The sequence below is a fragment of the Paenibacillus sp. J22FR21 genome (assembly GCF_056269135.1).
Map to the genome: position 1 here is coordinate 1 of NZ_JBWDNJ010000008.1, position 57671 is coordinate 57671.

56 protein-coding genes, 2 tRNA genes, 1 rRNA gene and 1 pseudogene are annotated in these 57671 nt (G+C 49.8%); 48 read left to right on the forward strand and 12 right to left on the reverse strand.

Annotated elements, in window-relative coordinates; genetic code table 11:
- Positions 1-184 precede the first annotated feature (184 nt).
- The 14 genes from rrf to AC0YNS_RS24955 all read left to right on the forward strand — a co-directional run bounded on the left by rrf (position 185) and on the right by AC0YNS_RS24955 (position 12393).
- Positions 185-301, forward strand: a 5S ribosomal RNA gene (rrf, locus tag AC0YNS_RS24890).
- A 141-nt stretch (positions 302-442) separates the two neighbouring features.
- Positions 443-1717: a putative glycoside hydrolase gene (locus tag AC0YNS_RS24895; protein WP_475783641.1), complete on the forward strand. Its 1275-nt coding sequence runs from the start codon at positions 443-445 to the stop codon at positions 1715-1717.
- A 146-nt stretch (positions 1718-1863) separates the two neighbouring features.
- Positions 1864-3321, forward strand: a complete 1458-nt coding sequence (gene guaB / locus AC0YNS_RS24900; RefSeq protein WP_475783642.1) for an IMP dehydrogenase — start codon at positions 1864-1866, stop codon at positions 3319-3321.
- Between the two features lie 162 nt (positions 3322-3483).
- Positions 3484-4767, forward strand: a complete 1284-nt coding sequence (locus AC0YNS_RS24905) for a D-alanyl-D-alanine carboxypeptidase family protein (protein WP_475783643.1) — start codon at positions 3484-3486, stop codon at positions 4765-4767.
- 146 nt (positions 4768-4913) lie between these two features.
- A complete protein-coding gene (pdxS, locus tag AC0YNS_RS24910) occupies positions 4914-5795 on the forward strand; it encodes a pyridoxal 5'-phosphate synthase lyase subunit PdxS (protein WP_475783644.1) in 882 nt (293 codons plus the stop codon).
- A 23-nt stretch (positions 5796-5818) separates the two neighbouring features.
- Positions 5819-6409 (forward strand): pyridoxal 5'-phosphate synthase glutaminase subunit PdxT, encoded by a 591-nt coding sequence (gene pdxT / locus AC0YNS_RS24915; RefSeq protein ID WP_475783645.1) that lies wholly within the window; start codon positions 5819-5821, stop codon positions 6407-6409.
- Positions 6410-6529: 120 nt separating this feature from the next.
- Positions 6530-7810 (forward strand): serine--tRNA ligase, encoded by a 1281-nt coding sequence (gene serS, locus AC0YNS_RS24920; protein WP_475783646.1) that lies wholly within the window; start codon positions 6530-6532, stop codon positions 7808-7810.
- A gap of 110 nt (positions 7811-7920) precedes the next feature.
- Positions 7921-8009, forward strand: a tRNA-Ser gene (locus tag AC0YNS_RS24925).
- A 125-nt stretch (positions 8010-8134) separates the two neighbouring features.
- A complete protein-coding gene (locus AC0YNS_RS24930; protein WP_475783647.1) occupies positions 8135-8482 on the forward strand; it encodes a hypothetical protein in 348 nt (115 codons plus the stop codon).
- Between the two features lie 63 nt (positions 8483-8545).
- Positions 8546-8722 carry a hypothetical protein gene (locus tag AC0YNS_RS24935; RefSeq protein WP_192043408.1) on the forward strand — a complete coding sequence of 59 codons (177 nt, stop codon included), beginning with the start codon at positions 8546-8548 and terminating at the stop codon, positions 8720-8722.
- Positions 8723-8754: 32 nt separating this feature from the next.
- Positions 8755-8907 (forward strand): small acid-soluble spore protein P, encoded by a 153-nt coding sequence (locus tag AC0YNS_RS24940; RefSeq protein WP_475783648.1) that lies wholly within the window; start codon positions 8755-8757, stop codon positions 8905-8907.
- A 160-nt stretch (positions 8908-9067) separates the two neighbouring features.
- Positions 9068-10141, forward strand: coding sequence for a hypothetical protein (locus tag AC0YNS_RS24945; RefSeq protein WP_475783649.1), 1074 nt, complete (start codon positions 9068-9070; stop codon positions 10139-10141).
- 43 nt (positions 10142-10184) lie between these two features.
- The gene (locus AC0YNS_RS24950) at positions 10185-11660 is read left to right on the forward strand and encodes a methyl-accepting chemotaxis protein (protein WP_475783650.1); all 1476 of its coding nucleotides are present in this window, start codon (positions 10185-10187) and stop codon (positions 11658-11660) included.
- Between the two features lie 136 nt (positions 11661-11796).
- On the forward strand, positions 11797-12393 hold the full coding sequence (locus tag AC0YNS_RS24955; protein ID WP_475783651.1) for a Gmad2 immunoglobulin-like domain-containing protein: 597 nt from the start codon (positions 11797-11799) through the stop codon (positions 12391-12393).
- Positions 12394-12718: 325 nt separating this feature from the next.
- On the opposite strand, the pseudogene AC0YNS_RS24960 reads toward AC0YNS_RS24955, so the two are convergent.
- Positions 12719-12844: pseudogene (locus AC0YNS_RS24960) on the reverse strand (hypothetical protein); the annotation flags it as partial.
- A 368-nt stretch (positions 12845-13212) separates the two neighbouring features.
- Positions 13213-13755 (reverse strand): GNAT family N-acetyltransferase, encoded by a 543-nt coding sequence (locus AC0YNS_RS24965; RefSeq protein ID WP_475783652.1) that lies wholly within the window; start codon positions 13753-13755, stop codon positions 13213-13215.
- 441 nt (positions 13756-14196) lie between these two features.
- On the opposite strand from AC0YNS_RS24965, the gene AC0YNS_RS24970 reads away from it, so the two are divergent.
- Positions 14197-14697 carry an RNA polymerase sigma factor gene (locus tag AC0YNS_RS24970; protein WP_475783653.1) on the forward strand — a complete coding sequence of 167 codons (501 nt, stop codon included), beginning with the start codon at positions 14197-14199 and terminating at the stop codon, positions 14695-14697.
- A gap of 271 nt (positions 14698-14968) precedes the next feature.
- On the opposite strand, the gene AC0YNS_RS24975 is transcribed toward AC0YNS_RS24970, so the two are convergent.
- Positions 14969-15045: transfer RNA gene (locus AC0YNS_RS24975), tRNA-Arg, on the reverse strand.
- 263 nt (positions 15046-15308) lie between these two features.
- Between AC0YNS_RS24975 and AC0YNS_RS24980 the strand changes: the two genes are divergently transcribed.
- On the forward strand, positions 15309-15569 hold the full coding sequence (locus AC0YNS_RS24980; protein WP_475783840.1) for a Spo0E family sporulation regulatory protein-aspartic acid phosphatase: 261 nt from the start codon (positions 15309-15311) through the stop codon (positions 15567-15569).
- Here the strand turns inward: AC0YNS_RS24980 and tadA are convergent.
- Positions 15475-15960, reverse strand: coding sequence for a tRNA adenosine(34) deaminase TadA (gene tadA / locus AC0YNS_RS24985; protein ID WP_090983895.1), 486 nt, complete (start codon positions 15958-15960; stop codon positions 15475-15477). The two genes, AC0YNS_RS24980 and tadA, sit on opposite strands and share 95 nt — an antisense overlap.
- Positions 15961-16309: 349 nt before the next feature.
- Between tadA and AC0YNS_RS24990 the strand changes: the two genes are divergently transcribed.
- The 6 genes from AC0YNS_RS24990 (at position 16310) to cuyB (ending at position 23858) form a co-directional block, all read left to right on the forward strand.
- Entirely contained in the window at positions 16310-18565 is a 2256-nt protein-coding gene (locus AC0YNS_RS24990; RefSeq protein ID WP_475783654.1) for a PAS domain S-box protein, read from the forward strand.
- A gap of 61 nt (positions 18566-18626) precedes the next feature.
- Positions 18627-19343 (forward strand): NAD(P)H-binding protein, encoded by a 717-nt coding sequence (locus AC0YNS_RS24995; protein ID WP_475783655.1) that lies wholly within the window; start codon positions 18627-18629, stop codon positions 19341-19343.
- A 32-nt stretch (positions 19344-19375) separates the two neighbouring features.
- Positions 19376-20071: a 23S rRNA pseudouridine(2604) synthase RluF gene (rluF, locus tag AC0YNS_RS25000; protein ID WP_090983899.1), complete on the forward strand. Its 696-nt coding sequence runs from the start codon at positions 19376-19378 to the stop codon at positions 20069-20071.
- 265 nt (positions 20072-20336) lie between these two features.
- Positions 20337-21518, forward strand: coding sequence for a carboxylate--amine ligase (locus tag AC0YNS_RS25005; protein ID WP_475783656.1), 1182 nt, complete (start codon positions 20337-20339; stop codon positions 21516-21518).
- Positions 21519-21598: 80 nt separating this feature from the next.
- Positions 21599-23113: a Mur ligase family protein gene (locus AC0YNS_RS25010; RefSeq protein WP_475783657.1), complete on the forward strand. Its 1515-nt coding sequence runs from the start codon at positions 21599-21601 to the stop codon at positions 23111-23113.
- 43 nt (positions 23114-23156) lie between these two features.
- Complete coding sequence (gene cuyB / locus AC0YNS_RS25015; RefSeq protein ID WP_475783658.1) at positions 23157-23858, forward strand: cysteate racemase; 702 nt, start codon at positions 23157-23159, stop codon at positions 23856-23858.
- Positions 23859-23895: 37 nt separating this feature from the next.
- Here cuyB and motB read toward each other — a convergent pair whose 3' ends face one another.
- Both motB and motA read right to left on the reverse strand, forming a co-directional pair.
- Positions 23896-24711 carry a flagellar motor protein MotB gene (motB, locus tag AC0YNS_RS25020; protein ID WP_475783659.1) on the reverse strand — a complete coding sequence of 272 codons (816 nt, stop codon included), beginning with the start codon at positions 24709-24711 and terminating at the stop codon, positions 23896-23898.
- Positions 24695-25495 carry a flagellar motor stator protein MotA gene (gene motA / locus AC0YNS_RS25025; protein WP_475783660.1) on the reverse strand — a complete coding sequence of 267 codons (801 nt, stop codon included), beginning with the start codon at positions 25493-25495 and terminating at the stop codon, positions 24695-24697. The genes motB and motA overlap by 17 nt, the downstream gene beginning before the upstream one ends.
- Before the next feature lie 263 nt (positions 25496-25758).
- On the opposite strand from motA, the gene AC0YNS_RS25030 reads away from it, so the two are divergent.
- The 3 genes from AC0YNS_RS25030 (at position 25759) to AC0YNS_RS25040 (ending at position 27816) form a co-directional block, all read left to right on the forward strand.
- Positions 25759-26052: a hypothetical protein gene (locus tag AC0YNS_RS25030; RefSeq protein WP_475783661.1), complete on the forward strand. Its 294-nt coding sequence runs from the start codon at positions 25759-25761 to the stop codon at positions 26050-26052.
- Positions 26053-26096: 44 nt separating this feature from the next.
- The gene (locus tag AC0YNS_RS25035; RefSeq protein ID WP_475783841.1) at positions 26097-26402 is read left to right on the forward strand and encodes a 4a-hydroxytetrahydrobiopterin dehydratase; all 306 of its coding nucleotides are present in this window, start codon (positions 26097-26099) and stop codon (positions 26400-26402) included.
- 109 nt (positions 26403-26511) lie between these two features.
- Entirely contained in the window at positions 26512-27816 is a 1305-nt protein-coding gene (locus AC0YNS_RS25040) for an EAL domain-containing protein (RefSeq protein ID WP_475783662.1), read from the forward strand.
- Between the two features lie 93 nt (positions 27817-27909).
- Here the strand turns inward: AC0YNS_RS25040 and AC0YNS_RS25045 are convergent, their stop codons facing one another.
- Together AC0YNS_RS25045 and AC0YNS_RS25050 are read right to left on the reverse strand one after the other, a co-directional pair.
- On the reverse strand, positions 27910-28113 hold the full coding sequence (locus AC0YNS_RS25045; protein WP_090983907.1) for a DUF378 domain-containing protein: 204 nt from the start codon (positions 28111-28113) through the stop codon (positions 27910-27912).
- Between the two features lie 127 nt (positions 28114-28240).
- Positions 28241-28759 (reverse strand): GNAT family N-acetyltransferase, encoded by a 519-nt coding sequence (locus tag AC0YNS_RS25050; protein WP_475783663.1) that lies wholly within the window; start codon positions 28757-28759, stop codon positions 28241-28243.
- Between the two features lie 157 nt (positions 28760-28916).
- Between AC0YNS_RS25050 and AC0YNS_RS25055 the strand changes: the two genes are divergently transcribed.
- Together AC0YNS_RS25055 and AC0YNS_RS25060 are read left to right on the forward strand one after the other, a co-directional pair.
- Complete coding sequence (locus AC0YNS_RS25055; RefSeq protein WP_475783664.1) at positions 28917-29771, forward strand: sulfurtransferase; 855 nt, start codon at positions 28917-28919, stop codon at positions 29769-29771.
- A gap of 475 nt (positions 29772-30246) precedes the next feature.
- Positions 30247-31350, forward strand: a complete 1104-nt coding sequence (locus AC0YNS_RS25060) for a serine hydrolase domain-containing protein (RefSeq protein WP_475783665.1) — start codon at positions 30247-30249, stop codon at positions 31348-31350.
- 259 nt (positions 31351-31609) lie between these two features.
- Here AC0YNS_RS25060 and AC0YNS_RS25065 read toward each other — a convergent pair whose 3' ends face one another.
- A complete protein-coding gene (locus AC0YNS_RS25065) occupies positions 31610-32122 on the reverse strand; it encodes a cupin domain-containing protein (protein WP_475783666.1) in 513 nt (170 codons plus the stop codon).
- A 211-nt stretch (positions 32123-32333) separates the two neighbouring features.
- Here AC0YNS_RS25065 and AC0YNS_RS25070 point away from each other — a divergent pair, with 211 nt between their 5' ends.
- Positions 32334-33002 (forward strand): DNA alkylation repair protein, encoded by a 669-nt coding sequence (locus tag AC0YNS_RS25070; RefSeq protein WP_475783667.1) that lies wholly within the window; start codon positions 32334-32336, stop codon positions 33000-33002.
- Positions 33003-33101: 99 nt separating this feature from the next.
- Here the strand turns inward: AC0YNS_RS25070 and AC0YNS_RS25075 are convergent, their stop codons facing one another.
- Both AC0YNS_RS25075 and AC0YNS_RS25080 read right to left on the reverse strand, forming a co-directional pair.
- Positions 33102-34175: a phosphotransferase enzyme family protein gene (locus AC0YNS_RS25075; RefSeq protein WP_475783668.1), complete on the reverse strand. Its 1074-nt coding sequence runs from the start codon at positions 34173-34175 to the stop codon at positions 33102-33104.
- A gap of 194 nt (positions 34176-34369) precedes the next feature.
- On the reverse strand, positions 34370-34768 hold the full coding sequence (locus AC0YNS_RS25080; protein ID WP_475783669.1) for a VOC family protein: 399 nt from the start codon (positions 34766-34768) through the stop codon (positions 34370-34372).
- Between the two features lie 139 nt (positions 34769-34907).
- On the opposite strand from AC0YNS_RS25080, the gene AC0YNS_RS25085 reads away from it, so the two are divergent.
- The 10 genes from AC0YNS_RS25085 (at position 34908) to AC0YNS_RS25130 (ending at position 45111) form a co-directional block, all read left to right on the forward strand.
- The gene (locus tag AC0YNS_RS25085) at positions 34908-35381 is read left to right on the forward strand and encodes a MerR family transcriptional regulator (protein WP_475783670.1); all 474 of its coding nucleotides are present in this window, start codon (positions 34908-34910) and stop codon (positions 35379-35381) included.
- Positions 35382-35408: 27 nt separating this feature from the next.
- Entirely contained in the window at positions 35409-36281 is an 873-nt protein-coding gene (locus tag AC0YNS_RS25090; RefSeq protein ID WP_475783671.1) for an SRPBCC family protein, read from the forward strand.
- A 76-nt stretch (positions 36282-36357) separates the two neighbouring features.
- Positions 36358-37350, forward strand: coding sequence for an NAD-dependent epimerase/dehydratase family protein (locus tag AC0YNS_RS25095; protein ID WP_475783672.1), 993 nt, complete (start codon positions 36358-36360; stop codon positions 37348-37350).
- Positions 37347-38120 carry an IclR family transcriptional regulator gene (locus tag AC0YNS_RS25100; protein ID WP_475783673.1) on the forward strand — a complete coding sequence of 258 codons (774 nt, stop codon included), beginning with the start codon at positions 37347-37349 and terminating at the stop codon, positions 38118-38120. The genes AC0YNS_RS25095 and AC0YNS_RS25100 overlap by 4 nt, the downstream gene beginning before the upstream one ends.
- A gap of 40 nt (positions 38121-38160) precedes the next feature.
- The gene (locus AC0YNS_RS25105) at positions 38161-39492 is read left to right on the forward strand and encodes an aspartate aminotransferase family protein (RefSeq protein ID WP_475783674.1); all 1332 of its coding nucleotides are present in this window, start codon (positions 38161-38163) and stop codon (positions 39490-39492) included.
- The gene (locus AC0YNS_RS25110) at positions 39489-40466 is read left to right on the forward strand and encodes a mannonate dehydratase (protein WP_475783675.1); all 978 of its coding nucleotides are present in this window, start codon (positions 39489-39491) and stop codon (positions 40464-40466) included. The genes AC0YNS_RS25105 and AC0YNS_RS25110 overlap by 4 nt, the downstream gene beginning before the upstream one ends.
- A 53-nt stretch (positions 40467-40519) precedes the next feature.
- Positions 40520-41968, forward strand: coding sequence for a M81 family metallopeptidase (locus tag AC0YNS_RS25115; RefSeq protein WP_475783842.1), 1449 nt, complete (start codon positions 40520-40522; stop codon positions 41966-41968).
- Between the two features lie 304 nt (positions 41969-42272).
- Positions 42273-43322: a FecCD family ABC transporter permease gene (locus tag AC0YNS_RS25120; RefSeq protein ID WP_475783843.1), complete on the forward strand. Its 1050-nt coding sequence runs from the start codon at positions 42273-42275 to the stop codon at positions 43320-43322.
- Between the two features lie 3 nt (positions 43323-43325).
- The gene (locus tag AC0YNS_RS25125; RefSeq protein WP_475783676.1) at positions 43326-44087 is read left to right on the forward strand and encodes an ABC transporter ATP-binding protein; all 762 of its coding nucleotides are present in this window, start codon (positions 43326-43328) and stop codon (positions 44085-44087) included.
- Between the two features lie 10 nt (positions 44088-44097).
- Positions 44098-45111 carry an ABC transporter substrate-binding protein gene (locus AC0YNS_RS25130; protein ID WP_475783844.1) on the forward strand — a complete coding sequence of 338 codons (1014 nt, stop codon included), beginning with the start codon at positions 44098-44100 and terminating at the stop codon, positions 45109-45111.
- 88 nt (positions 45112-45199) lie between these two features.
- Here the strand turns inward: AC0YNS_RS25130 and AC0YNS_RS25135 are convergent, their stop codons facing one another.
- A complete protein-coding gene (locus tag AC0YNS_RS25135) occupies positions 45200-46789 on the reverse strand; it encodes a stalk domain-containing protein (RefSeq protein WP_475783677.1) in 1590 nt (529 codons plus the stop codon).
- Positions 46790-46949: 160 nt separating this feature from the next.
- On the opposite strand from AC0YNS_RS25135, the gene AC0YNS_RS25140 reads away from it, so the two are divergent.
- The 10 genes from AC0YNS_RS25140 (at position 46950) to AC0YNS_RS25185 (ending at position 57647) form a co-directional block, all read left to right on the forward strand.
- Positions 46950-47642 carry a response regulator transcription factor gene (locus AC0YNS_RS25140; protein ID WP_475783678.1) on the forward strand — a complete coding sequence of 231 codons (693 nt, stop codon included), beginning with the start codon at positions 46950-46952 and terminating at the stop codon, positions 47640-47642.
- A complete protein-coding gene (locus AC0YNS_RS25145; RefSeq protein ID WP_475783679.1) occupies positions 47632-49089 on the forward strand; it encodes a sensor histidine kinase in 1458 nt (485 codons plus the stop codon). Before AC0YNS_RS25140 ends, AC0YNS_RS25145 begins: the two co-directional genes overlap by 11 nt.
- 80 nt (positions 49090-49169) lie before the next feature.
- On the forward strand, positions 49170-50294 hold the full coding sequence (locus AC0YNS_RS25150) for a TolB family protein (protein ID WP_475783680.1): 1125 nt from the start codon (positions 49170-49172) through the stop codon (positions 50292-50294).
- Between the two features lie 244 nt (positions 50295-50538).
- Positions 50539-51654, forward strand: a complete 1116-nt coding sequence (locus AC0YNS_RS25155; RefSeq protein ID WP_475783681.1) for an iron-siderophore ABC transporter substrate-binding protein — start codon at positions 50539-50541, stop codon at positions 51652-51654.
- Positions 51647-52687: a FecCD family ABC transporter permease gene (locus AC0YNS_RS25160; protein ID WP_475783682.1), complete on the forward strand. Its 1041-nt coding sequence runs from the start codon at positions 51647-51649 to the stop codon at positions 52685-52687. Before AC0YNS_RS25155 ends, AC0YNS_RS25160 begins: the two co-directional genes overlap by 8 nt.
- Positions 52687-53718 carry a FecCD family ABC transporter permease gene (locus tag AC0YNS_RS25165; RefSeq protein ID WP_475783845.1) on the forward strand — a complete coding sequence of 344 codons (1032 nt, stop codon included), beginning with the start codon at positions 52687-52689 and terminating at the stop codon, positions 53716-53718. The genes AC0YNS_RS25160 and AC0YNS_RS25165 overlap by 1 nt, the downstream gene beginning before the upstream one ends.
- Before the next feature lies 1 nt (position 53719).
- A complete protein-coding gene (locus AC0YNS_RS25170) occupies positions 53720-54553 on the forward strand; it encodes an ABC transporter ATP-binding protein (protein WP_475783683.1) in 834 nt (277 codons plus the stop codon).
- Positions 54550-55386 carry an alpha/beta hydrolase gene (locus tag AC0YNS_RS25175; RefSeq protein WP_475783684.1) on the forward strand — a complete coding sequence of 279 codons (837 nt, stop codon included), beginning with the start codon at positions 54550-54552 and terminating at the stop codon, positions 55384-55386. Before AC0YNS_RS25170 ends, AC0YNS_RS25175 begins: the two co-directional genes overlap by 4 nt.
- A gap of 207 nt (positions 55387-55593) precedes the next feature.
- The gene (locus tag AC0YNS_RS25180) at positions 55594-56247 is read left to right on the forward strand and encodes a response regulator transcription factor (RefSeq protein WP_475783685.1); all 654 of its coding nucleotides are present in this window, start codon (positions 55594-55596) and stop codon (positions 56245-56247) included.
- A gap of 2 nt (positions 56248-56249) precedes the next feature.
- Complete coding sequence (locus tag AC0YNS_RS25185) at positions 56250-57647, forward strand: sensor histidine kinase (RefSeq protein WP_475783686.1); 1398 nt, start codon at positions 56250-56252, stop codon at positions 57645-57647.
- Positions 57648-57671: the final 24 nt, after the last annotated feature.

Here is a 57671-nt window from a genome sequence, read left to right on the forward strand (position 1 = left end):
TTCGAGGTGGAAGTGCAGCAATGCATGCAGCTGACGAATACTAATCGGTCGAGGGCTTATCCTACGAACATTCGCTCGGATGTTCAACTTCGGACAACAATCAGCTAATGAAAACCTTCGCAAAGGTTCGTATCCAGTTTTCAAGGCGCAAGCTTTGTACCATGTATCGCTAACGCGATCACCGTTTGGTGGCGATGGCGGAGGGGAACCACGCGTACCCATCCCGAACACGACCGTTAAGCCCTCCAGCGCCGATGGTACTTGGACCGCAGGGTCCTGGGAGAGTAGGACGTCGCCAAGCACGATGAACCGACCGTAATTATACGGTCGGTTTTTTGTTATGTTTTTACCAATGCTGGTTATATCTCCTACACAATTGTATGGAATGGCGGGCACATACTACTGGTAACGTAGTCATTCAACGTACTGGGGGTGCTAGCTGATGATGGCGAAGGACGGTATGAAGAAGATGAGCATGACGATGATTTTGTCGGGAATGATCGTCTGTGCAGGGTGCAATTCGGTTGATCGACAAGATCACATCAGTCTTCCTCCATTAAAGCAACAAAGTCAGACCAACACCGATCTACAACAACTCACTGTAAAACATAACAGCAGATTAGCCCCAAGCATGAAATCAACAACGAAGATCCTAACAAGCACAGCTACTACGAATAGCGAGCAATCCATTGTTGCAGGCTCTCGTAAAATTCACAAGCCGGATCAGCCGGTACGCGGTATTTATGTATCCGGATGGGTGGCAGGCAGTAAGAAACGGATGAACGCCCTTATTGATTTGTTAGATAAGACAGACCTCAACGCCATGGTGATTGATGTGAAGAATGATTACGGTCAATTGACTTACGACTCCGCTCTGCCGGCTGTGCATGCGATCGGGGCTGACCGTCATGTGGCGATATCGGATATCGAAGGGTTAATAGCAAAGCTCAAAGCCAAGCACATCTATGTCATCGGAAGAATCGTCACCTTCAAAGATCCGCTCTATGCAAAGATGCATCCGAGCATGGCGCTGCAGAAGCAAGGCGGAGGCGTATGGAGGGACGTGCAAGGAAAGGCGTGGCTCAACCCTTTTCAGAAACAAGTGCGCCAATATAACGCTGCGATTGCCGGGGAAGCAGCTGCTAAGGGTTTTGATGAGATTCAATTCGATTATGTGCGTTTTCCCGATAACGGGGCAAAGGTGGATCGTGAAGTACGGTATGGAGATCGCGAAGGAAGAACGAAGTCGGATGTGATCGCTTATTTTCTCCGGCAGGGAAGGACGAGCGCGCATAAATCCGGTGCCAGAATTTCTGCAGATGTATTCGGATTAGTGACCTCTTCTACGAATGATATGGGGATCGGACAATCGTGGCGAGCGGTTTCGAGTGCAGTAGATGTCATATCACCGATGACCTACCCATCGCACTATTCGACAGGCATGTACGGAGTAAAGCAGCCAGATCTCAATCCCTACCCGATTATCAGGCAGGCAATGATGGATGCGAAACGGCGAAATGCCATCATTCAGAGCAGCGGCAGTCAGTCGACGGCAACGATTCGACCCTGGCTGCAAAGCTTTACGGCGAGATGGGTTCATCCGCATCAGCAATACGGCGCCGCACAGGTGAATAAGCAAATCCAAGCCGCACGCGAGCAAGGCATCCATGAATTTCTGCTGTGGAGTTCGAATTGCAAGTATGATTATCGTTCGTAATATGGACAAATTCCCCCTGCTCCCTTTGCCTTGACAGCCCCCTACCCCTCTGCTAATATTGCAATAATATACGCGAGCCTATTCAAAAACTGCGGTTTTTGAAGGCTCGTTTTGGGAACGTAAATTGCAAGAGGAGGAACAAGTCTGTGTGGGAAAATAAATTCGCCAAAGAAGGATTAACCTTCGATGACGTACTGTTAGTGCCGCGTAAATCGGAAGTCTTACCGAGGGAAGTAGATGTATCTGTAACACTTGGCCCGAATGTGAAGCTGAACATTCCGCTGATGAGTGCGGGAATGGACACGGTAACAGAGGCTAAGCTTGCGATTTCTATGGCGCGTGAAGGCGGCATCGGTATTATTCATAAAAACATGTCTATTGCGCAACAAGCAGAAGAAGTAGATCGTGTTAAACGTTCGGAGAGCGGCGTTATTACCAATCCTTTCTCGCTGACAGCTGACCACCATGTGTACGATGCTGAAGAACTGATGGGCAAATACCGGATCTCCGGTGTACCTGTTGTAGATCAGAATAAGAAGCTGGTCGGGATCATTACGAACCGCGACCTTCGTTTCATTCATGATTACTCCATCAAGATCAGCGAAGTGATGACCAAAGAAAACCTGGTTACGGCTCCGGTCGGCACGACGCTCCAGCAAGCAGAGGTTCTTCTGCAGAAGCATAAAATCGAGAAGCTTCCTTTGGTGGATGAAACCAACACACTTAAAGGACTTATTACGATTAAAGATATCGAGAAAGCTATTCAATTCCCGCAATCGGCTAAAGACCGTCAAGGACGTTTGCTGTGCGGTGCTGCTGTCGGTATTGCAAAAGATACGCCGGAACGTGCGGAAGCACTTGTTAACGCCGGTGTTGACGTGCTTGTCATTGATACCGCGCACGGTCATCAGAAGAACGTTATTGAGATGGTACGTTTGCTTCGCAGCAAATACGAGGACCTCACTATTGTGGCCGGCAACGTGGCAACAGGGGAAGGTACACGTGAATTGATTCAAGCCGGTGCTTCCGTGATTAAAGTAGGTATGGGACCTGGTTCGATCTGTACGACTCGGATTATCGCAGGTATCGGTGTTCCTCAAATTACGGCGATCTACGATTGTGCTTCGGTTGCACGTGAATATAATGTACCGATCATTGCTGATGGCGGTATCAAGTATTCCGGTGATGTAACGAAAGCTATCGCTTCCGGCGCAAGCGCGATTATGATCGGCAGCTTGTTCGCAGGTACAGAAGAAAGCCCGGGCGAGTCGGAAATCTATCAAGGCCGCCGCTTCAAGGTATACCGCGGTATGGGCTCTATCGGCGCGATGAAAGAAGGCAGTAAGGACCGTTACTTCCAAGAGAACGAGAACAAGCTCGTTCCGGAAGGTATTGAAGGCCGCGTTGCTTACAAAGGACCATTGGCAGATACGGTTCACCAGCTTATCGGCGGACTTCGTTCCGGCATGGGCTACTGCGGCGCTGCGAATATCGAAGCGCTGAAGAACGACACGCAATTTGTGCGGATTACGAACGCAGGCCTGCGTGAAAGCCATCCGCATGATGTTCAAATCACGAAAGAAGCACCAAACTACTCGTTGTAATCAGAGTTACTGCGGCGCTTATATTTTCCTAGCATTAGTAAAGTAGAACTGCCCGGCAGGAAGATGGTGGGATTCACCGTTTTCCTGTCTTTCTTTTTTGGTAACAGCTCTCTTTGTGTTACAATACTAGAGAGAATGAATGATAGAAGAGGAGAGAAGACGTTGAAACCGAAAAAGGGCTGGGTACGCTTTGTACCGACCATTTGCGCGACTGTAATTGCCACGATGCTCACTGTTAATTTAGGTTCCCACACTACTTATGCCGCAGAAGTGACACCGAATCCGCTGGGAATAGAAGTTCGTTCAGCTGTCCTCATAGATGCAGATACCGGACAAGTACTCTATGCTGTAAATGCCGATAAAGCTTACCCGCCGGCAAGTATGACGAAGCTGATGACAGAGTATCTCGTACTGGAAGAGATTACAGCAGGTCGCTTGAAGCTGACAGACATGGTAACGACTTCGAAGGAAGCTTCAGACATTCCTCCTGATGGTTCCGCAATCTACTTGGCTGAAGGGGACGTACATTCGGTCAAAGATTTATATATGGCGATGGCTGTTCAGTCCGCTAATGACGCTACAATTGCTCTTGCCGACCACATTTCGGGAACAGAGCAAGCATTTGTTGCCAAGATGAACGAGACGGCGAAGGCGCTTGGACTGACAACGGCTAATTTTACAAGTGCGACGGGTCTAGCAGAGACGACTGTTATTTCGGCAGGCGATTTGGCTAAATTCGCAAGCATTCTGGTAAAGAAGCATCCTGAATTCCTCGAATTCTCAAGCACGCCAAGCTACAGATTCCGTGAGCGTGACAAGACGGACATGATTAATCTCAACTGGATGCTGGAATCGAACAAAAACGTGCAATCGTTTAAGCAATTTGCCTATCCGGGTGTGGACGGAATGAAAACCGGCTATATCGGTGCGGCAGGTTATTGCTTCACAGGAACGGCGAAACGCGGCGACTTGCGTTTAATTTCGGTTGTCATGGATGCGGCTTCTAAATCCGCGCGATTCGTCCAAACGGCAAAATTGTTCGATTACGGATTTAATAATTTTGAGAAAAAGACGATTGTTGCGCCGAAGACGGTTGTAGAAACGGCAAAGACGGTCAAAATAAAGAAGGGTAAAAAGAAGGAAGTGCCGATCATGACGGCGTCCGACGTGACTTACCTCGTGAAAAAAAATGCAACGCCTAGCATTGAGCTGAAGAACGTAACGCTGAAATCGGAAGATGAGCTTGTAGCTCCGATTGCAAACGGTCAAGAAGTTGGCACAGCTACGTACGCGTATAAAGATCCGGATACGGGCAAGTCCATCGAGAAAACAGTGAAGCTGATTACTTCCGAGGAAGTGAAGAAGGCCAGCTGGTGGCGCCTGATGTTCCGCGCACTTGGTGGCTTTATCTCCGGCTTGTTCAAAGGGATCGTTGATTTGTTCTAGATAAATGAATAGGCAACCCGTGTACTTTGAATTGATGGTTGTCGATTTTTCTACTATGATGTAAAATTATTGGTTAGAGTAGCAAGTCCGGAACGATTCACATTCACGGATGACATTGCAAAAACTTTTTGGGAGGATTCACGAACATGGAAACAGGAACTTCACGCGTAAAACGCGGTATGGCTGAAATGCAAAAAGGCGGCGTCATTATGGACGTTGCGAATGCTGAGCAAGCAAAGATTGCTGAGGCGGCAGGCGCAACGGCTGTTATGGCCCTTGAGCGTGTACCTTCTGATATTCGTGCTGCAGGCGGCGTTGCCCGCATGGGAGACCCGACAATACTTGAAGAAGTAATGAAGGTTGTATCGATCCCGGTTATGGCTAAAGCTCGTATCGGGCATTATGTAGAGGCTCGCGTATTGGAAGCACTGGGTGCAGACTATATCGATGAGAGCGAAGTGCTCACGCCGGCTGACGAAGTATTCCATATCGACAAACGCGAGTTCACTGTACCGTTCGTATGTGGAGCGAAGGATCTTGGGGAAGCCCTTCGTCGTATCCAAGAAGGCGCAGCTATGATGCGTACGAAAGGCGAGCCGGGAACGGGCAACATCGTTGAAGCGGTCCGTCATATCCGTTTGATCACAGGTCAAATCCGTAAGGTACAGAACTTGTCGAAGGACGAGCTGTATGCAGAAGCTAAAAACCTCGGCGTAAACTATGATCTGCTCCTGGATGTTCATCAAACAGGCAAGCTGCCGGTAGTAAACTTTGCAGCAGGCGGCGTGGCAACACCTTCCGATGCTGCATTGATGATGCATCTGGGCGCTGACGGCGTATTCGTGGGATCCGGTATTTTCAAATCCGATAATCCGGAGAAATTTGCCCGTGCTATCGTTGAAGCTACAACGCACTACACGGATTACAAGCTGATCGCAGAAGTGTCCAAAAACTTGGGCACGCCTATGAAAGGCATTGAAATTTCCAAGCTGAATCCTTCCGAGCGTATGCAGGATCGCGGCTGGTAATACCGGAAAGAAGGCATGAACCGATGAAGATTGGTGTACTGGCGCTTCAAGGCGCCGTTGCGGAACATATACGAAGCATAGAAGCCGCGGGTGGTGAAGGCGTCGCTATAAAGCGGACGGAACAGCTGCAAGAGCTGGACGGCCTCATCATTCCCGGCGGAGAGAGCACTACGATCGGTAAGCTGATGCGTCATTACGGCTTTATCGAGGCGATTCGCGATTTCTCCGAGCAAGGCAAGCCGATCTTCGGCACCTGTGCAGGTCTCATCGTACTTGCTAACCGTATTGAAGGCCAAGAGGATGCGCATCTGCAGCTGATGGACATGACTGTCGCTCGCAATGCATTCGGTCGTCAACGCGAAAGCTTCGAGACGGACTTGCCGATTAAAGGAATCGATGAGACGGTGCGCGCGGTATTTATCCGTGCACCGCTTATCAAAGAAGTATCGCCAAACGTGGACGTCCTGTCGACATATAACGGTGAAATTGTAACGGCACGCCAGGGGCATTTGCTGGCCTCGTCTTATCATCCGGAGCTGACAGACGATTATCGTCTGCACGCGTATTTCCTAGATATGGCGAAGGAAGCGGCGGCCGCTGCGGCTAAAGAATAACGGAGAAAGACTGCGTATGCGCAGTCTTTTTGCCGTTTGGGCTCTCATGGTATGTCTGTCCGTATGAAGGACGCTCCAAGAGGCAATAAATGAAAATGATAAAGAGAGGGGTTACCTTTCGTGTTAGATGTTAAATTGATGCGCAATGATTATGCAAAAGTAGAGCAAGCTCTGAAGAATCGCGGCAAGTCGCTTGATTTGATCGCAGGGTTCCCTGCGCTGGATGGCAAATGGCGCGATATGCTGCAGGAGACGGAACAGCTGAAGAACCGTCGTAACACCGTTTCGCAAGAGGTTGCGAAGCTGAAGAAGAGCGGCGGAGATGCAGAAGCGCTTATTCTTGAAATGCGCGAAGTTGGCGACCGCATTAAGGTGCTGGATGAAGAGATTCGTGCAGCAGAAGCGGATATTGCGGATCTTATGCTCGCAATCCCGAACGTACCGAATGAGTCGGTACCTGTTGGTGCATCGGAAGAAGATAACGTGGAAATTCGTCGTCATGGGGAAGTGCCTGCGTTTGATTTTGAACCGAAGGCGCATTTTGAAGTGGCACAGGATCTGGGGATTCTGGACTTCGAGCGCGCAGCGAAAGTAACCGGTTCGCGTTTCGTGTTCTACCGCGGTCTGGGGGCTCGTCTGGAGCGTGCACTGATTAACTTTATGATGGACTTACATAGTGATGAGCACGGCTACGAAGAAGTGCTGCCGCCTTATATCGTGAACCGCGATAGCTTGATCGGTACCGGCCAGCTGCCGAAATTTGAAGAGGATCTCTTCAAGATTGCGGATACCGAGTATTATCTGATTCCAACAGCAGAAGTACCTGTGACGAATATTCACCGCGAAGAAATTCTGTCTGCCGAAGATCTGCCGAAGAATTTCGTAGCTTACAGCGCTTGCTTCCGTTCGGAAGCCGGTTCGGCCGGACGCGATACGCGCGGTCTTATCCGCCAGCATCAGTTCAACAAGATCGAGCTGGTGAAGCTGGTTAAGCCTGAGGACTCCTATGCAGAGCTCGAGAAGCTTACTGCAAACGCTGAGAAAGTGCTGCAGCTGCTTGGCCTGCCTTACCGCGTACTGACGCTCTGCACAGGCGATATGGGCTTCACATCGGCGAAGACGTACGACCTTGAAGTATGGATTCCAAGCGGCGGCACATACCGTGAGATTTCCTCCTGCTCCAACTTCGAGGACTTCCAAGCGCGCCGTGCGAACATTCGTTACCGTCCGGAAGTGAAGAGCAAGCCGGAATTCGTGCACACGCTGAATGGCTCGGGACTTGCGGTGGGACGTACGGTTGCAGCGATTCTGGAGAACTTCCAGCAAGCTGACGGTACAGTCGTTGTACCGGAAGTGCTTCGCCCTTACATGGGCGGACTAGCCGTTATCGGACCACGTTAATACGAGCTTCATTATTATTGGACTGCAGGCGTAATTTGGAGTTGCTTATCCGAATTCGTCTGTGGTACAATATGTCTTGTGACCTTTTGAAATAGGTGACTTTATACATTGGAGAGGTACCGAAGCGGTCATAACGGGGCGGTCTTGAAAACCGTTAGGGGGCAACTCCACGTGGGTTCGAATCCCACCCTCTCCGCCATAACTTTTACAGCACAGCGCTCAAGCGATCATTCGCTTGGGCGCTTTTTTCCTATTTGCTTCACGTTCCAAGCCGCATAAAAAGGCAGCCAAAACCGCATATTATCGGCATGGAGGTGGTAAGCGATGAGCAAACACGACGAGTTGTCGATTGATCAACAGCAGCTGACTGCAGCATGGCAGCGTACGCTGCAGGAAACGATTCAACCTGCAGACCGCGCCGAGGTTCTGCCGGATGAGGCCGATCCAAAAGCTCTACGCGTCACGATTCATATAGCAGGACACCAGATGTACACGTTTGATTTTAAAGTGACCTATGTGGACAGCCGCGAAATTCAAACGACTTTAATTGATGTGGAGAAAGACGGACGTACGGTGGATGAACGCACGGACATTATTCAACAGCTCGTGCAAGATTATACCCGCCATATTCATGAGTGCGCACAGGCGCTGCACGGGCTGACGCATGCTTAACGGAGGTGGAGCCTAACACCCGGCAAGGGCTGTACGCCAAGCGAAAGGCAGGAGATACAAGCGATGACGAAGGCTAAAGGTACCGCAGATAAAAACTTAAGCAATGTCGTAGAAGACTTAGATCAGAACCCTGTTAACAGCCATCATGCGCAGCAGCTGCAGCAGGATACGAATGATCGCAGGCATCAGGATCAATTGAACCATGATGAACCATCGGATCTGTTTCATTCCCGGAGTTAACCCGACTATTTGATTAGAGAGGTGCTTTTGTAATGGGTAAACCCAAGAATGTTCCTGTACCTAATCCCTTTGAGAACAACGACTCCAAGTCGCGTTCAGGCGGTTCAAGTCAACAAGCGCCTCATAGCGGCTCGAAGAAGACGAAGCAGGCTAATCATGTGAGCCACAATAATCCAGAAGGATAAGCTGCAGCTCGTATAACAATCCACGTTCAGCCCTCGGAAGCCGGAGATTCACCGGTAGACGGGGGCTTTTTGCGTGCGGGCATGCCATGATTTTAACCTTTCGGATTGGGACGGGATGGGGTAAAATTGAAGGTGCTCATATGAGGAGAGGGGTTCTGAAATGAAAGTATTGAAACGGGGAACAGCCGCGCTGCTCGTGGCTTCGCTTGCCGTTCTGGCGGGGTGCAGCTCAGCGGCGTCACCGAAAGAAGCGATGATGGATGCGATGGCCAACAATCAGAAAGCAACCAGCATGACATATAAAGGAACATTGACCTTCAACGATTTGGTGCTACCTCCGGCGGCAGCGGATGCTGCTGGGAATGCGAATTCGGCCATGACGTCGATGATGCTCTCCTTCTTGAAGGGGACCGTCATTAATGTACACGGTTCGGTTCAAAAATCGCCTATGCGTGCAGAGCTGACGATGGATGTTACGCTTGGCAGCGGCGATGTGAAAATCAATGCATCGATTCCAATGATCATTACAGAAGATAAAACATGGATTAAGGTACCGCAAATTCCGGGGCTTCCGCTGCCGGAGACGATTGCAGGCAAATTCGTGGAAATTGATATGAAGAAGCTTGAGCAGGAACAAGGCGCTGCCGATGTTGCTGCCTCCCCGCAGGTGGGACAGGACCTCCTGAAAGCACTGGTAGACAGCTTGGATGAGAAAACGTACTTCAGCGAGCCTGAAGCTGCGGATGTGAAAGGTTTGGCTGCCGATCATAAAGTCGATCAGCTCGTTCGTTTCTCGATCAACGAGAAGAATGTTGAAGCGGCGTGGACGGCGATTATGGAGAAGGCGGCGCCTCAGATCATTGATATTTTGCTCAATAATGAGGCTTATATGAAGCTGTTCAAGCTTACGAAGGCCGATCTTGAGGCTGCCAAGAAGGAGCTGGAGGGGAAAGAGGACGGTAAGGTCAAAGCGGCTGTCGACGAAATGAAGAAATCGATCAAGATCAACCAACTGGACGTTACCGGCGGGATTACGGACGAATATTTGACGTATGAAGGCTTGGATATGAATATCGAATCGACAGATTCCGCACAAGGGATGAAGCTGGGCATTCATTTCGACCTCTCCTTGGACGATATAAATAAGGAGATTAAATTTGAGTATGAGCTGCCGAAAGACGCGGTGCCTGTAGAGAAGATCCAGGAGATGCTGGGCTTGCCGAGCGGTTCGTAGAACGGGTTTAATCCTACTTTGAGATCGGGTAGGGGTTGAAAGGATGACACAGTCAGAATTGCAGGTCGCGGATTTATTTTATCGGAATCGTATTGTATTTATGGGCTTGATCGCGTCATCGGTTATTTCGGTTGGCAGCGTTATGGCGCTGAATTTAATTCCAGGTGCAGGTAAATGGATGATTCTTGCTATTTCCGTCGTGCTGCTCGCGGTTCTTGGGATTATGCTGACTCGCAAGGCGGGTATGCACATATTCCCTTATGTCGCTGTCGGCGGGAGCGCGGCACTGACACTTTATCTTATGTTCGATGTCGTATCGATTACGAATTTCTTCTCGGTCTATTACATTGTAGCCATTGCGGTTATTTATATGAGATGGACGCCCTTGCTGTTAGGACTCAGTATCGGATTGTTCATGAACATCTACGTGTTAATTGTACAAGGTCCGAAGCTTGGCGAGCAGCTGAGTTCCAGTACGGCAATTGGGATCTTCGTGTACTTCGGGCTTGTGAGCGCGCTTCTGATTGCACTTGTTCAAGCGGGGAAGTACTTCGCGGCTCAAATGGAAACGATGCGTGCGCAGTCTGAAGTGGTAACGAAGCAGCAGACCGCTCAGAGAGAGCAATTGCTTGCGCAGGTGGAGTCGATTGCAAGCAATCTGATGCAAATTACAGAAGCCAGTGAAGCCAATCAAGCCTCGTTCCGCGAGATGACGCATGCTTTCCAAGAGATTACGGAAGGCGCGAATACGCAGGCTTCCTCTACCTCCGATATTTCGAGATTGGTGCAAGAAACGCATGTGCGGCTGGAGACGATGGACAATTCGCTTTATCAGCTGCAAGCCCAGTCAACATCAGCCAACAGTTCAACAACGAGCGGCGGCGAGAAAATGGACGAGCTTTACGAGACCATCTCGCAGTTCCAGCTCTCGGTTAAAGGGATGTCCGAGCAGATGGCGGCACTGGATGGGGTAATCGGGCACGTCAGTGAGTTTACGGAATCGATCGTCCGGATCGCAAGCGAAACGAACCTGCTTGCGCTTAACGCAAGCATCGAAGCGGCTAGAGCCGGGGAGTCCGGTCGTGGTTTCGCTGTTGTAGCTGGCGAGGTGCGTAAGCTGGCTGAGCTCTCAGCCGGGACGGCAGATGCGATCTCGGAGCAGCTCGAGAGCATGCAGAATCAAGCCGATGCTACGCGCGGCCTCATGAACGGGATTGGCCATCAGATGGCATCCAGCAGCCGGATTACGACGGATATGCGTGAAGCGTTCGTGGTCGTGCGTCAAACGGTGGAGCAGCTTGCACAGTCGCTGGAGCATTATCGCGACACCATGACCGCGATCCGCGGTGCAAGCAGCTCGATCGAGAGCGCGACGGAGAATGTGGCTGCGGTTAGCCAGCAGTCTTCCGCAACGATGGAGCAGCTGTCTGCAACGATTACTACGCTCGCGGAGCAGAACGAGCGTACGCTGCAGCGGATCAAAGAGGCGAGTGGTTCTGTACAGTCGCTGGTGAGTTAGATGGAGGAAGCCTTCAACATTACGTTGTGATGTTGGGGGCTTTTTTGCATGGGTAGGGTAAGTGTCGATGTCCCCGCATAGGATGTACTATCGGTAGTCCAAATCGGGCGTTGCCCATGAAAAGAGTGTGAAGGCGATGAAGCATATCCGCGGATTCATAGTCGGTGCATTAACCGGAAGTATGATCATGCTTGCCATGCCGACAGTAGGTGCAGCGGTGAAGCAATATGTGCTCGGGGACGCCGCTTACCCGATTGTGGTGAACGGTACAACCTATGAAGATGAGAGCCTGCCGGTTATGAATTATAAGGGCAGCACCTATGTGCCGCTGCGAGCAGTCGGTGATTTACTGGGTGCAGGTGTAGAGTGGAACAACACGCTGAGACAGGTGGAGATTTCGTACGGTACCGGCGAAACGTCTGCGCAAAATAATGCGTTTCGCAACGTCGAGGTCTCCGGGAGCGGGGGCAAGTACAAGGTAACCGGCGAGGCGAGAGTGTTCGAGGCGATGATGAATTATGCTGTGGAGGACGGGCACAACTACTTGCTGGAGAAGAACTATATGCTTCCTGAAGGCGCGCCGGCCTGGTCGACTTTTGAGCTAAGTATCGTGATTCCGGCGAATAAGCTGCCGAAGAACGGAACCTTGATGCTGCAGATCTTCGAGTATAGCGCGAAGGACGGCGGTAAGGTAAACGTGCTCAATTTCCCACTTGAGACGTTTATGGAGTGAGCTGTTGGTCGCGTCGGTTAAGAGTGAACAAAACAAAGAGAACTCATACGCCAATGAGTTCTCTTTGTTTTTGGAAAGGCTCGTTAACTACACCGGTTATTTCGGTGGCTACTCTTGTCTATTGGTGAAGCAATCCAATCTGGGAAGGATACGAACCGCTTTTATTCTAAATCCTGCAGGAAAGGCAACATTATTACCCAATTTGAGGTTACTGCAGATTATTGTTGCTCAATATGCAACATTTCGAAGGGAATGAGCAGATATGTGGCGATTTGAGAAGAAATTGCTGCAATAAATGCAGCATTTCCTCTACGAGGCCTTAATATCAGTTGAAATGTTGCACAAATGGCAGCATTTTAGAAGTGTGGCTGGACTTATTTGCCCGCGCCGTAATCTTTCCTTTATGCTGATCGGTAATGGATTTGGCGATGGCAAGGCCTAGGCCGTGTCCGCCTTGTTTGCGGGATCAAGATAGTAACAAGACGGCTAGAGCCGGAATTTGTAACGGTTGTCAGCGAGCCTATTTCATGAAAAATTGGACTTTTAAACCGCTAACGGTTGTGACAGAGGTTATATGCAGTAAAAGGGTTGATTCCGACTGAAAATTGATCATATAAGCTCATTGGCAACCGTTAGCGTATAAAACCCGGCTTTTTATGTGAAATAGCCACTGTCACAACCGTTACAATTCTGAATGCGGTGATTAGTGGGACCCTTGAAGCTTCGTGGCTGCCAAATAGCTATTCGCACAAAAAAGAACCGCACACAGCTGCGGTTCTTTTGTATTTCAATTATGGCACACAAGCGAGGCAGCTCATGCTAGTTATGTTCGGATAGGATCGCGAAGATTTGGTGGTCTTCCCATTGGCCATTGATCTTTACGCCACGTCGCTCAATACCTTCTTTATGGAAGCCTGCCTTTTCTAAGACGCGCATTGAACCTGTATTACTCGGCATTACACCTGCATCAATGCGATGTAAGTGAAGTTCATGAAATGCAAATGCGACGGTTAACGAGACAGCTTCTGTCATAAGTCCCTTGCCGTTATAGTGCCCGTCCAATTGATAACCAATCATGCCCCGCTGAAGCGGACCGCGATAGATTTGGTTAAGGGACACGCTGCCGATCAAAGTGCCGGATTCCTTGAGGAAGATCCCGAAGTTATATTTCTTATCTTCTTCGCGCTGCTTGATCGAATCGCTAATAGACTGACGTTTCGATTCAAGCGTGTAGAAATCATCTGCGAAGAGGGGAGAATACTTCTGAAACAATTCGCGGTTTCTCACTTGCATATCAAGTAATGCTTCTGCATCCTGAACCTCTAAGAAACGAATATATACGCGGTCACCCGTAACATTCATCGTCATTTGCCTCCTGATTCTGTCTGCCCATTCACCGCCTGAAGCAATTTGCCTGTCAGGAATGTTCGGATATAAAACAAAAAACCTGCAATGTGGCTTTTAAGAATAGCGCACCCCGTACGATTCGAACGTATGAATTGTACCTGTTTTGAGGGTTGTTTACAAAATTATATAGAAGAAAAATAGACCACTTAAGATAAATTTAAACTTTTTCCTACCCTTTTCTTAATGCGCCTGCCTTATTCTCAATCTATGGAAGGCAAGTGGACAACTACGACATTCTCTACGGCGGACAGAAGTCTGCGGAAGAAGCGGCAAACTTGATTCAGAACCGGATTACGACTGTATTGAACGAGTAAACGGAAGCTTTTATCGAAAAGATTGCAGCCCATCGAAGCGTGCTGAATGTTAAGGGATATGACAGAAAGGAGGGAAGAAATAATGAACGATGTGTTCAACGCGCTATATCAGAAGCACTATAAACGCTTTTATTATTATGCCTACTCCATTTTGCGGGATCACTTTCTGGCTCAAGACGCGGTACAAGAAACGTTTATCAAAATCTTCCGGAGGTTTAACACCCAGAAGGTCGATGACATTCAAGAGGCATTGCTCAATGTCATCTCCAGAAATACCGCGATCGATCTGTATAGGCAAAGAGTCAGAAGACAGGAATTCTCGCACGATCGCATAGAGATCATTTCGGGTGCCGTCGACGGGGGAATAGAGCGTTGCTTAGAAAACTTGGACGAGTACGAGGTGCTGCTAAATGGCTTGAAGCCGGAGCAGCGGAAGATGCTGCTGCTTGTATATGGCTACGGACTGACCTACAAACAGTTGGCATCGATCCAAAAAATATCGATCGGAGCCGTGAAGACGCAAATTCATCGCGCCAAGAAGAAGCTTCTGGCGATATCGCGCGATATGGAGCCTGCTTACTAAAATGGGATAACTCCTTCCAGGCAATGGAGCATGCAGCCCCAATTAACCTAAATGGTATACATTGCAAGGGGATTTAATTCGTTTTCCCGAGCAAGTATAAAAAAGACTCCTGCGGTATACGCAGGAGTCTTTGACTAATTCCTCTTCTATTACATGCCAACCTTGGCGGATAGTTCGTTAGAAAGTTCGTTGTAGACGTTGTGCCTTACGCCAAGCCTATCGCTTCATTTACGTTTGAACATACGCAGAAGCAAAACGGATTTGTATGAAATGGCGCGCCCGATACGATTCGAACGTACGACCTGCAGTTTAGGAAACTGTCGCTCTATCCTGCTGAGCTACGGGCGCGCGGCAAGGATAATAATAGCATGAATGCCAAATCGGGTGCAAGCAAGTCTATTAGTCCTATTGATGCTGTATAACAGTGAGAAAATAGTCCTGATAAAAGGATTTTCTGATGAAAACTGTCGAAACTTTACCCCATTATCGGGGAGAAGTGTCGACAAGATTTTACAAAATTAATAGCATGCACCATATATAATGAATGTAGTTACTAACTGTAACTAAGTAGATGTGATAGGAGATGTACCGAGGGCGTCATGAATGACAAAATGAACCTACTCCATGAGTTGCAGGTGCTTCGTACAAAGCTGTTCGAAATGGCTGAAGCCCGCGGAAGTTTAACTGACCCTGAGGTACTTGCAATAAGTGAAGCTGCAGATGAACTTATCGTAACGCTACAACAGATTCAGCGAGAAGAACTAGTAAGCGATGCTGCTAGATACGCCTTCTCAGACGACGGAAAAAGAGGGTTAATAAATCCGAACATTCTTGCTGCATCAGACCGCCAAGTAGCTCAGTCTCATGATTGAAGCGAGGCTCCTGCAGTAAATTCATTAATGTGCCGGCGCAGCCTGCCTTGGGGTCGGTTGTGCCGTACACCACTTTTCGAATACGACTCTGTACCAGTGCCCCAGCACACATCGGACATGGCTCCAGCGTCACATAAAGCGTACAGTCCAGCAGCCTCCACGCATTCAAATGCTTGCTAGCCTCCCGAATCGCGATCATCTCCGCATGCGCGGTCGGATCTAAATTCGTCTCCCTCAAATTATAGCCCCTGCCGATGACTTCGCCATCCTTCACAATGACCGCGCCAATAGGCACCTCACCGATTTCTTCCGCTTTCTTCGCCTCCAGGATGGCTTCCTGCATCCACTTATAGTCTTCTTCTCGAAAAAAATCCGTCCCAATCGCCGTCATGAATTATGCCTCCGGTCCTGTTCTATATAATGAGTTATACCCATTCGACGTCAATCGACTGTCGAATTGTGCCGCGAACAAATATTCGTTGTTAACAGGTTGTGCATAGAATTGTGGATAACTCGTGATTATTCACAGATCTGTACACAAACTATTAAATTGTCTTGTGAATATGGGGAGAAACATGTGTATAACTATTGGGCATACTAACATATCGCACACCCGATTCGACTTTTTTTTTGCTCAGGTGAAAAGAGGAAATGATGCGCGAGATTGCTTTCATTTTATGCCAATTATGGTATGATCCAAGTAGCTGTCAACAGGCTGGTGTCGAAGGATGTGTCGCATAATGTCGGTTAAAACTAAACTATCAGTCATGATTTCCTTGATTGTATTCGTGCTGCTCGTTCTTAATGTGATTCTGAACGAATATTCGACGCGGGTCAATCTAAGGGACGACATTCAGCTCAAAATGATGTCGATCAGTCAGCAGGTTGCGGCAAACGTCATTCAAAATACGAGGGAAATCGAATTCGTTCAAACGGTCTTGTCCGATAAGATGAAGTTGGCTTCGTTCTCTGCAGCGAGCCAGCTGCCGTATCATGCCGATGAAGTCACTTATGAGCAGCTGAGACAGGTTGCAGAGAATGTTGGCGTTGCGAGCATGTCTTTGCTAAAGCAGAAAGGCACAAAGTATTATGTCGTCCAATCGACTAATCCGCCGGAGATCGGCGATGCCAGTAATGTTTGGGCCGCACACAAATCTCAAACGATCGAGCAGGAGACGCTTAATTATGAGTTCTGGATAGGACCGGACAAGCTGACGCTGACTGACAATACGGTTCTGGGTCAAGAGAGCTTCTATACGGACCGTAATTTGGACTACATCATTCGATTCTATATGAAAAGCGACCAATTCACAGATATACGGAAGATCTCCCATACGACTTCATTGTTAGCGGAACTGAAGACAGGTAATCCGACAATACTGGAGATTACGGGATTTAATCCGGACCTGTTTGGTGACGAGCCCATTAAAGAAATTCCTTCTATCGTGAGCATCGAGCAGTTGAAGGAACGAGCGGTTTCGTTCGGCAGTTATGAATATGGGCAAATAGAGAAAGATAAGAAGAGTATGAAGGAATCGTTGCAGGGCAAAATGGTGTTCCGCGAGGAAACGATTAACGATCATGCCGTAATAAAGAGCTTTATTGCGCTGAAAGAGCCTGTTCCCTATGTGATTGGGCTTGTGTTCGACAAGGCGCCTATTATGAAGCTGGCGGATGAACAGCGTAACAATCAAATCTTTATTTCGATTGTGCTGCTTATCGTTGTTGTATTCTGCAGCTATTGGTTATCGGATATTCTGCTGCGGCCGGTCCGTTCGATACTGTGGAAGGTAAACGAAGTGTCCTTCGGGAGATTCGACGATACCATCGAGGTCAAGCGGAAGGATGAATTAGGTCAGCTGGCGCAGCGCGTGAATGCCATGTCGAAGAACCTCAACATCTATATGACGAAGCTGAAAATGGCGTTCGAAGAGAACCGATCCATGAAAGAGTATTTGGAATCATTCATTAATCATACGACAGATGCCATCCATGTCGTGGACTTGGACGGCCGCATTACACAGGTGAACCGAGCATTCGAGCAATTGTTCGGTTATACGACGGAAGAGGCGATCGGGCAGATGCTTCCGCTTGTTCCGGAGCATTTGTACGAAGAAGAACAGCAAACCATGGAGCTGCTCAAATCGGGCAAGCCGCTCGCCGCTCGCGAGACGCTGCGAGTAACGAAGAACGGCGATTGGATATCCGTCAGTGCAACGACATCGCCAATCCAAGACAAGCACGGAGAGCTCCGTGCCATCGCGAGTATAACCCGCGATATGACAAGCCGTAACAAGATGGAGGAACTGCTGCGCAGGTCAGAGAAGCTCACGACAGTCGGCCAGCTGGCAGCCGGCGTAGCCCATGAAATTCGCAATCCGCTAACGACGTTGCGAGGATTTCTGCAGCTGCAGCTCGAAACCGAGAAGCTCAATACACGTCATGTGGATATTATGCTCTCGGAGCTTGATCGTATTAATTTGATCGTCAGCGAGTTTCTCATCCTGGCTAAACCGCAGGCGACGCGCTTTGAGGTGAAGGATGTTCGTTTTATTCTTGGCGATGTCATATCATTGCTCGATAGCCAGGCACATCTGTGCGATATTGAGTTCGAGACGTATTTTGACCTAGAGAATTGCCGAATCTCGTGTGAAGAGAACCAGTTGAAGCAAGTTTTTATCAATGTGCTCAAAAACGCGATCGAAGCGATGCCGGAGGGCGGGCGGATCACGATTGAAGCGAGGCGGAATGATCAGCACCATGTCAACGTATCCATTACGGATGAAGGAATCGGCATTCCGGAAGAGCGGATCGCGAAGCTGGGTGACCCATTCTACACCGATAAGGATATGGGAACCGGGCTCGGTATCATGGTCAGCCAGCGCATTATTCAGACGCATCAAGGGATGCTGGAGATCAAGAGCAAAGTGAATGTGGGTACGACGGTGAACATCCTGCTGCCGCTAAACAAAGAGCAGGCGCTTCTTGAAGTTTAGTTAGTCTGGGTAGCTGCATGGATGGCCACCTATGAACAATACATGCAAGAAGGTGATACGCATGGAGGCATCGGCGCCATACAAAGCGCTCCTGGTTGGAGCTACCGGTCTTGTGGGTGCTTCACTGCTGCGGCAATTGCTGCAAGACAGCAGATGCAGCGCCGTTACGATTCTCGTCCGCAGGCCGCTCCGTGCTACTGCTGACGAGATCGGCTCGAACAGGAAGCTGACGGTGATCACAGCGGATTTCGACCGCATGGATGAGGCGCTGGCCGGCGTAGAAGCGGATATCGTCTTCTGCACGCTGGGCACAACGATCAAGAAGGCCAAGACGCAAGAAGCCTTTCGGCAGGTAGACTTGGCGTATCCGGTGGCACTTGGGGAATGGGCGGCGCGGCACGGAGCGGCGAAGATGATCATTGTTTCCGCTATGGGAGCGAATGCATCGTCCTCGATCTTCTATAACCGGGTCAAAGGTGAGATGGAGGCGCAGCTGAGCGCACTTGGCTTGCGGGAGCTGCATATTGTGCGACCGTCTCTGCTGCTGGGGAAGCGGGAAGAGTTCAGGCTCGGGGAGAAGGCGGCTATCTTACTCACGCCGCTTCTGAAGCTCATCATGCAAGGCGCGCTTCGTAAGTACCGACCTGTTGAAGCAGAGGATGTCGCTGCTTTCATGGCTAGCTTGTGCCGCCGGTCTGTCGCGATTACGGGGCAAGAAGCGGGAACTTTCGTAAAAATCTATGAAAATGATGCAATACAAGCTAAAATACAGCTATAAGAAGCACTTTTCATGCGGGGTGAACACGGCAGTTGAGGATTAACAAGTTTATTAGCGAAACAGGCTATTGTTCCAGACGTGAAGCGGATAAGTTGGTAGAGGGCGGACGCGTTTCCATTAATGGCGTCACGGCCGAGCTTGGGAGCCAGGCGGAGCTGGGTGACGATGTACGGATCGATGGGAAAGTAATCGGCGAGCAGAAAGGCCATGTCTATATTGCACTGAACAAGCCGGTTGGCATTACAAGCACAACCGAATCGCAGGTCGAGGGCAATATTGTTGAATATATCGGGCATCCGGAGCGGATTTTTCCAATTGGCCGACTGGACAAGGATTCGGAAGGGCTAATTCTTCTTACGAATGATGGCGATATCGTCAACCGAATTCTGCGGGCGGAAGGCAAACACGAGAAGGAATATATCGTGACCGTAGACCGGCCTGTCACGCCACGATTTCTGAAGGCGATGAGTGAAGGCGTTCGTATACTAGGCGCGATGACGCTGCCTTGTAAGGTAGTGAAGGAAGGCGACCGCGTATTCCGGATTACGCTGACCGAAGGAAAGAACCGACAGATTCGGCGGATGTGCCAGACGTTCGACTACAATGTCAGGAAGCTGCGCCGCGTGCGGATTATGAATATTCAATTAGGACAGCTTGCGAGCGGTAAATGGCGCGACCTTACGAATGGCGAGCTGAAGGAACTGTTCACGCTGCTCAACTATCAATAAGTTTCGACACTTTTCCCGGGAAATAAGAAGAAACCAACATCGTCCGACATGGGGTCGGCGGTGTTGGTTTCTTGTAATTCTAAGCAACGTGTAGGCGTTCCTATACGTTGCTTAGAGTCGTTTAAACGGTCGATTTTACCTCTATAGCTAGCAATAATAACATTTGTAATCCTAGAATACATGAAGTAAAATTATATAGGATTGTCAACGCTTTGCATAGAGGTATTTATAAAAAAATATATTCAAACAGGATGTGCGTTTGTTAATGAGCAACAAGGCCGTCATATTGGGATGTAATTATTATATAGGTTTAAGCACGATTCGTTGCTTAGGCATTCATGGCATACATACGGTTGCGGTCGATTATACGGATAAAAACACGTACGCCGTGAAGTCCAAATATTGCTCAGAGCGGCTGATTGCGCCTCACTATAAAGAAGACCCGAAAGGTTTTATTCAATTTCTGAAGGCTTATGCGGACAAGCAGACCGTGAAGCCGGTTCTCATTCCTTGCCACGATTCCTATGTAGAAGTGGTGGACGAGTATCTCGATGAATTGAGAGAGAGTTTCTTGATTCCACAGACGGAGAAAGGTCTCTATACGAAGCTGATGAACAAGGAAACATTGCAGCGAATCGCATTAGAGATGGGTGTCGCGGTTCCGGAAACGGTTCGTGTTGGCGAAGACAATTTCAAAGAGAAAATCGACACGATTATTCAATATCCATGCATTATTAAACCTGTTGATTCCCCGTCATTCGTAGCTAAATTTCGCAAGAAGCTATTTAAGGTGAATAACCAGACAGAGCTGGAAGCAGCGATTGCACGCTCACATGAAGCGGGTCTGGAAGTTATCGTACAGCGTATCATTCCAGGCTTCGACGATCATATGTATACGTTCGATGCCTATATGAACCAGGATGCGAAGGTGACGCACTGGGTAACCTGCCAGAAATTCCGCCAGTATCCGATTAACTTCGGCGCTTCCGTATACACGGGGCAGCGGTATGTTCCTGAACTGTATGACCTGGGTGCCAAATTCTTCGAAGCCGTGAAGTTCAAAGGTTTCGCGGAGATCGAGTTCAAGAAGGATGCCGTTACAGGCCAATACTACTTAATCGAAATCAACGTTCGGATAACGAATTTAAATAACCTCTTGTACCGCACAGGCGTGAATATTCCTTATATTACGTACCGCGAGCTGACAGGCTCGCCGCTTCCGCCGCATGCGGTCAAGAAGGATACGGGTCTTGTATTCTGGTATGCGTATGAGGATCTGCTGGCGGTTCGCAACTATATCAAGACTAAGCAGCTTACCGTGGGACAAGTTATCGCTTCGTACTTCAAGCCTAAGGCGCACGCGATCTGGGATTGGAAGGATCCGAAGCCGGCTTTCGCGTTTCTAGGTATGTTAGCAGGCAAAGCATTAGGCAGATTCAGCAGATAATCGACGATCGATTACAAAGCAGGCGCTATAAGACGGACATCAACTTGGTGCTATGCGGATAGAAAGAAGGGATTCATTCTATGACTAGATTACAGGAACTGCTTCAAGCGACAACGATTATCGAGTCGTTCCAGGCAGAGGATCTCACGATCAGCGGCATTTCTTATCATTCACAGAAGGTGTCACCGGGGCACCTATTCGTTTGTATAACGGGCTATAGCACGGATGGTCACAAGTATTTGCGCGATGCGGTTAGAAGCGGCGCGGTTGCCGCAATTGTTGAGTATATCCAAGAAGATGTGCCGATTCCGCAATATGTCGTGCCTAACAGCCGCATTGCGATGGCACAGCTGGGGGATGCTTACTTCGGTCATCCGTCCTCGAAGCTGAAGATGATCGGCATTACGGCGACCAACGGGAAAACAAGCACGACCTATATGACCAATGCGATTCTGGAGCATCATGGTCTCAAGACCGGACTCATGGGTACGGTTATTATCAAAATCGATGATGTACAAATTCCATCCGAGCTGACGACGCCGGAATCGCTTGATCTGCAGTCCTATCTGGGCCAAATGGTTGATCGCGGCGTATCGCATGTCAGCATGGAGGTTTCCTCGGCCGCGCTGGAGTCGCACCGAGTAGAGACGGTGGATTATGATATTGTTTGCTTCAATAACTTAAGCCGCGAGCATATTGATTCTCATGGGACGTTCGAAAATTATTTTGAGGCTAAGGCGAGCTTGATTAAAGGGGCCGGGGAGCATAGCTATGCTGTGCTTAACCTGGATAACGAGTATTCGGCTTCGCTGGTCGATCAGACAAGCGCAAAGGTCGTGACTTACGGTCTGAAGAGCAGCGAGGGTACGCTGTATTGCAAGGATCTGGATTTGTCGACCGGACGAGCCAAGTTTACGGTTGAAATTAGGAAGCCGTTCGAGGGAGACGGAGTGGCGTACACGCCTAGCGAGTTCCGCGTCGAGCTGCGCATTCCGGGTCTGCATTCGGTCTACAACTCGATGGCGGCAATCGCAATAGCGCTGCTGTGCGGCGTACCCATTGCAACGATTCAGGAAACACTGCGGACCTTCGGCGGTGTAGAGCGCAGATTCGAGTTTATTCACGAAGATGCGTTCATTATGATCGATGATCATTTTGCCAATCCGGGGAACATCGACGTGACGCTGGAAACGCTGCGTTACATGGACTATGAGCAGTGCCATTTTGTCTATGCAATCCGTGGCAATCGTGGGCCGATCATTAATCGTGAGAATGCAGAAGCGATCGTGAAATGGATGAACCGTCTCGAGATGAATGAGATTATCGCGACGCGCAGTGAGTCTCATGTGAACAAGAACAATACCGTTTCCGATGAGGAAGCGGATGTGTTCATGGAAGTGATGGCGGAAGCGAACATTGACGTGAAGCTGTATCGCGAGCTGCCGGATGCGATCTCCTACGCGTTGTCGAAGGCAGAGCGCGGTGATGTGATTCTACTGGCGGGCTGTCAAGGGATGGACCCGGGGGCGGAAATTGCGTTAAAGCTGCTGAACGATACGAAATCGGCGGTTTCGGAGCAAGGCCAAGAAGGGTAACGAATAACGAATGCTATAGATTAACTCATATAAAGTAGGTTGAATGATGGAACAGAGAAGTCGGTTGGGTGTACTTGGCGGAATGGGGCCGAAGGCGACGAGCGTATTTATCGATCAAATTATCGAGAGTACGGTTGCGGACAGAGATCAGGATCATATTGATATGGTCATACTCAATCATGCTTCGCTTCCGGATCGAACTCATGTCATTCTTGAGAATAGTCCCGAACAGTTTCTGCGGATGATTGAGAAGGATATCCGGCTGCTGGAGTATGCCGAGGTATCCAATATCGCAATCCCGTGCAACACGGCGCATTACTACGTAGACGAGATGCAGCAGATGACGCAGATTCCGATTATCAACATGGTGGAAGAGTCCATCAAGGTCATCCACGAGGCATATGGGGATGGCTGTAAAGTCGGCATTCTTGCTACGAATGGGACGCTGCACAGCGGAATCTACAGTGAATCTGCGCGGAAGCATAAGCTCGTGCCGCATCTGCCGTCAGATGCGATGCAGCAGCAAATCATGAATATGATCTACAAGGATATCAAGCGCGGCGTGCAAATCGACCCGCAGGAGCTTGAGGATATCATTCATCTGTTAATTACGGAAGATGGATGTCAGTGTATCATTATCGCTTGCACGGAGCTGTCGATTGTTCCCCTTAGCGAAGGGACGAAGCAGCACTGTGTCGATGCGATGGATGTGCTGGTGAAGCGTTCCATCGAGCTGTCCCTGTAAATGTGAAAAACCGTCAGAACCCTCTGACGGTTTTTGTTTATTTGGTCGCAGCTACGGATACAGTGGCATCTTTGCTGGCATCGGTATACTTCCGAATAATCGAAACTTCAACGCGGCGGTTCTTGGCACGTCCAACGTTGGATGTATTCTGCGCAATCGGGCGATACTCGCCGAAGCCGATTGTACTGAATAGATGCGGATCAAGCTTCTTATTCAGAAGCAGGATGTCCATGAAACGGATGGCCCGCATGGAGCTTAGCTCCCAGTTGGATTCGAACTCTTTATTGTTAATCGGTACATTATCGGTATGGCCGGATACTTTCACTTCGTAATCCGGGTACTTCTGCAGCATGTTGGAAATTTCAACGGCCAGCTTGCGCGAATCCGGCTTGACCTTCGCACTGCCCGGTGAGAACAAGGAGCTGTCGGAGATCGTGATCGTAAGCTGGGATTGGTTGAGCTTCGTATCGAGCTGCGTAGTCAGGCCATTCGTCTTAATGTACTGGTCGACTTGTTTCTTGAGCTTCTCGAGGTCCTCTTGTTCCTTCTGCTTCAGAGCCTCGATGTCTTTCTTCTGCATATCTTCGTTGGCTTCGCGGCGTCTGGTTTGAGTGGCATCTTCAAACTGATGGGCGTTGCTGATGACTGCGGATTGTTCCAGTACGCCAATACCGCTGCTGAACGCAATATTGAAGGCTTTGCTCATATCTTGAAATTTCTTCGAATCGGTCGAACTCATCGCATACAATACGATAAATAAGGCGAGTAATAGGGTAAGGAGATCGGCATATGGAATCAACCAGGTTTCGTCGATGTGCTCCTCGTGATGTTCGCTTTTATGCTTTTTGCTCAACGGCCTCGGCTCCCTTCTGACTCAGTTTAATACGTTCAGTTGGTGTTAAGAAGACCGAGAGCTTCTGGTTAATCGCGATGGTGGAAACACCGGATTGGATGGACAGCAGGCCTTCAACCATCATGAGGCGCAGTTCAACCTCACGCTTGGAAAGACGCTTGAGCTTATTGGCAATGGGGTGCCACAATACATAACCGGTGAATATACCTAGAAGAGTAGCAACGAACGCGGCTGCGATCGCATGTGCGAGCTTCTCCATGTCACTCATATCGGCAAGTGCCGCGATCAGGCCGATTACGGCGCCAAGAACCCCGAGCGTAGGTGCATACATGCCGGCTTGGGAGAAGATAAGAGCTCCCGCGCGGTGACGTTCTTCGGTAGCGGCAATGTCCTCGAGCAGTACGTCGCGTACGAGGTCTTGGTCATTACCGTCTATGATCATTCTCATCCCATTGCGAAGGAACATATCTTGAATATCGTCTACTTTGGATTCTAGTGCTAGAAGGCCCTCACGGCGTGTGATTGTTGCCCACTCCATGAAGAGGGCGATGACTTCTTCGCGTGGCAGCAGCTTCTGAACGGTGAAGATCATTTTGATCAGCTTGGGGAATTTCTTCAGTTCGCTCAGCGGGAAGCCGATGAAGAGTGAGGCTGCAGTTCCGACAATGATAATCATAAATGCAGCGGGGTTAGCTAAATTGGAGATCGGAGCACCTTTCAGCGTCATACCGACGAGAACGGCTATGAGTCCAAGTGCGATACCAATTACAGTAGATTTTTCCATGACACACCTCGTCTAATAAGATAATAAGGACATTGTAACCGACCTAATCGGTTATGCCCCGGAGAACGGGAAACAGCTTTAGACAATCTGATGTGTCAGACTGACAAAATGAATAGCATTTCGACAATTCTATCTCTATTTATTATCGTCAGAAAGAGCGCTCAGATTAGAGCAAAATGGATGTTTTAGCAGTTTTCATCTGATTTCGTGTAAAATGAAGACATAAGAGGCGAGAATAAGAGCTGAAAGTGGGGCAATTGGAAATGGGAGTTAAACATGCAAGGGAATACAGCGATATTCTAAGCGAGTTGGCGGAAGCCATGCATTCTATCGGGGATGGCTATCTGTTCTTCGAAATGGAGACGGCGGACTGGGAAGAGCTGGAGGAAGCGCAGCGAGTCGAGTTAATGGAGGCGCTCGCAGATGATGTGTTCTATGCGCTGGGTGAGGAACCTGTCCTTCATGTAGGCGGAGGTGTCGTGGCTTACCGTCCGAAACATCACGTTATTGAAGTGTCGGTGGATCAGAAGGAAATTCGGATAATCCGATTAATTTAAGGACGATTCTGAATGATATGGGGGAGGTGCGCCTATTGGGTAAAATGGTGAAAATGCAATCCGAAGCGGCTGACGAGGCTATTGCGGCACTCCCCGGATGGTCACGCCAGGATGAGAAATGGATGCAAGGGAGCTACCGATTCGGCACGTTCGTGGAGGCGATTGCCTTCGTGGGTAAGGTTGCTGATATTGCGGAGGCGATGAACCATCATCCGTTCATTGGCATTGATTACAAGAAAGTAACGCTGCGTTTGACGACTTGGCATGCGGGGGGCTTAACGGAGCTCGATATGCAGTCGGCGGAGCGCTATAATGAGGTCTATCGGACGTCGATTCCCGGGAACGGGTAATCGGCGTTTTTTTGTGCGCGCTACGCACCTATTATTGGGTGATTTGTAAGAGATGTGGGTGGAGACTTTACAACCTAATGCGGCTACTTTACAATAGGTGGAACTAGCGATGTCAGAAAATATGACATCATATTCCAAGATTCGGGGAGCAACGGTGATGGCGGAAGCGCAGCGCATGCAAGATGGCTTGCATGAGGATCTATATAAGGATATGATCAGTCGACTTGTTCCGTATTATCAGCCGATACTTGCGCTTGATACGAGGCGGATCATGGGCTATGAAGCGCTTGGTCGCATTCGCGCGGGTGAAGGAGTACGGAGTGTGGGGCCTTTCTTCGCGGACAAGACCGTGCCGATGGCGGAGCAGATTCGGGTGGACCGAAACTTGCGGGAGCAGGCGCTGGCGAAATTTGCGGCGAGTGATCCGGAGTATGGGAAGCTATTCATTAATTTAAAGCCTTCGTGGATTTATCAAACCTATGTGGCCACCGGGGAGCTTCCGACGCTGCAGCTGCTTGATAAATATAAGATTGACCCGCGGCGGGTCGTCATTGAAATTACCGAAGAGTCGTTTCTGGGGCCGATGGAGCAGCTGCGCGCGGTAGTGGATTTATACAGGGATTATGGGTGCCTGATTGCTATCGACGATGTGGGCAGCGGGTTTAGCAGCATTGACCGGATTGCTCAAATTCAGCCTCATATTCTGAAGATCGATATTCATATGCTCCAGAAGAGCGAGCGGCACAGCGGTTACTATGGCGTGATGCGCTCCTTCTCTACATTGGCGGATCAAATTGGCGCCTCCTTGCTGGTGGAAGGCGTGGAAACCGAGCAAGACTTGCAGCGGGCGATTGAAATTGGTGCACGGTATGTGCAGGGGTTTCTGTTCTCGCCTGCGGTGGCCGCTTTCCGGCCGGCACTGTCGTTCGCCGGACTGCTGGAGGCGGGATTGGATCGGCGCCGGGCACGAATGCTGCATGTAGAGCGGCACTGGAGTGCGGAAGCAGAACGGGTGCAGCTGGCGGTTGATCAGGTATGGGAGAGGAGAGTTGGCAGCCGCGGCAGTGATGCGGGAGATGACTTCATCGAGGAGCTGCTGGGCAGCTTGACCTTGGTGGACTCGCCATGTATCCGCCTCTATCTGTGCAGGCAAGACGGCATACAGGTCAGCTCGAACTTTCAACGGGTCAGCGATGGTGGATGGATTAAAGAACCGCAGTATCGGGGGCATAATTGGAGCTGGCGGCCTTATTTTATCCCGTTATCGGCTCAGTTCGCAGATCGGCCTCAAGCGATGGTTTCGCAGACGTACACGGATCTCGATTCCTTCGACCGCATCCGGACTATATCGGTACCGGTTGGCGGCAGCTGTATTCTGTTTCTGGATGCGGCCGAGCTCGAAGGTGAACGCTAATAGAAAAGAGCCCGCCCCGCGCAGGAAGCGCTTGGGACGGGCTCTTATTTTGTCATACGATGGATTATCCGCTTGGGTGCGGAAGGGGGGACGTTAGTCTTCTGCCGACACTTTGGAGAAGAAGGATAAGCTGTATAGGGCAGCTACCCCGACAACAATGTACACGATCTTGGCACCTACGGAATCTGACCCGTCAAAAACTTCTGAAACGACATCATACTCAAAAAGCCCCACTGCCAACCAATTCAGGCCGCCGAGAATTAGGACTAATAAGCTGACGATGTTCAAAACTTTCATTGGACCCGCCTCCTTTAAAAGTAATGACTCGTGACACTACTACGGATATGCGGGAGCGGGAGCTTTTAGCACGATAAAAAGAAAGCGCCGCCCGTGTAAGGCCGCGCTGTTGTGCGTATATGGGCGATTATGGCGCGTAACACATGCAGTGTACGTCGACCGTTCCGGTGGCTGTTTGCTTGGCATAAGTGTCGGTAATGACAAACTTGGCGCGTTGGTAGGTGCGTATGGCACGCGTGTTCCAGACATGCACTTCAAGATCGATTTCGTCGGTTGGCGCGCGGTGGATGGCTTCTGCTATGATGGCTTGTACGAGCGGAAGACCGAGTCCTGTGCCGCATAGGTCTGGTCGTAATCCAAGTCCGATGCGGGTTACGCCGAGCAAGGGAAAGAACTGTGCGAAGCCGACTAAGTGACCGTCTTCATTCGTCACCGCGGCATACTGCTGCTTCCGGACATAGGCGTCGCCAAACTCGATGCCGAGCTGCTGCATGACTTCCCAGGTGGACCAATTGTAGAAATCGTAGGGCGGTTCATACCGCCAGGTGCTAAGCTCCTCTGCTAATGCGTCGGATAGCGGCACGACGGTGAATTGGGATTTGGCAGGCAGGGCTTGGTCGGTGTCGTTGTCGGTGGAAGCGGTCATGGATGCGTTGGCTCCTTGTGGCGGAATTTCGGAATTCAGGGATTGTAAACCTCTTTATCGTAGCAGAATTGGTTCGTGCGTGGAAGCGGCGGTGGAATGATGTATAATTTAAGGTAACGGAAACGAAATAATGAGAATAAGGAAGGCGGCTAATAGAATGAAAAATATTGTATCGCTTAAATGGTTGCTCGCTCGTATGTATGAATCGGATATCGTAATCGTCGACTGCCGCTTCCAACTGGGCAAGCCGGAGTCCGGCCGTGAGGCTTACAATGAAACGCATATCCCGGGTGCGGTGTATTTGGATTTGGAGAAGGATCTGTCATCGGCGATTACGGAGCATGGCGGTCGCCACCCGCTGCCGGACATTGCGGAGCTGACGGGTACGCTAAGCCGGGCTGGTATTGGCAATGCATCGCGCGTTATCGCATATGACGATCAAGGTGGAGCAATGGCATCACGTCTATGGTGGCTGTTGAAGTACCTCGGCCATGAGCAGGTGTTTGTGCTGGATGAAGGTTTCACGGCTTGGCAAAAGGCAGGCTTCCCTGTATCGGCGGACCAGAAGATACTTATCCCGAGTCCATTCTTCGCGACGGTGCAGCATAACATGCTTGTTGAGGTCGATGAAGTGCAAGAGAAGCTGGGCAAAGCCGGCGTGACGCTTATTGATTCGCGAGAAGGTGCACGCTATCGCGGCGAGGTTGAGCCGATTGACCGCGTTGCCGGCCATATTCCGGGCGCAATCAACCGCTTCTGGGCGGAAGGCCGTGGTGCGGACGGGCAGTGGAAGAGCGCCGAGGAGCAGGCGGTACGGTTCGAAGGACTGGCGCAGGACGGCGAGACGATTGTGTACTGCGGCTCGGGTGTGACGGCTTGTCCGAATGTGCTGGCGTTGCAGGAAGCGGGCTTTACGAATGTAAGGTTGTATGCGGGGAGCTGGAGTGATTGGATTACGTATGAAGGGAATCCGATTGCTGTTGGGGATGAAAATACGCCGGAAGGCGAATAGCAGTATGTAGACCTTATTACAGAGCACGGTGTAAATGACGCCGCTGCTCTGTTTTTTTATGCGCCGAAATCAACATGCGGTTTTGAAAACATTTCTGCGCGGTTCAGACCAAACGGTGCGCTGGAATATACATCACAATGCGCTATATAAACAGACAAAGGGTCGGTTAGCCCTTAAATCAACGATAAGCCAAAGACTTATCCTAACTGTTGTAAACTACAACAAATTCTAGTATAAAATCTCCGTTTATTCAGTATTTCTATGCCATTTAGGATGCTACCCTTGAATGGTAGAATCCAATCGGATGACAGTCAAAGGAGGAAGAATTGGAAGTAATCCGGCCTTCATGCTGAACGGCCGATCGCTTATTTTTGCTTCGGACTGACTCTGGACACAAGCGGTTTTTAAATTCTGGAAGGTAACTAGGTCAGCGGATGGAAGAGAGGACATTAAGAGGTTGAAAGGAGATTCATATATGGGCAAATTAATGGGACGGTTGATTGTGATCGTGATCCTAGCAGTTGTTTTATTCGGGTGTAATTCAACAAAGGATAAAGCAGCGAAGGAAGTATCCGAATCCGGTACTCAGAGTAACTTCGAATGGAAAGAAGCCGCTCCGACAGAACTGGGGGTCGATGATAAGCAACTAGAACGAATGGACGAAGAAATTAGTAAGAATCATAAGAAAATAAACAGTATGTTGATTGTCAAGGACGGCAATATTATCTTTGAAAAATACTACAATGGCAGTAATAAGGATACACACAACAGAGTTTTTTCCGTTACGAAGAGTGTGATCTCCGCGTTGACGGGAATCGCAATTGATCAAGGTCTAATAAAAGGTCTGGATACAAAGGTTTCAGAGTATTTGCCTGATTATTTCAAAGACCAGACGGATCCGCGTAAAAAAAATATTACTATCGAGCAGGTGTTAACCTTGAGCGGCGGCTTGGAGTCAATTGATAAAGACTATATGAGCTACTTCGAGAGTTCGGACTGGACAGCAAATGCGATCGACAAGCCAATGATTAACGATCCGGGCGCGAAGTGGGATTACAATACGGGTCTCGCACATCTATTGTCAGGTGTTCTAACCAAGGCAACCAACAGTTCCACCAAGGATTTTGCAGACCGTAACTTATTTGGGCCATTAGGGATTACAAATTACGAGTGGAGGCAGAGCCCTGAGGGAATATACGCGGGAGGATCTGAAATGGCTTTCACCACGCGGGACATGGCCAAGTTTGGTTATCTCTATCTTCAAAAAGGAAGATGGCAGGAAAAACAAATCATTCCGGAACAATGGGTGGAAGCCTCAATCCATAAGAAGGTTGAAATTGACCCTGGGGAAGATTACGGATACGGATACTTGTTCTGGATTACGGAAATGAAAGACAAAAGCGGCAATCAGCACTTCACTTATGAGGCTAGCGGACACGGGGGTCAGCATATTCGTGTCATACCCGACCTTAACTTGGTCATCGTCGTCACATCTAATTGGGAATCCACAGAGAATTCCGATGCCGCTCCTTTGGTGACAGATTACATTATTCCCGCTGCAACCGAAAATAACAAATAAAGAAGATGTGGTCAGGGTTCTATTACAACAGAGGCATCCGACAGCTGGAGTGATTGGTTACGTATGAGGGGAATCCGATTGCGGTTGGGGAAGAGTAAGAGCGGAAAGTTGAATATTAGTGTGAAGTCCACAGTACAGAGCACGGCAAGATGATTGCCGCAGCTCTGTATTTTTATGCGCTGAAGTCAGCATGAAATCAACAAATGTATGCAGATGCTTTATTTAACGATTTATTGATATTTTTCTTGATAACCTAGAATTATGGCGAGGGTGCAAGTGTTGTGAAAATGAATTTTTGGATATACCAAGGCGGCTTTACCACCTGAATTGCATGTTGATGATATAAAGCGGGACGTGACATGCGAACCAAATTAGGGAGTCCTTTCTTATTGAGTTTGCCGTCTCTTGCCCATGCGAAATAGGTTATAAAAAACTCATCCGTATTCAATGCAGGTGAAAATCTTTGAATCGTATGAGCCTCCTTGATAGCATCTTCATTCCAAAAACGATGAGGTACCCCAGCAGGAACCTCGATGGTTTCGCCCGGCCCTAATATTTTAGTATTTCCGTCTACTTCAAAATGAACTTTTCCGGAAATAACCTCACAGGAGCTTATTTGTTTGGGGTGAATATGTATCGGCTCTCTTTCCGTTGTTGGTGGATTAAAGGTTTCAATTTCTAATAAGGATCCATTCGAGTCCTTTCCCGTTATGCGGAAAATCATTCTTTGTCCGGTAAAGGGGTTTGTAATGTGAGCAGCGGGCCTTATCATCGGTAACCTCCTTGGCTCAAATCATTGTATTTATCATATTTCATGCAGAATGGAAAAGGTTGTAGAATGTCTTTTTTTAATATAAATATTACAATTCCCTCGACCTCTAGAGGTTAACGATGAAAGGCGCCAATCATTTCTAAGTGCATGGTATGATTGCACTAACGGGGAAGAATAGGGGCCAATAGCTGTAATTAAGGAGTTGGGTCAAGTGAATACGATTAAAAGTACAGAAATGAAACGTTCTTCAAAAGCAGAAAACATTTTAACACAGATCAATAGTAAAACGATGCTAGGCGACTTACGAAAAATCGCGAAGGTCATTAAAAAAGATCACGAATTAGCTATGGAACTTTGGTCAACTGAAGAGTACATGCCCAGACTATTGGCCATCTTAATTATGGATAAAAACCTTCTTTCACAAGATGTGCTAGATAAGCTTGATAAGGATATGCAGATTCATACATTTGATGAGCGAAATAACCTAATGGATTGGTTAATGGCTAATCAGCTCACCAAAGACAAGAAGATTATTGCGTGGATGGAGTTATGGAAAAATAGTCCTTATGCTCTTCAAAGGCGAGCCTTCTGGTATTATAAAGCGCGATTAAGATGGACTGGGCAAACACCGCCTGATAACAACGCAGACTTACTATCTGAAATTGAAGCTAGTATTACGCAGGAAGAACCGGAAGTTAAATGGGCTATGAATTTCACCGCAGCTTGGATTGGCATCTATGATCAAAAGAATCGAGCACGGTGTATTGAACTTGGTGAGAAAACGGGTCTTTATAAAGATGAAATGGTAGCAAAGAACTGTACGCCTCATTATTTGCCGGAGTTCATTGCGATTGAAGTTAACAAACGAAATAATAAGTAGTTAAGCGGTTGTGGAAGACCGCGAAGAGGAAAGAAAACGGATACTTCCGTCGGAAGTATCCGTTCTTACATCGTTATAGAAAATAACATTATACAAAGGCTAAATCTTTCTTACCTCATACTCAAAGGGCTCTTCACAGGAATAAACTTCATGGAAAAACCCCTCATACGGAATATCGTCTTCCATGCATTTGATAAGATAGGACAGCCTCTCGTCACATTCCGGTTCTTCACCATTATTGCGCATCACTTCGAATGCATCAACGATGCTTTCCATGAGGGTTGCTTTAATAAATAAGGGCAGTTTTTCGAGCATGGAGGTTTCGATTTCGGTTTCTGAACGATATCCCGCAAGGACGGTTTCAAAATATTCTTCCATGAACCGTTTGCGTTTGTGGACGTCCTGTTCGAATTGGATCCAGCCGACGCCGTGCGTCCAGACATTTGCCAGATCATACATATACCAACAGAAGCAAGCGTTATCGAAATCGAAAACAGTGATTTGCCCGGTATCAAAGTCAATCATGTAATTACCATCGCTGTAATCCAAATGTACCATACCGAAAGACGCAGGGCTCTCGTCTAATGCTGCTAATGATTCAAGGAGTTCTGCAAGCTTCTTCTTAAGCAGAGACAACGAGTCGGGGAGCAGCTGGTCGATATAGTCGATATTGTATTTATCCAAAAAATGATGCCGGCGATGGATAGGAGTAAACCCTTTCGACAATTGGTGCATGTTACCGAGGACTTTACCGCAGTTGTAATAATATTCGGTAATCGGAACCCCTTCCCGATACTGATAATGATTTTCCGCGAGTCCTTTGCCTTTGGCCTTATCGAATACGCAGACAAAGAAGTTTCGGTTAGGATGGGCAATCTCTTCGAGTAGATTTCCGTTCTTGGAGCTGACTACATCCGAGACACTGCAGCCGTGTTCGAACAAATACCGGATATATTCAACTTCTCCCAGGAAATCTTCCCGGCTCCTGTCGCTTAAGAATGCAATTCGGATTACTTTTGCACCGGCGCCTTCTCTCTCGCACGTATAAACGACATTCCGCCCTCCATCATGAGCAGGGACAGGTTGGATGTCATATCCGTCTAACCCGTACAGCTCTGCTATTAGGGGAAGTAAATAGGCGTTGCTAATATGAATTACTTCGTTATGAGTCATAACTCTCTCCTTTAATTACGGAGAGCTAGAATATAGTCACTCTCCGGTTGTTTTGACGATTACAGGTGATTTGCATGAAATATCATCCTTTGTATGTGGAATATCTATATAAACACAAGGAAAACCTTGTGGTGTTACACCTTCTAAATTTTACCACTTAAACGGCTCGGTGAACATCCTCAGTACTAGACCAATTACGTCGGATTGACCGCAAAAAGCGAATGGATATTGCCCTCGGGATCGGCGAAGAAGCAGGTCGTGTGTCCCCAAGGCTTGAGTGTCGGCTCGGAAATCGCCACGGCGCCTTTCGAGACGTATTGCTCCAACAGCTCATACACGGCCGCGGGAGAATCGCACTCGAAATTGAGCTCGAAAGCTTGGCCTTGGCGATTGTCGAGGAAAGATCGATGGTTATTCGTGTTTTCCGCCATTAAAGACCTTGAGCAGAATGAAAGCCGAATGCCGTCGTTTACCAGCTCCACGTAATGTTCCTCTTCTACAGCCGCATGGAATCCGATTGCATTCTTATAGAAGCTTGCCAACGATGCGACATCATCGGCCAAAATCGTAAGACCCTCCAGCTTAACTCTCATAATGCTAACCCCTTTTCGTATAATAGAAAATTGTACCATGGTTTCAATAGAGCCGAAAGTTTCGCTTGCACCTTACGTAACGTTATGTATTATTCTTAAATTACCGGTAGCAAGCTAGTGCAAGGGGAGGGAGCGGATTATGCAGAAGCATTGGAAGGTGGGGGATCTGGCCAAACTCACTGGACTGACGATACGCACCCTTCGGTTTTACGATGAGATCGGCCTGTTTATGCCCTCCGGACACTCTGACTCGGGGCATCGTTTGTACAACGAGGCCGACATCAGGCGGCTGCAGCAGATCATGGCGCTTAAAGACTTAGGTTTATCGCTTGATGAAATTCAGACGACTTTGCAAGGCCATGCGTATACTCCTTACGACATCGTAGCTATTCAGATTGAACGCGTCCGTCAAACGATCGAATCGCAACGGAAGCTCCTATTCGAGCTCGAACGGGTGGCCGAGAAGATGAACGATCAGCAACCGCCTTCCGTCGACGCATTCGTCTCGCTTCTGGAGACGATGAAGGCAAGCCAGGAGAAATATATATTGGAGCGCCGAATGGAGTTGGAGCACCGATTGGATCAGCTTGATGATTTTCTGAAAGAGCCGTAAGAGACATCATTTTAGGGAGGACTTCTTATGAAGCCAAGATTTACGACTCACTCGACGTTCAAAGTTGAGCGCATTTACCGTGCCTCTCTGGCAAGAGTGTATGCGGCATGGTCAAACCCAATCGCCAAAGCGCGGTGGTTCTCGCCAGCGGAGCAATTCGAGTTTCGTGTCGGAGGACGCGAATTCAGCCGGGGCGGTCCTCCGGGCGGCGCTGTCTATACGTTTGACGCCTTGTATCAGGAAATCGTACCCAATGAACGCATCGTTTACACGTACAGCTTGGATCAAGATGAAGACCGAATGTCCGTATCCGTCACGACGGTTGAATTCGTTCAGACCGAAGAAGGCGTTAAGCTGACGTTTACGGAGCAAGGCGCGTTTTTTGACGGTTACGACAAGCCCGAACAACGCGAGCATGGAACGAATTTTCTTCTGGATCTGCTCGGCAAATCGCTTGGGGAAAGCAATGACGAGACGCATGAGCTGGTGTCCAGGAGAAGGTTCGATGTTCCGCGCGAAACGGTCTACCGGGCTTGGGCGGAACAGGAACTACTCGCACAGTGGTGGGGACCAAGCGGGTTTAGGAATACGATTCACAAGTTCGATTTGCGTCCCGGAGGCGTATGGGAATTTACGATGCATGGTCCTAACGACGTGGATTATCCAAATCGTAACGTGTTTCGCGAAGTTGGACCTGAGCGGATCGTGCTGAGACACGATTCCAACCCGTATTTTATATTGACGGCTGATTTCGAAGAAACCGATGGTAGAACGGAGATCGTGTTCCGCCAAGCTTTTGAATCCGCTGATGATTACGCCAAGCTGAAGTCGATGTGCGAAGAGGCGAACGAACAGAATTTGGACAGACTTGGCGCTGTCTTAAAGAGTTTAACCGAATAAAGAAGCAAGGATGTACAACGGCTCTTCCGCTTATCGCGGGGGGCCGTTTTTTGTAGTTTTGGCGCGTTTTTTCCTTATGAAAACACGACTGATTTCTATAGACAACATTCCACTAGATGTATATATTATTGGTGTATATTTCGAATTGGAAATAAAATTTACATATGTAAAAAGAAAGAGAGACCTGACGATGCGAAAAATAGCGGTGACCGGAGGCAATGGATCGTTCGGGCGAGAACTCGTCGAAGATGCGCTGCGGCGGGGATACGAAGTGGTCGTTATCGACCGTGCCGACGACGGGGCGTTTCATGGACGGCCCGGTGCGAAGGTACAGGTGTTGGATTTGGGTGATTACGACGCGGTACTCAAAGCGCTCGAAGGGTGTGATGCGGTCGTTCACATGGCGGCAATCCCGAACCCGAAGCTGCAGTCCGCCTCAGTCGTATTCGGCAACAACGCGACTACTACTTACAACGTGCTCGAAGCCGCAGCGGCGCGGGGCATTCGCAAAGTAGTGCTCGCTTCCAGTGAATCGGCGTACGGATTTCCTTGGGCGCACAAGCCGCTATCGCCCCTTTATGTGCCGGTAGACGAGGATCATCCGCTGCTGGCGGAAGATTGCTACGGCTTATCCAAGGCCGTCAACGAATTGACGGGCGAAGCTTTTCATCGAAGAACGGGCATGCAGGTCGTGAGTTTGCGCCTATCCTCACTTATTAGCGAAGAATATTACGCGTACTTCAAGTCTTGCCTTGACAAGCCGGAAGAACTTCGCAGGGTGCTGTGGAGTTACGTGGACGCTCGCGACGCCGTGGAAGCTTGCCTGCTCGCGGCGGAGCGCGACGGACTCGGCTGCGTCGCGCTGAACATCGCCGCTGACGATACGTTCCAGACACGGACTTCCCGCGAACTGCTGGAGTCGTATTTTTTGGACGTAAGCGATGTACGCGGTTCGTTCGAGGGGTATGACGCTTTTTACAGCAACGCGAAGGCTAAGGCAACGCTAGGCTGGCAACCCGTTCACAGCTGGCGAGCGTCCGCCGACCATTGGGAGGGGCGATCGGAATGATGACGAAAAAAAATACCGAAGTCGTAAAGTCGGCCGACCGGGTGCTGGATATTATCGAGCTGCTTGCCTCTGAGCCGGGGCCGATGAGCTTGACGGAGATCGCCACAGTGCTGGCGATGCCAACGAGCAGCACGTATAAGCTGCTTCGCAACCTGCTCTCGAGAGGGTACTTGGAAACGGATCGCAGCGAGAAGCAGTTCCGGATCGGGTACAAAATCTTGGAAATCGGCACGAAGTATTCGCAAAATACGAGCCTGATTACCGAATTCCAATACGTCGCACAGCGGATTGTCGACGACATCAACGAGGCTGTCTACTTGTCCATCCGCAACGGCAAGAACATTCTGTACATCTCGGAAAAGCAGAGCACGCATCCGATCCGAATCGTCTCGCACATCGGCATGAAGCTGCCTTTGCACGCGACGGCCATGGGCAAGATGCTGCTTAGCGGCTTGACCACGAAGGAGTTGGACTCATTGTATGCGGACGAACAACTCGGCTCCTTGACCGACTCGACGCTGACGAGCAGGGCGGCGCTCGACGAACAGTTGAAGTCGATTCGCCGCGACGGCCTCTCATTCAGCTATTCTGAAGCGGTGCAAGGCGTCCAGTGCGTCGCCGCCCCCATCGTCGATGCGCAGGGACGGATGGCCGCAGTTATGAGTGTATCCATTCCGAAGGCGAGGCTCGACGATGATTTATGGACACGTGCGCAAGCGAGCGTTCGACAAGGCGCCAAGGAGTTAGGCCTCAAAGTACGCTACCAATAAAAGTCGTGATTCGAAAGCGATCGGGAGGCGAAGGGGAACCATGGAGAAATACGCGTTGGACAAATCGTATGCGCTTTACGAGCAATCGAAAGAAACGTTATGCGGGGGCGTCTCCAGCAATTTGCGCGCGGCGATGAAGCCGGTGCCGCTGTTCGCGGAAAGCGGCAGCGGTGCACGAATTAAGGACGTGGACGGCAACGATTACGTCGACTATATCATGGGCTACGGTCCGCTCGTATTAGGCCATTCCCATCCGGAGCTGCTCGAGGGGTTATCCGCCCGGTTGCTCAAAGGCCAGCAGTTCGGCATGCAGCACGAAGGCGAGATCGAACTGTCGCGGCGAATCACGGAGCTCGTGCCGAACGCCGAGAAAGTCGCGTTCAGCGGATCCGGCACGGAAGCGGTCATGCTCGCGCTCCGTCTGACGCGCGCCTATACGGGGCGTTCCCTAATCGTCCGGTTCGAAGGCCATTACCACGGCTGGTCGGACGGGGTCAACGCCTCGTTCCCGTCCGGCGTTTCCGTTAATCCGGCGTACCCGCCGGCGACGGCGCCCGGAACGGGTGGGCAAAGCACCCGAGCGCTCGAGGACGTCCTAGTCGTTCCATGGAACGACCAAGCTTCACTGGAAGCCGTACTTACCGAGTGGGGAAGCGAAATCGCAGCGATTATTACAGAGCCGGTTCTGTGCAACTCGGGGTGCATCCGGCCGCTGGAAGGCTACTTGGAATGGATCCGCGAGCGCACGCGGGAGCTAGGTATCGTCTTCATTCTCGACGAAGTAATTACCGGCTTCCGGGTCGCACCCGGCGGCGCACAGGAGAGGCTGGGCATCTTGCCGGATCTCGTGACGATGGGCAAAGCGATTGCGGGAGGGTTCCCGTTAAGCGCGGTCGCCGGACGCCGGGACATTATGGATTTGATTTCGCGGGGCGTCGTCAACCACATGGGCACGTTGAACGGCAACGTGCTCTCAATATCGGCCGGCGTGCTGTCCCTCGATATTCTAAACCGGGACAATGGCGCTGCGTACCGTCATATGGAACACATCGCGGACTTGTTGGTCGACGGACTGAAGGCGCTGTTCGCGAAGTCTCATGTTCCATGCGTAATTAACGCTTTCGGACCGGTATTTCACGTCATGTTTACCAATCAGCCGGAAGTGAGGCATTATAAACAATTCCTTGCAAGAGATACGGAGCTGTACGCCGCCTTCGCGGAAGAGGCGCTGCTTCACGGAGTTGCGCTTCGACCAAGCGGGCTTTGGTACGTGTCCGCCGCCCACACGGAGCAGGACATCGCCGACACGCTAATCCGCCTGGAATATGCAATCGAGCAAGCGAAACGACGATTCGGAGGGACGATCGAATGAAAATCGCGGAAGTATTGGCGAACGAACCGAACCGGTTGTGGCATTTGTCCAAGCAAGCCGGCGTAACGCACGTCGTCGCGAGATTGCCGCAAGACGCCAATGGACGCCCGTCCTTCGAACTGCGGGATATGGCGCAGCAGAAGAAGCGGTACGAGGATTTCGGTTTGAAGCTCGAAGTATTCGAGCCGGGCTTGGAATGGCAGATGGATGGCGTGCGGCTGGCGAACGCGAGGCGCGAAACGGAGATCGCGGCGTGTAAGCAGCTGATTCGCAATATGGGAGAGCTCGGCATTCCCGTCTTGTGCTATAACTTTATGGCCCATTTCAATTGGGTGCGGACGTCCATGGACTTGCCCGAGAGGGGCGGCGCAATCGTCACCGGGTACGACCATTCCAAGATGGCGGATGCACCGCTTACGGAAGCCGGTATCGTTAGTGAAGACGAGCTGTGGACGAATTTGCAATCGTTCCTCAAGGAAGTCGTGCCGGTGGCGGAGAAAGCACGGGTCAAGCTATCGCTTCACCCCGACGATCCGCCGTTGTCGCCGATCCGCGGTATTTCCCGCATCATTACGAGCGCGTCCGCGATGAAGCAGGCGATTGGTCTCGTTCCGAGCGAGTTTAGCGGCGTGACGTTCTGCCAAGGCACTTTCGCGACCGCTGGAGAAGATGTACCTAAGAAGATTCAGGCATTCGGAGGCGAGGGAAAAATCTTCTACGTGCATTTCCGCGATATCCGCGGCACCAAAGAGAATTTCTCGGAGACGTTCCACGATAACGGGCAAACCGACATGTTCGCGTCCATCCAAGCGTATAAGTCCGTCGGATACGAAGGGCCGGTGCGAGTCGACCACGTGCCTACGCTGTACGGAGAAAACAACGACGATCCCGGTTACGAGTCGATGGGTCGACTGTTCGCGCTTGGTTATCTCAAAGGGCTGCTGGACGGCGAAGCCGGCTCCCGGCGCGCTTGACGGAAGGAGAATTCGTTTTGGTCGCAACCAATAAACGCATTCCCAGGATCGCCGTGTCCGGCATCTATCACGAGACCAATACGTTCGCGCCGGGGAAGACGGGGCTGGACGACTTCCGGCATGAATACACGAGCGGCGCGGATGCTTTCTTTGCTCGTTACCGAGGGACTCGGACGTCCATGGGCGGCGTGATCGACGCGGCCGATGAAGCCGGCGTCGAATTGGCACCGGGTTTGTATGCATACGCGACGCCTTCGGGCATCGTAGAGGAAACTGCCGCGGCGCGATTAATCGATGAAGTCTTGGAAACCTTGAAAGGCGACGAGGATGGCGTTCTGCTCATCCTTCACGGCGCGATGGTTTCCGAATCCAGCTTCGACGTCGAAGGAGATCTCATTCGGGCGGTGCGGGAACGCGTTGGTTCGAGCATGCCGATAGCTGTTACCTTCGATTTGCATGCCCACTTGTCCCGTGCGATGATCGAGCATGCCAACATCTTGGTCGGGTACGATACATACCCGCACGTAGATGTATACGACCGGGCGGTCGATGCAACGCGGTTATTGGCTCGGACCATACGTGGCGAGATCCGGCCCGTCGTCTCGTGGAAGCGGGCCGGCATGCTCGTCGTCCCCCGCATGATGTGCACGAGCGAGGCGCCAATGTCCGAGCTGATGGACTTGGCGGCAGAGCTGGAACAGGAACCCGGCGTGTTGAAAGTATCGGTCGTTGGCGGATTCCCATACGGCGATGTTCCGGATGCCGGGATGTCGTTTCTCGCCTTAACGGACGGAGATCCCGCGCTTGGCGGGCGGTGCGTTGAACTGCTGCGCGATGCCGCCTGGACGACGCGGGAGCGGTTCCTGCCGACACTCGTTCCGCGCGATCGAGCAATCGCGCTTGCGTTGGCCGAGCCGGAAGGACCGGTTGTCCTCGTCGAGGGAGCGGACAACGTCGGTGGCGGCTCGCCTGCGGACGGCACGTTTCTGCTGGAGGCGCTTCGCGACACGTCCGTGCCGGCGCTCATCGTGGTCCGCGACCGCGATGCCGCGCGTGAAGCTCACGCAGCAGGCGTTGGCGCCGCATTCAAAGGCGCGGTCGGCGGGAAGAGCGACGGCCAACACGGCGCGCCGGTCCCGATCGCGGGCATGGTCGTCCACCTCTCGGACGGCGCTTATCGCCATGTCGGGCCGTATATGACCGGCCAATTAGCGCAAATGGGCTTGACGGCCGTCGTAAAAGCCGGACAGTTGACCGTCATCCTCACGGAAGAACGGGTACCGCCTTGGGATGCCGGGCACGTGACGTCTCTTGGCTTGGATCCCTCCGATTACCGCATTATCGCGGTCAAATTGGCGCTCGCCTGGCGAACGGCGTTCGGCGCAGTCGCCAAACGAAGCTTCGACGCCGACACGCCGGGCTGCTGCGACGCAGACTTGATGCGGTTTGCCTACCGCAATCTGATAAGGCCGATCTACCCGCTAGACGAATTCGAATCGTGAAAACATCGCCAGGTGGCTTACAAGCCCCGGCGATTTTTTTTGTGGGTCGAAGTTTTCACGCTAACGAACCACAGAGCTCTTATTTCAACCAAATGACGAGTAACGCCCTCATGGTCCTTTAGAATGAAACCCGGGATGTCGAGCCCCCTAACGATTATTTTGTTGCATTTTCATGCTACCCGTTTTATACTACATAAGCGATAATGATAATCATTATCAAACAAAACAAAACAATACAATACAATGCCTTAGAGAAAAGAGTGAAGCTTTGAGTAAAAATGACCTAAACCTAGACAATCTCGGCATGGGCAAGCGGTATTATTTATTTATTTTTCTTCTGATCGGGCTGACGATGTTATCTGTCGTGTATTCGGTGTCCATCGGACAAGTGAATATTCCCTTTGCGCAATCCAAAGAAATCGTATTGCATGCTTTGACCAATGGTACGCTCGGGTCACTCGATAAGGTTGAGAATGAATCCTTTATCAACATTATCATGCAGGTAAGGATGCCCAGGGTGATCTATGCACTGTTGATCGGTATTGGACTTTCGCTATGCGGGACGGTCATGCAGGCCGTAGTACAAAATCCGCTCGCGGATCCTTACATACTTGGGATTTCTTCCGGCGCCTCATTGGGTGCAACCTTTGCCATATTGGTGGGATTCGGAAGCGGAGCCTATTTGGTGCAGATGGGCGTCGCTTTTGGCGCTTTTGCAGGGGCAATGTTAACCTCAATCGCCGTCCTGCTGTTAGCGAGCATCGGGGGCAAGGCAACGTCTGTGAAACTTGTCTTATCCGGCGTTGTCATCGGCGCGTTATGCGGATCGTTCTCCAGCTTAATCATTTATTTTGCCAACAATGCGGAAGGCATCAAGACGGTTACTTTCTGGTCGATGGGCAGTCTGGCCTCTTCAAGCTGGGATCGGGTACCGATTATGGCTGTTGTCGTGGTGCTTGGAGCAGTGCTGTTTCTATTCCAACATCGAATATTGAATACCATGCTGCTGGGCGATGAATCCGCGGTCACGCTAGGCATTAATTTAAGCGCATACCGTAAATTTTACATGATTGTTGTTGCTCTTGTTACGGGAACCATGGTTGCCTACTCAGGCATGATTGGATTTGTCGGTTTGGTGATCCCGCACATCACCAGAGGGATATTTGGCACCGACCATAAGAGGTTGATGCTCGGGACGCTGCTGCTGGGAGGGTTGTTCATGATATGGGCGGACATTCTGTCCAGAACGATCATCCACAACATTGAACTTCCGATCGGAATCATTACCTCTGTCATCGGATCGCCTTTGTTTATCTATATGATTGTCAAGCGAGGCTATAATTTTGGGGGGTAGGGAATGGAACTAGTTGCCAAGGGAATGGAAGTGCGAATCGGCAAGAAAGAAATCGTAAAAGATGTTTCGGTCCAAGTGAAGAACAAACAGTTCGTTGGGCTGATTGGACCCAATGGCTGCGGGAAATCGACTTTGCTCAAAAGCATTTATAAAAGCCTGACACCTCAGAAAGGAGTCGTGTTTCTAGATGACCTCGATGTGCTGAAAAGCTCAGAAAAGAAGGTGTCGCAAAACTTAGGCGTCGTAGGCCAATTTAACGATATCAGCTTTAATTTGTCTGTGCAGCAAATGGTGATGCTCGGCAGGACGCCGCACAAAAAAATGCTGGAGTCCGATAATCGAGCGGATTTGGCCATTGTGGAAGAAGCGTTGGCTAGAACGAATTTGCTTGACTATAAACATCGCGGCTACTTATCGCTATCCGGCGGGGAGAAACAAAGGGTTATTCTGGCCAGAACCATTGCGCAGCAGCCTAAGTTTATGATCTTGGATGAGCCGACGAATCATCTGGATATCCGTTATCAAATTGAAATTCTATCGATTGTCAAACAGTTGGACATTGGCGTCTTGGCGGCGCTTCATGATTTAGAGATGGCTGCCCAATATTGCGACTACGTCTACGCTATGAAAGACGGGGAAGTGTACGCTCACGGAACGCCGCAAGAAGTGTTGACTTCAGCGACCATTGAAACCCTATACCAAATAAAATGCCAAACATTCACGAATCCGGTCACGAACGGAATTGGATTTGCTTATGGCTTATAAGGAGAACATGATGAAAAAGACGTTATTATTCAGTATTGCGATTTCTGTAGCCCTATCACTAACCGGTTGTGCAAGTTCGAATACCAACCATGCAGAACAAGCCGAGACGACGCAAGCGAAGTATCCGCTGACGATTCAAAACTTTGCCAGAGCAAATGAAGGAGCAAGCTGGGAGAAGAAAGATCAAGTATTTGATCGTGCGCCCGAAAGAATCATGGCCAATACTCGTCCGGCGGCAGAACTGTTGCTGCATCTGGGTTTGGGTGACAAGATCGTTGGGGTAGGGGCTAATTTCGGAGTGCCTGACCCATCGGTAGAGGCCGAATATAAGAAGCTGAACATATTGAGCGACGAGTATGTCGGAAAAGAAGTCACCATGGGCACCAATCCGGATTTGGTGTTTGGTCGAGGCGGTTTGTTTGAAAACGCGGACTGGGGAGTAGGAACGGTAGATACGCTCAATGGCTTGAAAATTAAAACGTACGTGCTGGAGTCGTCGATTACAAGCGGGACTTATGATTCGATTTATAAGGATATCGAGAACATCGGGAACATATTTGACGTTAAAGATAAAGCTGATGGCTTCATCAAAGAGCTGAAAGATAAGCAAGCTTCGATCTTTGCCAAATTGGAAAACATTAAAGACCACAAAACGTTCGCCTACTTGCACACTAACGATCCGAAAGAATTGTATGTCTATCCGGCAAGCGATGAATCCTTCTTTAATGATGCTTTTAGCATGATCAAGCTGGATAACGTATTTGTGCAGGAAAAAGGAGACGTCAGCGTCGAAACGCTGATCGCTACAAATCCGGACATCTTGATCTTGCCTAAGTGGGATGATACGGATCTCAACAAAGTGAGAGAAGAGATGTATGCCAATTCGAAATTATCCAGTATGAAAGCCATTAAGAACAAACAAATTTATATTATGGATTATAACTATTTGTTCGGCTACAGTTACAATACGATTGATGGAATGGAGCAATTGGCCAAAGAAATCTACCCCGATTTGTTTAAATAGGTTTGCTATGACATAAAGAAACGGTTGAGCGGATTGTACTCGCTCAACCGTTTTTCTTTAACTCCTTAGCGCAGTAATGGAAACAGAGTCAAGTCCTCGAATTAATATTGACGGAAGAGCTTTTATGATCCCAGCTTACGTTCTTTCCAAGTGCTTCTCCAACGAATCGGAGAGGTACATAGGTGGAGTTGTTTGTGATTATAGGAGCCACGGTTAGTAGCTTTTCTTGACCATTTACAAAAGCGGTTTTAGAGCCAAGAGTCATCTGAATGGATAAGCTTTCCTTTGAACCGGTAATGGTCTGCGATATAGAATCCCAGCTTACGGTTAGACCCAAACTCTCGAAAAGGGAACGAAAAGGAACCGACACGGTACCGTTGTCCTTAATAGGAGCTACCGGCAAAGGCAAATATAGGTTATCCACGTATACTTGGATTTGTTTTTTACCAAAGGCTAGAAGTCCGATATCCATATTACTTGAATAAATATTGCCATTTCTTCCGACAACAACTTCAGAGATAATGTACCAATAGGCATTTCTAAGAAACGCGAAAAATTCTTGTCCTTCGCTGTTTAATCCAATAATGTTGCCAACTCCCGTGGGGAAATAGACGTTCCCTTGATCATCAGTGGCGAGAATATCAATATAACCGATGCCCTGCCTTTCGGTTTCTCTCTGGACGTACACCCACTTCGAGGCTCCGGTGTAATCGATTTTTTGAACCAACCCTCTGTATTCAATATAATATCCGCCTTTGCCATCCGTTGGAATACCGGAGGATCGGATGTCGCTTAAATCGGACTCGCTAGTAATGGCCACTACACTTCCGTCTGCAGCTTTTAAGGCATGTAAGCCATCAATTGTTAGCATGTAAAGTAGACCGCCGTCCGAAAAAAATGGGCGAAAAACATTAAAAGCATTCAGGTAGCTTTGAGGTTTGGAATGCCACCGTTCATTGCCTGCAGAGTCCAGCGAAACGATTTCTTTGTTGGCAGAATCGACGTAGATGTTCCCTGCCGGATCAATATACACGTGGGACTGGTGCAGGCTTTCTAAGTATTTGCCCGGATCAGATGTGTGGATTTCTTTATTAATCCAATTGATTTCGCCTTTAGCATTTCGAGAGACAAGTCCTTCTTCTGTAAAGTAGACGAAGTTTCCAAGCGAATCGCCAGCAAAATGATAATTGAATCTGCTGTAGATCGTACTTGATTGGATCTTCCAAATTACTTTCCCTTCCGGAGCTAGTGCATAAATTGACGTCAAATTCGGCTCTGAAAGAGATTCTGAACTATAAGCATAAATAGTTCCGTCTTGTCCTAGCTTTAAATAAATAACCGACAGTTCAAAGCCCATATCTAAGTGAAGGGTCCATTTTATTTTGCCATTGGGATAGACGGCATGTACATTGTCTTCGGAATCGGTCGTATAAAGGATCCCGTTCTTGTCTTGAACAAGGCTAAAGAGAAGCGGGTTATCGATTTTCCATTTTGCTTCATAGTAGGCGGAGTTAAGGAGTTTGGGCTTCGGTCGTTTCGGTGGAGTTTCCGTATACTCCCAGTCCAGTTGGTAACCTGTTGATTCTGACAAATAAATAGTAGTAGAGCTAAAACCGTGGTTAGGTACACAACTAAGTACAACTATAATAACGAATAACAAAAGGGCTAATTTTCTCATTTAAATGTCCCCTCCCCAGTATGGTTTCAATTATAGAAAAAAATGGAGAATTTATACAGAGCGGAATAATATGTTTCTCTGCATGGCTGGATTTTGGTTCCAGCTGCAAAGCCTTTATAATGGAAGTACACGATAACGACACGGGGCAGGTGTGAATGGTATGCAAGCAAAGATCATGGTCATCGAAGACGAGAAGGCAATCGCGGACGCAATCTCCTATGCCCTGAAGCGCGAAGGCTATGAGGTGGAGGTCATCGATCGCGGGGATATCGCTGCGAAGCGTCTTGGCGAGACGCGTCCCGACGCCATCATTCTCGATGTGATGCTGCCCGGTATGGACGGCTACGATGTGCTGAAGAAGCTGCAGGACAAGGGTGGAATTGGCGTCATCATGTTGACGGCCAAAGAAGACATTGTGAATAAGGTGCTCGGGCTAGAGCTTGGCGCTGACGATTATATGACGAAGCCCTTCGACATGCGGGAGCTGCTCGCGCGGCTTAAGTCCTTGCTTAGACGGTTACAAGATGCCGGAGAGAAGAAGCCGCGAGAGGTTCAGCTAGGCGGAGTGAAGGTGAACGTTGCCAGAAGAACGGTAATGGTGGGAGAACGCCAGCTGGAGCTGACGCCTAAGGAATTCGATCTGCTGGCGCTGCTGGCTGCCAATCCTGACAGGGTGTACGAAAGGGAGCAACTGCTGGACCTGGTGTGGGGGATGGATTATTACGGAGGTACGCGTACGGTAGACATTCATGTGCAGCGACTGCGCAAGAAGCTGGGACCCGACTACGGGGATACCATCCAAACCGTGCATGGCGTCGGCTACAGGGCGTCCGGAGGACACCGTGAGAATTAGCATTAAGCTGAAATTCAGCCTGTTCCTCGGCGCTATTTTGCTGCTCACCGTAATCGTGCTCAGTATGCTGGTACTGCAGGGAATTGAGCGGAATCAGCGCGTGCAGGTGGAGGGGCTTCTCTCTCAGCAAGCCGACACGGCGAACGTCTATTTTATCCAATCCATTATGGAGCAGTCCAACAAAGTTCCCCAGACATTCCTGAAGACCAGAGGCGAAGCGTTCGCCAAACAGCTGGAGCTGATTAGCGGGCAGCCCGTTGTCCTGTACGATGGGAGCGGCGCCGTCATGGGGAGGAAGGCGGCGGCTCCCCCATCTGGTAGCATTAAGCAGACACTGGCGTATGCACTGGAGAACAAGACCGCTTATTTGGTGGAAGGGGAGTCCATGTATTATTTGACTCCGCTGCGCGCGGGAGGCGAGCAGGTCGGCGTCGTCCAGTTCTATTATTCCCTCCATGACCATCAAGTCTTCTACTATGAGATTAAACAATTGTTCAACTATATCGGAGCGGGCGTGTTCGTGCTCAGCTTCCTCTTAGCTTACTTGTTTTTCAACTCCTTCGCTCGCAGCATCATTAAGCTGAACGTTACGGTAAGCCGTATTCGAGAGGGGCAGTTCGCAGTGCCGGATATGAAGCGCAGGGACGAGCTCGGGGAACTCGGCGCGGGCATTGCCGCCATGAGCGAACGACTGATGGCCACGATGCGAGATAAGGACGAGGAACGGGAGAAGCTGGCGCTTGCGGTTCGCAAGTTATCGGAGCTGGATCGGCAGCAGAAGGAGTTCATCGGCAATGTCACGCATGAGTTCAAGACGCCGCTTACTTCCATTAAAGCCTATCTCGATCTGCTCGACATGTATCCCGATGACGAGGAACTGCTGACTACGGCCAAAACCCATATCGCCGGAGAGACGCAGCGGCTCTACGAAATGGTGGAGAAGGTGCTGCAACTGTCCGCGATGGAGAAATACGATTTTGAGTATAACAAGGAAAGGCTTGAGATACGGAGTACCATTGAGACGGTGCTGGACTTCCTCAAGGGCAAAATGGAGAAGTTCGGCCTTACGCTTGAGACGGATTTGCACGAAGCTTATATGGAAGCCGATAAGGATTACATGAATATCGTGCTTGCGAACCTGTTGGACAACGCCATCAAATACAACAGGACGGACGGTCGCATCCGCGTAAGTAATGTTGTCAGAGAAAATGAGATTGTCATCGAAATATCCGATACGGGGATCGGAATTCCGGCAGAGGTCGCGGACAAGATTTTTGAAGCGTTCTATACGGTGGATCGGAACAGATCCAGGGAGCATGGTGGCGCTGGACTTGGGCTGTCGATTGCGAAGCGGTATGCCGAATCGCAGGGAGGACGCATCTCCATCGTGAAGTCGGATGGCAATGGCACGACGTTCCAACTGACGTTTCCGATGCAATCCCGATAAGATTGTTTACAACTTGGAAACAACCCTTCGTTCTTTTGCAACATTCGGTTGGTATTGTATGCATGAAGGAGGCGATCACATTGATCCATACAAAAAAATTAGCCATTATCGCATGCGTCCCCGCATTGCTGCTTACCCTCACCGCTTGCAGCGGTGATAACGAAGGGAACCGTCAGGTCATTAAGGAGCCGGGGAAAACCATTACCGTTATTGATAAAGGGAGCGAGAAACCGTCGGCCGGACCGGCCATTACTTTGGGCGACATCAAGATGTACGGGAAGACGGAAGTATTCGGCTGGCTGGACGAGGATACAATCATTGTATCCAAGGAGAACGATTCTTTAGCGAAGATGAAGCTGGAGGAGTTGGCGGATTCCTACCCGCGCAGCCTGTACCGGGTCGATCTGAAGACAGGGGAGTTCGTACCGCTGAAAGAGCAGGAGAATGTGTTCTTGGGAGGCGCCAGCTTGTCGCCGGACAAGAAACATCTCATCTACCAGGAGTACACGCTTGGCGATCCTGCTTATTATGTCATGAATCTGGAAACGCTGAAGTCGTTTGGTTTGGCCGGTGAGCCCATTGGAGGAGCTATAAGCGCCGGATGGGCGGATGATGGCAGTATTATCGGCGCTTCTTATGCAGGCGGAGCTTACACGGCGACCACCGAAGGCGATATCGCCGCGCTTGAGGAATTGAAAGAAGGCGCACTGATTATCGTAGCCAAGCTCGGCAGCAGCATATACTACAATTCCAATGCGGATGAAGCGCTGAAGGTGCTCCATCTGGATACCAAGGAGACCAAGGATATGGGGCTTGGTTCCGTAGGCAGTGTCATTCCTTCGCCCGACGGCAAGCAGCTGCTGGTTAAGCAATACGACGGCACTAAAGTGAAGCTTGTGCTGTGCGATCTGGATGGAGGGAACGCCAAGACAATCGCGGAAGGAGCGGAAATCGGCGCAATCTCCTGGTCAGCGGATCAGCGGCTGATCGCGTACAGTATGCAAGGTGAGGCAAACGGCGCGATGGTCAAAGGCCTCTACGTCCACGACCTTCTGTCCGATGAAGCGACCCGTATCGTAGTCGATGTCGAGAACGCCGTGAATACTTCGTGGAGCCCTTCAGGCAACAAGCTATCCTACTCCGTATGGAACGGCAGCAGCTACGATAGCAGCATCGTCGAGATTCATTCTTCGTTACAGCCATAATAAAACCGCCGATACGACAAAGACCAGAACGCCTCTTTTAGGTGTTCTGGTCTTTGTTTTTGAGCATTTACGATTTGCTGCTCATTACGGAAACGATCTCGTCGAGCAGACGGTCGAGTGTAATCGGATCGTCAGCTTCGAACATTCTGTGAACGTCCATTGACAGGTCTTCCGAACCACCTTACAATACTAATAATGATAATCGTTATCAATTATTATAAAAAGACAGGATGGGGTTGTACCAATGAAGTCCAAACGCAAATTTGTAGTGTCTACTCTTCTCGCATCACTGACGCTTATGCTCGCTCTGACAGGCTGTGGCAGCAACAACAATACTAACAGTAACGCAGCGAATTCCTCGAATTCCTCGAATTCCTCAACAACGAACTCGAACGCTGCAACTAATGAGGCTGCTTCGAATGAGACTGCTTCCGAAGAAGCAACGCAACAATATCCAATCACCATTAAGCATGCATTCGGTGAGACGGTACTAGAGAAGAAGCCTGAACGTATCGCTACAATTTCGTGGGCGAACCAAGACGTTGCACTGGCACTCGGCGTTGTACCTGTAGGATTCTCGGCGGCGAACTACGGCGTTACGGACGGCAGCGGCTTGTTGCCTTGGACGAAGAAGAAGCTCGACGAGCTTGGTTCGACATCCCCTAACATTTTCCAAGATACGGATGGTCTTGACTTCGAAGCGATCTCGGATGCGAAGCCTGACGTTATTCTGGCCGCTTATTCCGGTCTGACGAAGGAAGACTACGAAACTTTGAGCAAGATCGCTCCGGTAGTTGCTTATCAGAAGAGCCCTTGGGTTACGAGCTGGCAAGAAATGATCAAGTTCGATTCGATGGGTATGGGCATGGAAGCAGAAGGCGAGCAGCTCATTAAAGATACGGAAGCTGTCATTAAAGAGAAAGCTAGCGCTTATCCGGACATGCAAGGCAAGAATGCTCTCTTCGCATTCATTTCTCCGGACGACCTGTCGAAAATTTCGATTTATGCACCTGGAGATCCGCGCGGCGACTTCTTAGTTGAGCTCGGCATGAAATACTCGGACACCGTCCTCAGCAAAGTGTCCAAGGACAGCTTTTATTTCGAGCTTAGCGCCGAGAACGCCGACCTCCTTAACGATACCGATATTATTGTTACTTACGGAGACGAAGCGCTGTTGAAGAAGCTTCAAGCTGATCCGTTGCTTGGCAAAATTCCTGCAATCGCTAAAGGCTCCGTCGTTCTGATCAAGGACAACACGCCTCTTGCAGCTGCCGGCAACCCGAATCCGCTGTCCATCTCTTACACGCTTGACGAATACTTGAAACTGATCGATGCGGCTGCCAAGAAGGCAAATGGTTAATCTAATCTCCCCCGTATCTAAGCCGCTAAAGTCGTCTGTGCCTAAGCACTTCGCGATCGTCTTGATTATCGGCTTGGCCGTGCTTGGTGCATGCATCTTGGCGTCTCTGGCATTCGGCTCTCGGGTCCTCAGCATGAAGGAAATGATAGACGGGTTGTTCAACGGCGGCACCGATTCATTCGGCGCCGGCATCATGCACCAGCGCGTCGCCCGAACCGTGTTCAGTCTCTGCTGCGGCGGGGCGCTCGGCATCGCAGGTTCTCTCATGCAGGCGGTCACACGCAATCCGATTGCCGATCCGAGCGTACTCGGGGTCAATACCGGTGCGGCATTGTTCGTCGTTAGCGGAATCGCGTTCTTCCATATCAGTACGGCTAACCAATATATTGGGCTTGCTTGTGCAGGAGCGGCGATTACTGCGGTGTTCGTATTTGGCATCGGTTCATTGGGGCGTGGCGGACCTACGCCTATCAAGCTCGTGTTAGCGGGTGCGGCTACAAGTGCCGCACTTTCTTCGCTTATCAGCGCCATCATGATTCCGCGTGCCGAAGTCATGGACCGGTTTCGTTTCTGGCAGATGGGCAGCGTCGGCTCGGCGAATTGGCATGATATCACGACGTTCTTACCTTTTCTCATTGTTGGCATGCTAATTGCAATCGCATCGGCTGCCGCTCTCAATGCGTTGGCGCTTGGCGACGAGGCAGCGAGTGGACTGGGTGTGCGAACCGGCATTTTGCGACTCGTTGCGTCGATAGCCGGCGTCTTATTATGCGGTACCGTCACTGCGCTTGCCGGTCCGATCGGATTCATTGGACTGCTGGCGACCCACGTCATCCGTCTGTTAATCGGACCTGATCAACGTTATCTTATTCCGATGTCGGCCTTGGCCGGCGCCGTTATCTTAACCATATCTGACGTTATCGGCAGAGTCCTCGGAAGCCCCGGGGAGCTGGAGGTCGGCATGGTCACCGCATTCGTCGGTGCCCCGATCCTCATCCTGTTGGCGATTAGATCGAAAGTGCGATCCTTATGATGAATACGACGACGATTAACCTCATTATGGCGGGCAGGCGTCTAAGGCGCCGCCGCTTTGTACTGATTACTTCCCTGCTCGGAGGCATTTCCTTCCTGCTTTGCTTCGCGATGCTCTATTTTGGCAATACGATCTATCCGGTCAAAGACATCGTGCGGGTTCTACTGGGAGGAGAGGTCAAAGGGTTGACCTTCACCATGGAGACCATTCGGTTACCGCGTATGCTGGCAGGATTGTTAGCAGGATTTGCTTTCGGATTAGCAGGCAATACGTTTCAGACGATGCTCCGGAATCCGCTTGCGAATCCGGACGTACTGGGCATTACGTCAAGTTCGAGCGTCGCAGCCGTCTTCTGTATCATCTATCTTCATACGAGTGAAGCGGTTGTTTCCATTGCGGCGTTCTTGGCAGGCTTAGCTTCGGTGATGCTGCTCTATCTGTTGTCACGCAGAAAAGTATTCTCCATCGGGCGGCTTGTTCTGATCGGTATCGGTCTTGATGCCATGTTCGGATCCGTTATTACCTACCTGTTAAAGATTAGTGCTGAATACGACGTTCCTGCAGCATTCCGCTGGCTAAGCGGCAGCCTCAACGGCACGCAATTAGATGATCTCCCGCCGCTGGCGATTACGGTATTGGTGTGCACGCCGATCATCATGCTATTGGGCAAGCGTCTTAGTCTGCTCGAGCTAGGCGAACAATCGGCTTCTTCCCTAGGGATTCATACGGACAGAACCCGCATTCTGCTGGTCTTAAGCGCTGTCTGCTTGATTGCCATTGCGACCGCAACGACAGGCCCAATTGCTTTCGTAGCTTTTCTGGCGGGTCCGATCGCGAAGCGATTGGTCGGCGTCGGCTACTCAACCGTTATTCCTGCCGGTCTGGTCGGCGTTATCTTGGTTCTAGGGGCTGATCTGATCGGCCAGTATGCATTCGAGACCCGGTTTCCCGTAGGCGTCATCACCGGTATTCTCGGAGCGCCGTATCTGATCTACCTGCTTATTCGAATGAACCGAAAGGGGGATTTCTAACATGAAACCCAGCCATCAGTTCCAAGCTGAACAAACCGTTGCGGGTTATGACAACAAAACGATTATCCATGGCGTAAGCTTAGCTGTTCCCAGCAATCAGATCAGTGTCATTATTGGAGCCAACGCATGCGGGAAGTCCACGCTGCTGAAAACCATGGCGAAGCTGATTAAACCGGAATCCGGCCAAATCACGCTGGACGGCAAGCCGCTGAACGAATTCTCTCCCAAGCCGCTCGCCCGGATTCTCGGCATATTGCCGCAATCTCCAATCGTGCCGGAAGGTATTACCGTCGCGGATTTGGTTGGCCGAGGGCGGTTCCCGCACCAGGGCTGGCTCGGCGGATGGACGAAGAAGGATTATGAAGCCGTTGCCGAAGCGATGGACATTATGAAGATTACAGATTTGGGCGACCGGAATATCGATGAGCTGTCCGGCGGCCAGAGACAGCGTGTCTGGATTGCCATGGCATTGGCGCAGCAGACGGACATTCTGTTCCTCGATGAGCCGACGACGTTCCTGGATATTACCTACCAGGTCGAGATATTGGATTTGTTGACCGATCTCAACCGCAAGCATGGCACGACGATCGTCATGGTGCTTCACGACATTAACTTGTCCGCCCGTTACGCGGACTATATCTTCGCTCTTCGCGAAGGCAAGCTGGTGGCGGAAGGCAAGCCGTCTGAGGTCATCACGGCTGGCTTAATCCAAGATGTCTTCGGCCTCGACTGCGCGGTCATTCGCGACCCTGTGTCGGATTCCCCGATGGTCGTGCCGATTGGCCGCCATCATGCGCGAAGTTTAAAGCTTATTCACGCTGAGGGGAAACGATGATGAATCCTACTGCTTTGCCGTGGAGAGAAGTGCTGATAGACGGCGCCAACCATACCATTACCGGTGATGTGAGGGTGATCGAAGCGTTCCCGATTCCGCAACTGCAGACCGAACGCAGAGTGTGGATTTACTTGCCGAGAAACTATAACGAAGGCACTCGCAGGTATCCTGTCCTTTATATGCACGACGGTCAAAATGTATTTAATCAACCGACGTCATGGGGCAGCGAGTGGGGAGTCGATGAGACATTGGAGCAGCTGGCAGTTGATGAACCGGAGATCGAAGCGATCGTGGTCGCAATCGATAATGGAGGCGACCAGCGCAACAATGAATATAACTTCACGATTAACGCGGAATATGGCTTCGGAGGCAAAGGCGAAGCTTACGCCGCATTCCTCGCGGAGACACTTAAGCCGTATGTAGATCGTCACTATCGGACCCTCCCCGAACCGGAGCACACGATGATTAGCGGGAGCTCGTTCGGAGCGTATATCTCGCTCTACACGGCTATCCGTTATCCCGCCCAGTTCGACCGAGTAGGAGGATTATCGTTTGTCATGTGGCATGACAACGGCGCAATCATTGAATTGATCCGGCTGTCGGTTATCTCTCCCACGCTTCGCGTCTATCTGAGCATCGGCGAATTGGAGACCGACAACCCGGACTTTAATCGGATTGCTCATGAGCATGTCATGCTGGCACAACAGACGCTGATTGCAGCAGGGGTAGCGGAAGACCGAATTCAATTCGACTATATTCCGGGCGGCACGCACCACGAATCTACGTGGGGACCACTGTTTGCTAAGGCTCACCGTTGGCTGCTCCAACCCTAATATACTGCTATAATGCGAAGTTCAACACAGAGCTCGGCGAGAAGGATGCCGTCCGCTCTGTTTTTTTATGGCTTAAATCAGCAGTGGAGATTTCCTCTTCATCGAATAGATAATCTTTCATGGGGTAAGCTGTGGGAAATAGAATTTTACAACTCTATGATAACTTTCCATTTCAGAATTGCTATCATGGCGTAGAGGTGTATGGTTATGGCTAAAATCCTGATTGTAGATGATGAGAAGGCAATAAACGATTTGATAGCTGTCAATTTAAAGATGGTCGGGCATGAGTATGTCCAACTGTACAGTGGCGATCAAGTTCTACGAACCATAAATGAGACGCAAATCGATTTAATCATCCTGGACGTGATGCTGCCTGGCAGAGACGGCTTTGAAATCATGCAGGATATTGCGAAACGAGGCGTGCCGGTTATCTTCTTAACGGCAAGAAATTCGGTTTCGGATAAAGTGCATGGCCTGGAGACCGGAGCGGAAGATTATATCGTTAAGCCTTTTGAAGCGGTGGAACTCATCGCACGTATCCATGTCATTCTAAGAAGAAATCAGAAGACCGCAAACGAATTTAGGCTGGATGACACCATAGTTGATTTGGACAAGCATATTGTGACGGTTCAAGGACAAGAAGTGGAACTAACGAACAAGGAATTTCAATTAATGGACCTTCTTGTGCAAAATAAAAATATCGCGCTGTCCCGCGAGAGAATTATTGAACAAACCTGGGGCTTCGACTTCTATGGAGAAACAAGAACCGTTGACGTGCATATTCAGAAGCTGAGAAAGAAACTAAATTGGGAGAACCGAATCAAGACGGTGTATAAATACGGTTACAGGCTAGAGGTGTAGAGGTGAAATTTTGGCAGAAGACGTACTTAAGCGTGTTGATTGTATTTCTGATCGCCTTCGACCTCGGAGCTTATGCGCTTCTCAAGAAGAGCTATGACCTAAACGAACAATTGGATATTTCAAGAGGCATGAGCGAATACGGGAGCATCGAGAAATCGTTAAGCTATATCCTTTCCGCATATACGAAAAGCACGGGAAGTATCGACTATGAAACGTTAATTGCTAGTTTTGCGGCTAATCATTATAAAGAGGATATCCTTCTGGAGGTGTACCGAGCGGACCAATTGATCTTCTCCAATGCCTATCAGTTTGCAGGGGAGCGGGCGGAGCTGCATGGGAATCCATATCACTTCGTTTACAGAAAGTTGAATGATAAGCTGTGGCTGTTTGTCGGCGGGAAAATGGAAGTCCGGGATTTAAGGCTCATTATTTCAAGAAAATCGGATTATTTACAGGACTATCATTTTACTTTAAGGCACTATTTCATTCAATTGAGTGCTGTCATATCCGTAATTTTATCGGCAGCGCTTATTTTTCTGTTATTTCAATTAACCGCGCCTATTCGCAGGTTGAACAAAGGTGTAAAGGCTATTGCCGCGGGAGCGTATGACCAACGAGTGAAAGTTGGAGGAAACGACGAAATCGGGGAATTGGCGCAAGATTTCAACAAGATGGCTGATGCCGTTTCCAATCATATTGAAATGATCAATAAGACGAGTGAAGACAAAGAGATATTCATCAACAACCTCACTCATGAACTGAAAACACCGATTACGGCGATCAAAGGATACAGCGAGTTTTTGAATCATGCCAATCATAATGAGGAAGAACGAAAAATGGCGGTTCGCTACATTCACGAGCATATTGCGCGGCTGGATGTTCTCTCGGGAAAAATGATGCAATTGCTGTATTTGAAGAGCGGAGAGATAGCCTTAGAACCCGTTCATATCGAAAATCTGTTTTCCTATGTGGTGAATATGGAGCGGCATCATCTGGAGCAAAAACAGATGAAGGTCACAATAGAGTGCTCTGCCGACAAGGTCTATGGCGATCAAGAACTGTTGCGTTCTCTGTTCATTAACTTAGTCGAAAACAGCATCAAAGCTTCCTCGTTCGAGGGGGAAATCCAATTGAGAAGCTGCACTTACGGCGAAGGCGTAATGCTTGAAGTCTTGGATTATGGAAGAGGCATACCGGAGAAGGACATTGCGAAAATTACGGAAGCGTTCTATGTCGTGGACCGATCCCGTTCAAAAGAACTGGGTGGGCTAGGGCTTGGTCTATCGATCTGCAATCAGATTGCCCAGCTCCATCATGCAAAGCTTCAAATCGATTCCAAAGAACATGAATATACAAGGATCTCCGTGTATTTTACAACTCCGTTACAACTTGAAGATTAGTTTATAACGCGGCTCCATTATAGT

Excerpts from the sequence above, each read along its gene's own strand:
- AC0YNS_RS24965 (WP_475783652.1), bottom strand. The coding sequence starts at position 13,755 with ATGAATGTTACGGGTGACCGCGTATATATTCGTTTCTTAGAGGTTCAG.
- AC0YNS_RS24995 (WP_475783655.1), top strand. The coding sequence starts at position 18,627 with ATGGAGGCATCGGCGCCATACAAAGCGCTCCTGGTTGGAGCTACCGGT.
- AC0YNS_RS25030 (WP_475783661.1), top strand. The coding sequence starts at position 25,759 with ATGGGAGTTAAACATGCAAGGGAATACAGCGATATTCTAAGCGAGTTG.
- AC0YNS_RS25005 (WP_475783656.1), top strand. The coding sequence starts at position 20,337 with ATGAGCAACAAGGCCGTCATATTGGGATGTAATTATTATATAGGTTTA.
- pdxS (WP_475783644.1), top strand. The coding sequence starts at position 4,914 with ATGGAAACAGGAACTTCACGCGTAAAACGCGGTATGGCTGAAATGCAA.
- AC0YNS_RS25045 (WP_090983907.1), bottom strand. The coding sequence starts at position 28,113 with ATGAAAGTTTTGAACATCGTCAGCTTATTAGTCCTAATTCTCGGCGGC.
- cuyB (WP_475783658.1), top strand. The coding sequence starts at position 23,157 with ATGATGGAACAGAGAAGTCGGTTGGGTGTACTTGGCGGAATGGGGCCG.
- AC0YNS_RS25060 (WP_475783665.1), top strand. The coding sequence starts at position 30,247 with ATGGGCAAATTAATGGGACGGTTGATTGTGATCGTGATCCTAGCAGTT.
- AC0YNS_RS25135 (WP_475783677.1), bottom strand. The coding sequence starts at position 46,789 with ATGAGAAAATTAGCCCTTTTGTTATTCGTTATTATAGTTGTACTTAGT.
- AC0YNS_RS25140 (WP_475783678.1), top strand. The coding sequence starts at position 46,950 with ATGCAAGCAAAGATCATGGTCATCGAAGACGAGAAGGCAATCGCGGAC.
- AC0YNS_RS25065 (WP_475783666.1), bottom strand. The coding sequence starts at position 32,122 with ATGATAAGGCCCGCTGCTCACATTACAAACCCCTTTACCGGACAAAGA.
- AC0YNS_RS25105 (WP_475783674.1), top strand. The coding sequence starts at position 38,161 with ATGGAGAAATACGCGTTGGACAAATCGTATGCGCTTTACGAGCAATCG.
- AC0YNS_RS24955 (WP_475783651.1), top strand. The coding sequence starts at position 11,797 with ATGAAGCATATCCGCGGATTCATAGTCGGTGCATTAACCGGAAGTATG.
- AC0YNS_RS25175 (WP_475783684.1), top strand. The coding sequence starts at position 54,550 with ATGATGAATCCTACTGCTTTGCCGTGGAGAGAAGTGCTGATAGACGGC.
- AC0YNS_RS25075 (WP_475783668.1), bottom strand. The coding sequence starts at position 34,175 with ATGACTCATAACGAAGTAATTCATATTAGCAACGCCTATTTACTTCCC.
- AC0YNS_RS24950 (WP_475783650.1), top strand. The coding sequence starts at position 10,185 with ATGACACAGTCAGAATTGCAGGTCGCGGATTTATTTTATCGGAATCGT.
- AC0YNS_RS25055 (WP_475783664.1), top strand. The coding sequence starts at position 28,917 with ATGAAAAATATTGTATCGCTTAAATGGTTGCTCGCTCGTATGTATGAA.
- AC0YNS_RS24970 (WP_475783653.1), top strand. The coding sequence starts at position 14,197 with ATGAACGATGTGTTCAACGCGCTATATCAGAAGCACTATAAACGCTTT.
- AC0YNS_RS24990 (WP_475783654.1), top strand. The coding sequence starts at position 16,310 with ATGTCGGTTAAAACTAAACTATCAGTCATGATTTCCTTGATTGTATTC.
- AC0YNS_RS24980 (WP_475783840.1), top strand. The coding sequence starts at position 15,309 with ATGAACCTACTCCATGAGTTGCAGGTGCTTCGTACAAAGCTGTTCGAA.
- AC0YNS_RS25180 (WP_475783685.1), top strand. The coding sequence starts at position 55,594 with ATGGCTAAAATCCTGATTGTAGATGATGAGAAGGCAATAAACGATTTG.
- AC0YNS_RS25165 (WP_475783845.1), top strand. The coding sequence starts at position 52,687 with ATGAATACGACGACGATTAACCTCATTATGGCGGGCAGGCGTCTAAGG.
- AC0YNS_RS25120 (WP_475783843.1), top strand. The coding sequence starts at position 42,273 with ATGGGCAAGCGGTATTATTTATTTATTTTTCTTCTGATCGGGCTGACG.
- AC0YNS_RS25095 (WP_475783672.1), top strand. The coding sequence starts at position 36,358 with ATGAAAACACGACTGATTTCTATAGACAACATTCCACTAGATGTATAT.
- AC0YNS_RS25155 (WP_475783681.1), top strand. The coding sequence starts at position 50,539 with ATGAAGTCCAAACGCAAATTTGTAGTGTCTACTCTTCTCGCATCACTG.
- AC0YNS_RS24895 (WP_475783641.1), top strand. The coding sequence starts at position 443 with ATGATGGCGAAGGACGGTATGAAGAAGATGAGCATGACGATGATTTTG.
- AC0YNS_RS24930 (WP_475783647.1), top strand. The coding sequence starts at position 8,135 with ATGAGCAAACACGACGAGTTGTCGATTGATCAACAGCAGCTGACTGCA.
- AC0YNS_RS25080 (WP_475783669.1), bottom strand. The coding sequence starts at position 34,768 with ATGAGAGTTAAGCTGGAGGGTCTTACGATTTTGGCCGATGATGTCGCA.
- tadA (WP_090983895.1), bottom strand. The coding sequence starts at position 15,960 with ATGACGGCGATTGGGACGGATTTTTTTCGAGAAGAAGACTATAAGTGG.
- motA (WP_475783660.1), bottom strand. The coding sequence starts at position 25,495 with ATGGAAAAATCTACTGTAATTGGTATCGCACTTGGACTCATAGCCGTT.
- AC0YNS_RS25035 (WP_475783841.1), top strand. The coding sequence starts at position 26,097 with ATGGTGAAAATGCAATCCGAAGCGGCTGACGAGGCTATTGCGGCACTC.
- AC0YNS_RS24935 (WP_192043408.1), top strand. The coding sequence starts at position 8,546 with ATGACGAAGGCTAAAGGTACCGCAGATAAAAACTTAAGCAATGTCGTA.
- pdxT (WP_475783645.1), top strand. The coding sequence starts at position 5,819 with ATGAAGATTGGTGTACTGGCGCTTCAAGGCGCCGTTGCGGAACATATA.
- AC0YNS_RS25110 (WP_475783675.1), top strand. The coding sequence starts at position 39,489 with ATGAAAATCGCGGAAGTATTGGCGAACGAACCGAACCGGTTGTGGCAT.
- AC0YNS_RS25130 (WP_475783844.1), top strand. The coding sequence starts at position 44,098 with ATGAAAAAGACGTTATTATTCAGTATTGCGATTTCTGTAGCCCTATCA.
- AC0YNS_RS25010 (WP_475783657.1), top strand. The coding sequence starts at position 21,599 with ATGACTAGATTACAGGAACTGCTTCAAGCGACAACGATTATCGAGTCG.
- AC0YNS_RS24940 (WP_475783648.1), top strand. The coding sequence starts at position 8,755 with ATGGGTAAACCCAAGAATGTTCCTGTACCTAATCCCTTTGAGAACAAC.
- AC0YNS_RS25170 (WP_475783683.1), top strand. The coding sequence starts at position 53,720 with ATGAAACCCAGCCATCAGTTCCAAGCTGAACAAACCGTTGCGGGTTAT.
- AC0YNS_RS24945 (WP_475783649.1), top strand. The coding sequence starts at position 9,068 with ATGAAAGTATTGAAACGGGGAACAGCCGCGCTGCTCGTGGCTTCGCTT.
- AC0YNS_RS25090 (WP_475783671.1), top strand. The coding sequence starts at position 35,409 with ATGAAGCCAAGATTTACGACTCACTCGACGTTCAAAGTTGAGCGCATT.
- AC0YNS_RS25125 (WP_475783676.1), top strand. The coding sequence starts at position 43,326 with ATGGAACTAGTTGCCAAGGGAATGGAAGTGCGAATCGGCAAGAAAGAA.
- AC0YNS_RS25040 (WP_475783662.1), top strand. The coding sequence starts at position 26,512 with ATGTCAGAAAATATGACATCATATTCCAAGATTCGGGGAGCAACGGTG.
- AC0YNS_RS25100 (WP_475783673.1), top strand. The coding sequence starts at position 37,347 with ATGATGACGAAAAAAAATACCGAAGTCGTAAAGTCGGCCGACCGGGTG.
- AC0YNS_RS25160 (WP_475783682.1), top strand. The coding sequence starts at position 51,647 with ATGGTTAATCTAATCTCCCCCGTATCTAAGCCGCTAAAGTCGTCTGTG.
- AC0YNS_RS25085 (WP_475783670.1), top strand. The coding sequence starts at position 34,908 with ATGCAGAAGCATTGGAAGGTGGGGGATCTGGCCAAACTCACTGGACTG.
- AC0YNS_RS25050 (WP_475783663.1), bottom strand. The coding sequence starts at position 28,759 with ATGACCGCTTCCACCGACAACGACACCGACCAAGCCCTGCCTGCCAAA.